This is a genomic window from Polaromonas sp. P1_F1, assembly GCF_056405795.1.
Window position 1 is genome coordinate 284,897 of sequence record NZ_JBFUBJ010000002.1, and the last position, 56,629, is coordinate 341,525.

53 protein-coding genes and 1 tRNA gene (2 of these 54 cut by a window edge) are annotated in these 56,629 nt (G+C 61.0%); 36 read left to right on the forward strand and 18 right to left on the reverse strand.

All coding sequences use genetic code 11. From position 1 onward, the window contains the following. Window positions 1-295: the beginning of a Rieske 2Fe-2S domain-containing protein gene (locus AC1DZE_RS07480; RefSeq protein ID WP_477699917.1), read on the reverse strand. It extends 1,118 nt beyond the left edge of the window; 295 of the gene's 1,413 nt are visible here — the first part of the coding sequence; the start codon lies at window positions 293-295; the stop codon falls past the left edge of the window. 52 nt (window positions 296-347) lie between these two features. Here AC1DZE_RS07480 and AC1DZE_RS07485 point away from each other — a divergent pair, with 52 nt between their 5' ends. Beyond that, window positions 348-1,070 (forward strand): GntR family transcriptional regulator, encoded by a 723-nt coding sequence (locus tag AC1DZE_RS07485; protein WP_477673114.1) that lies wholly within the window; start codon window positions 348-350, stop codon window positions 1,068-1,070. 15 nt (window positions 1,071-1,085) lie between these two features. Here AC1DZE_RS07485 and AC1DZE_RS07490 read toward each other — a convergent pair whose 3' ends face one another. Continuing rightward, the gene (locus AC1DZE_RS07490; RefSeq protein WP_477673115.1) at window positions 1,086-2,342 is read right to left on the reverse strand and encodes an SGNH/GDSL hydrolase family protein; all 1,257 of its coding nucleotides are present in this window, start codon (window positions 2,340-2,342) and stop codon (window positions 1,086-1,088) included. Between the two features lie 12 nt (window positions 2,343-2,354). After that, complete coding sequence (locus tag AC1DZE_RS07495; RefSeq protein WP_477673116.1) at window positions 2,355-3,557, reverse strand: MFS transporter; 1,203 nt, start codon at window positions 3,555-3,557, stop codon at window positions 2,355-2,357. A gap of 120 nt (window positions 3,558-3,677) precedes the next feature. On the opposite strand from AC1DZE_RS07495, the gene AC1DZE_RS07500 reads away from it, so the two are divergent. Both AC1DZE_RS07500 and AC1DZE_RS07505 read left to right on the forward strand, forming a co-directional pair. Then, the gene (locus AC1DZE_RS07500) at window positions 3,678-4,631 is read left to right on the forward strand and encodes a LysR family transcriptional regulator (RefSeq protein ID WP_477699918.1); all 954 of its coding nucleotides are present in this window, start codon (window positions 3,678-3,680) and stop codon (window positions 4,629-4,631) included. Window positions 4,632-4,776: 145 nt separating this feature from the next. Further along, entirely contained in the window at window positions 4,777-5,265 is a 489-nt protein-coding gene (locus AC1DZE_RS07505) for an Lcl C-terminal domain-containing protein (RefSeq protein WP_477669104.1), read from the forward strand. Between the two features lie 38 nt (window positions 5,266-5,303). On the opposite strand, the gene AC1DZE_RS07510 is transcribed toward AC1DZE_RS07505, so the two are convergent. Beyond that, a complete protein-coding gene (locus AC1DZE_RS07510; RefSeq protein ID WP_477669105.1) occupies window positions 5,304-6,338 on the reverse strand; it encodes an NADP-dependent oxidoreductase in 1,035 nt (344 codons plus the stop codon). Window positions 6,339-6,603: 265 nt separating this feature from the next. On the opposite strand from AC1DZE_RS07510, the gene maiA reads away from it, so the two are divergent. After that, a complete protein-coding gene (gene maiA / locus AC1DZE_RS07515) occupies window positions 6,604-7,242 on the forward strand; it encodes a maleylacetoacetate isomerase (protein ID WP_477672726.1) in 639 nt (212 codons plus the stop codon). Window positions 7,243-7,341: 99 nt separating this feature from the next. Further along, complete coding sequence (gene pgeF, locus AC1DZE_RS07520) at window positions 7,342-8,151, forward strand: peptidoglycan editing factor PgeF (protein ID WP_477672727.1); 810 nt, start codon at window positions 7,342-7,344, stop codon at window positions 8,149-8,151. Here the strand turns inward: pgeF and AC1DZE_RS07525 are convergent. After that, window positions 8,059-8,397, reverse strand: coding sequence for a hypothetical protein (locus tag AC1DZE_RS07525; protein ID WP_477699919.1), 339 nt, complete (start codon window positions 8,395-8,397; stop codon window positions 8,059-8,061). The two genes, pgeF and AC1DZE_RS07525, sit on opposite strands and share 93 nt — an antisense overlap. A gap of 110 nt (window positions 8,398-8,507) precedes the next feature. On the opposite strand from AC1DZE_RS07525, the gene phaC reads away from it, so the two are divergent. The 4 genes from phaC (at window position 8,508) to AC1DZE_RS07545 (ending at window position 14,346) form a co-directional block, all read left to right on the forward strand. Further along, window positions 8,508-10,274, forward strand: coding sequence for a class I poly(R)-hydroxyalkanoic acid synthase (gene phaC / locus AC1DZE_RS07530; protein ID WP_477699920.1), 1,767 nt, complete (start codon window positions 8,508-8,510; stop codon window positions 10,272-10,274). 67 nt (window positions 10,275-10,341) lie between these two features. Next, on the forward strand, window positions 10,342-11,520 hold the full coding sequence (locus AC1DZE_RS07535; RefSeq protein WP_477672729.1) for an acetyl-CoA C-acetyltransferase: 1,179 nt from the start codon (window positions 10,342-10,344) through the stop codon (window positions 11,518-11,520). Between the two features lie 140 nt (window positions 11,521-11,660). After that, the gene (phbB, locus tag AC1DZE_RS07540) at window positions 11,661-12,398 is read left to right on the forward strand and encodes an acetoacetyl-CoA reductase (protein ID WP_457280389.1); all 738 of its coding nucleotides are present in this window, start codon (window positions 11,661-11,663) and stop codon (window positions 12,396-12,398) included. Between the two features lie 247 nt (window positions 12,399-12,645). Then, on the forward strand, window positions 12,646-14,346 hold the full coding sequence (locus tag AC1DZE_RS07545) for a cation:proton antiporter domain-containing protein (protein ID WP_477699921.1): 1,701 nt from the start codon (window positions 12,646-12,648) through the stop codon (window positions 14,344-14,346). Here the strand turns inward: AC1DZE_RS07545 and AC1DZE_RS07550 are convergent. From AC1DZE_RS07550 to AC1DZE_RS07570, 5 genes are all read right to left on the reverse strand, one after another. Continuing rightward, complete coding sequence (locus AC1DZE_RS07550; protein WP_477673346.1) at window positions 14,343-14,963, reverse strand: DsbA family protein; 621 nt, start codon at window positions 14,961-14,963, stop codon at window positions 14,343-14,345. The two genes, AC1DZE_RS07545 and AC1DZE_RS07550, sit on opposite strands and share 4 nt — an antisense overlap. A 33-nt stretch (window positions 14,964-14,996) precedes the next feature. Further along, complete coding sequence (locus AC1DZE_RS07555) at window positions 14,997-15,722, reverse strand: glutathione binding-like protein (RefSeq protein WP_477669112.1); 726 nt, start codon at window positions 15,720-15,722, stop codon at window positions 14,997-14,999. Window positions 15,723-15,756: 34 nt separating this feature from the next. Next, window positions 15,757-16,290, reverse strand: coding sequence for a cupin domain-containing protein (locus tag AC1DZE_RS07560; RefSeq protein ID WP_477669113.1), 534 nt, complete (start codon window positions 16,288-16,290; stop codon window positions 15,757-15,759). Window positions 16,291-16,365: 75 nt separating this feature from the next. Further along, the gene (locus AC1DZE_RS07565; RefSeq protein ID WP_477699922.1) at window positions 16,366-16,776 is read right to left on the reverse strand and encodes an RNA-binding protein; all 411 of its coding nucleotides are present in this window, start codon (window positions 16,774-16,776) and stop codon (window positions 16,366-16,368) included. Window positions 16,777-16,991: 215 nt separating this feature from the next. Then, entirely contained in the window at window positions 16,992-18,794 is a 1,803-nt protein-coding gene (locus tag AC1DZE_RS07570; RefSeq protein WP_477669114.1) for a M14 family metallopeptidase, read from the reverse strand. Between the two features lie 288 nt (window positions 18,795-19,082). Between AC1DZE_RS07570 and AC1DZE_RS07575 the strand changes: the two genes are divergently transcribed. The 6 genes from AC1DZE_RS07575 to AC1DZE_RS07600 all read left to right on the forward strand — a co-directional run bounded on the left by AC1DZE_RS07575 (window position 19,083) and on the right by AC1DZE_RS07600 (window position 26,923). Then, window positions 19,083-19,568: a hemerythrin domain-containing protein gene (locus AC1DZE_RS07575; RefSeq protein ID WP_477669115.1), complete on the forward strand. Its 486-nt coding sequence runs from the start codon at window positions 19,083-19,085 to the stop codon at window positions 19,566-19,568. Between the two features lie 74 nt (window positions 19,569-19,642). Then, a complete protein-coding gene (dusA, locus tag AC1DZE_RS07580; RefSeq protein ID WP_477699923.1) occupies window positions 19,643-20,713 on the forward strand; it encodes a tRNA dihydrouridine(20/20a) synthase DusA in 1,071 nt (356 codons plus the stop codon). Then, window positions 20,706-21,653, forward strand: a complete 948-nt coding sequence (locus AC1DZE_RS07585; protein WP_477669117.1) for a DMT family transporter — start codon at window positions 20,706-20,708, stop codon at window positions 21,651-21,653. The genes dusA and AC1DZE_RS07585 overlap by 8 nt, the downstream gene beginning before the upstream one ends. Before the next feature lie 453 nt (window positions 21,654-22,106). Continuing rightward, window positions 22,107-24,029: a PrkA family serine protein kinase gene (locus tag AC1DZE_RS07590; protein WP_477651075.1), complete on the forward strand. Its 1,923-nt coding sequence runs from the start codon at window positions 22,107-22,109 to the stop codon at window positions 24,027-24,029. A gap of 63 nt (window positions 24,030-24,092) precedes the next feature. Then, a complete protein-coding gene (locus tag AC1DZE_RS07595) occupies window positions 24,093-25,367 on the forward strand; it encodes a YeaH/YhbH family protein (RefSeq protein ID WP_477669606.1) in 1,275 nt (424 codons plus the stop codon). Next, window positions 25,364-26,923: a SpoVR family protein gene (locus AC1DZE_RS07600; protein WP_477669118.1), complete on the forward strand. Its 1,560-nt coding sequence runs from the start codon at window positions 25,364-25,366 to the stop codon at window positions 26,921-26,923. Before AC1DZE_RS07595 ends, AC1DZE_RS07600 begins: the two co-directional genes overlap by 4 nt. Window positions 26,924-26,956: 33 nt before the next feature. Here the strand turns inward: AC1DZE_RS07600 and AC1DZE_RS07605 are convergent, their stop codons facing one another. After that, the gene (locus AC1DZE_RS07605) at window positions 26,957-27,592 is read right to left on the reverse strand and encodes a GntR family transcriptional regulator (RefSeq protein ID WP_477646492.1); all 636 of its coding nucleotides are present in this window, start codon (window positions 27,590-27,592) and stop codon (window positions 26,957-26,959) included. 217 nt (window positions 27,593-27,809) lie between these two features. Here AC1DZE_RS07605 and scpA point away from each other — a divergent pair, with 217 nt between their 5' ends. From scpA to AC1DZE_RS07645, 8 genes are read left to right on the forward strand one after another with little or no spacing between them, the layout of a single operon-like run. Next, window positions 27,810-29,975 (forward strand): methylmalonyl-CoA mutase, encoded by a 2,166-nt coding sequence (scpA, locus tag AC1DZE_RS07610; RefSeq protein ID WP_477669119.1) that lies wholly within the window; start codon window positions 27,810-27,812, stop codon window positions 29,973-29,975. Window positions 29,976-29,982: 7 nt separating this feature from the next. Beyond that, the gene (locus tag AC1DZE_RS07615) at window positions 29,983-30,450 is read left to right on the forward strand and encodes a GNAT family N-acetyltransferase (protein WP_477669120.1); all 468 of its coding nucleotides are present in this window, start codon (window positions 29,983-29,985) and stop codon (window positions 30,448-30,450) included. Then, complete coding sequence (gene meaB, locus AC1DZE_RS07620; RefSeq protein ID WP_477699968.1) at window positions 30,450-31,478, forward strand: methylmalonyl Co-A mutase-associated GTPase MeaB; 1,029 nt, start codon at window positions 30,450-30,452, stop codon at window positions 31,476-31,478. The genes AC1DZE_RS07615 and meaB overlap by 1 nt, the downstream gene beginning before the upstream one ends. Beyond that, entirely contained in the window at window positions 31,475-32,347 is an 873-nt protein-coding gene (locus AC1DZE_RS07625) for an alpha/beta hydrolase family protein (protein ID WP_477674239.1), read from the forward strand. Before meaB ends, AC1DZE_RS07625 begins: the two co-directional genes overlap by 4 nt. Before the next feature lie 31 nt (window positions 32,348-32,378). After that, window positions 32,379-33,911, forward strand: coding sequence for an acyl-CoA carboxylase subunit beta (locus AC1DZE_RS07630; RefSeq protein WP_477669122.1), 1,533 nt, complete (start codon window positions 32,379-32,381; stop codon window positions 33,909-33,911). A gap of 10 nt (window positions 33,912-33,921) precedes the next feature. Next, window positions 33,922-34,218: a helix-hairpin-helix domain-containing protein gene (locus tag AC1DZE_RS07635; protein WP_477669123.1), complete on the forward strand. Its 297-nt coding sequence runs from the start codon at window positions 33,922-33,924 to the stop codon at window positions 34,216-34,218. A gap of 4 nt (window positions 34,219-34,222) precedes the next feature. Continuing rightward, the gene (locus AC1DZE_RS07640; protein ID WP_477669124.1) at window positions 34,223-36,274 is read left to right on the forward strand and encodes an acetyl-CoA carboxylase biotin carboxylase subunit; all 2,052 of its coding nucleotides are present in this window, start codon (window positions 34,223-34,225) and stop codon (window positions 36,272-36,274) included. Next, window positions 36,271-36,747: a VOC family protein gene (locus tag AC1DZE_RS07645; protein ID WP_477669125.1), complete on the forward strand. Its 477-nt coding sequence runs from the start codon at window positions 36,271-36,273 to the stop codon at window positions 36,745-36,747. The genes AC1DZE_RS07640 and AC1DZE_RS07645 overlap by 4 nt, the downstream gene beginning before the upstream one ends. Window positions 36,748-36,752: 5 nt before the next feature. On the opposite strand, the gene rsxB is transcribed toward AC1DZE_RS07645, so the two are convergent. Both rsxB and AC1DZE_RS07655 read right to left on the reverse strand, forming a co-directional pair. Beyond that, the gene (rsxB, locus tag AC1DZE_RS07650) at window positions 36,753-37,439 is read right to left on the reverse strand and encodes an electron transport complex subunit RsxB (RefSeq protein ID WP_477669126.1); all 687 of its coding nucleotides are present in this window, start codon (window positions 37,437-37,439) and stop codon (window positions 36,753-36,755) included. 66 nt (window positions 37,440-37,505) lie between these two features. Further along, entirely contained in the window at window positions 37,506-38,918 is a 1,413-nt protein-coding gene (locus AC1DZE_RS07655) for a polyhydroxyalkanoate depolymerase (protein ID WP_477669127.1), read from the reverse strand. 271 nt (window positions 38,919-39,189) lie between these two features. On the opposite strand from AC1DZE_RS07655, the gene ygiD reads away from it, so the two are divergent. Continuing rightward, entirely contained in the window at window positions 39,190-40,044 is an 855-nt protein-coding gene (gene ygiD, locus AC1DZE_RS07660; protein ID WP_477699924.1) for a 4,5-DOPA-extradiol-dioxygenase, read from the forward strand. Window positions 40,045-40,175: 131 nt separating this feature from the next. Here ygiD and AC1DZE_RS07665 read toward each other — a convergent pair whose 3' ends face one another. Both AC1DZE_RS07665 and AC1DZE_RS07670 read right to left on the reverse strand, forming a co-directional pair. Next, window positions 40,176-40,778 carry a nucleotidyltransferase family protein gene (locus tag AC1DZE_RS07665; RefSeq protein ID WP_477672487.1) on the reverse strand — a complete coding sequence of 201 codons (603 nt, stop codon included), beginning with the start codon at window positions 40,776-40,778 and terminating at the stop codon, window positions 40,176-40,178. Continuing rightward, window positions 40,762-41,958: an amino acid aminotransferase gene (locus tag AC1DZE_RS07670; protein WP_477672486.1), complete on the reverse strand. Its 1,197-nt coding sequence runs from the start codon at window positions 41,956-41,958 to the stop codon at window positions 40,762-40,764. The genes AC1DZE_RS07665 and AC1DZE_RS07670 overlap by 17 nt, the downstream gene beginning before the upstream one ends. A 219-nt stretch (window positions 41,959-42,177) precedes the next feature. On the opposite strand from AC1DZE_RS07670, the gene uvrB reads away from it, so the two are divergent. The 10 genes from uvrB to AC1DZE_RS07720 all read left to right on the forward strand — a co-directional run bounded on the left by uvrB (window position 42,178) and on the right by AC1DZE_RS07720 (window position 51,002). Further along, window positions 42,178-44,301 (forward strand): excinuclease ABC subunit UvrB, encoded by a 2,124-nt coding sequence (gene uvrB / locus AC1DZE_RS07675; protein WP_477669131.1) that lies wholly within the window; start codon window positions 42,178-42,180, stop codon window positions 44,299-44,301. Window positions 44,302-44,567: 266 nt separating this feature from the next. Beyond that, window positions 44,568-45,104, forward strand: coding sequence for a Fe-S cluster assembly transcriptional regulator IscR (gene iscR / locus AC1DZE_RS07680; RefSeq protein WP_457280416.1), 537 nt, complete (start codon window positions 44,568-44,570; stop codon window positions 45,102-45,104). A 106-nt stretch (window positions 45,105-45,210) separates the two neighbouring features. Beyond that, window positions 45,211-46,428, forward strand: a complete 1,218-nt coding sequence (locus AC1DZE_RS07685) for an IscS subfamily cysteine desulfurase (protein WP_477669132.1) — start codon at window positions 45,211-45,213, stop codon at window positions 46,426-46,428. A 41-nt stretch (window positions 46,429-46,469) separates the two neighbouring features. Beyond that, window positions 46,470-46,856 (forward strand): Fe-S cluster assembly scaffold IscU, encoded by a 387-nt coding sequence (gene iscU / locus AC1DZE_RS07690; RefSeq protein WP_122956871.1) that lies wholly within the window; start codon window positions 46,470-46,472, stop codon window positions 46,854-46,856. Between the two features lie 41 nt (window positions 46,857-46,897). After that, window positions 46,898-47,221, forward strand: a complete 324-nt coding sequence (iscA, locus tag AC1DZE_RS07695; RefSeq protein ID WP_074575253.1) for an iron-sulfur cluster assembly protein IscA — start codon at window positions 46,898-46,900, stop codon at window positions 47,219-47,221. A gap of 76 nt (window positions 47,222-47,297) precedes the next feature. Then, window positions 47,298-47,816, forward strand: coding sequence for a Fe-S protein assembly co-chaperone HscB (gene hscB, locus AC1DZE_RS07700; RefSeq protein WP_477669133.1), 519 nt, complete (start codon window positions 47,298-47,300; stop codon window positions 47,814-47,816). A gap of 30 nt (window positions 47,817-47,846) precedes the next feature. Then, window positions 47,847-49,709: a Fe-S protein assembly chaperone HscA gene (gene hscA / locus AC1DZE_RS07705; protein ID WP_477699925.1), complete on the forward strand. Its 1,863-nt coding sequence runs from the start codon at window positions 47,847-47,849 to the stop codon at window positions 49,707-49,709. Between the two features lie 14 nt (window positions 49,710-49,723). Then, window positions 49,724-50,062 carry an ISC system 2Fe-2S type ferredoxin gene (fdx, locus tag AC1DZE_RS07710; RefSeq protein ID WP_122956868.1) on the forward strand — a complete coding sequence of 113 codons (339 nt, stop codon included), beginning with the start codon at window positions 49,724-49,726 and terminating at the stop codon, window positions 50,060-50,062. 111 nt (window positions 50,063-50,173) lie between these two features. Further along, complete coding sequence (gene dnaQ / locus AC1DZE_RS07715) at window positions 50,174-50,881, forward strand: DNA polymerase III subunit epsilon (protein WP_477699926.1); 708 nt, start codon at window positions 50,174-50,176, stop codon at window positions 50,879-50,881. Window positions 50,882-50,927: 46 nt separating this feature from the next. Continuing rightward, a tRNA-Val gene (locus AC1DZE_RS07720) sits at window positions 50,928-51,002 on the forward strand. 95 nt (window positions 51,003-51,097) lie between these two features. Here AC1DZE_RS07720 and AC1DZE_RS07725 read toward each other — a convergent pair. From AC1DZE_RS07725 to AC1DZE_RS07735, 3 genes are all read right to left on the reverse strand, one after another. Next, entirely contained in the window at window positions 51,098-52,780 is a 1,683-nt protein-coding gene (locus AC1DZE_RS07725) for a PhoH family protein (protein WP_457280422.1), read from the reverse strand. Between the two features lie 178 nt (window positions 52,781-52,958). Continuing rightward, a complete protein-coding gene (locus AC1DZE_RS07730; protein WP_457280423.1) occupies window positions 52,959-53,435 on the reverse strand; it encodes a peroxiredoxin in 477 nt (158 codons plus the stop codon). A 123-nt stretch (window positions 53,436-53,558) separates the two neighbouring features. Then, on the reverse strand, window positions 53,559-53,957 hold the full coding sequence (locus AC1DZE_RS07735) for an Mth938-like domain-containing protein (RefSeq protein ID WP_457280424.1): 399 nt from the start codon (window positions 53,955-53,957) through the stop codon (window positions 53,559-53,561). A 197-nt stretch (window positions 53,958-54,154) separates the two neighbouring features. On the opposite strand from AC1DZE_RS07735, the gene AC1DZE_RS07740 reads away from it, so the two are divergent. Further along, window positions 54,155-55,378: a pyridoxal phosphate-dependent aminotransferase gene (locus tag AC1DZE_RS07740; RefSeq protein ID WP_457280425.1), complete on the forward strand. Its 1,224-nt coding sequence runs from the start codon at window positions 54,155-54,157 to the stop codon at window positions 55,376-55,378. 97 nt (window positions 55,379-55,475) lie between these two features. After that, window positions 55,476-56,629 carry the 5' portion of a homoserine dehydrogenase gene (locus AC1DZE_RS07745; protein WP_477669608.1) on the forward strand. It continues 169 nt past the right edge of the window, so only the first 1,154 of its 1,323 coding nucleotides appear in the window; its start codon is at window positions 55,476-55,478; its stop codon lies off the right edge, out of view.

Sequence of the window (56,629 nt, forward strand, 5' to 3'; positions counted from 1 at the left end):
GGCAACGCAGGCCGCCGCCTTGCGCGGCGCTTTCGCGGCGGCCAAACGACAGGTCGGCGCCGCGGTGTGCGCAGTCGCGGTCCAGCAGGCCCCATGCGCCGGAGGCGTCCTTGAACAGCACCAGATCCTGGCCGAACAGCTTCAAGGCCTTGACCGGGCGGATTTCCATGCGCGGGTCCAGCGCCGGATTGAACTCATCCACCAGTGCAGCGGGCTGCCAGTATTGGCGCAGCAGCTTGCCGCAGGGCGTGCCCGCGGTGATGCGGGTGAGCAGTTCGTTCTGTTCAGTGTTCATGGAGATCTCAAAACGGTATACCGAAATTAAAATTCAGTGTACATTCTCGGGCATGAACTTGCAAGAAGCCGTTTTGATGCAGTTGCGCGACCTGATCCTGCGTGGCGAGTTTGAGCCGGGCCAGCGCCTGGCCGAGCAGCAACTGGCCGAACGCCTGGGCGCCTCGCGCACACCGGTGCGGGCCGCGCTGGTCACGCTGGAGCAGGAAGGGTTGGTCGAGGCCAACGACACCGGCAAATACCTGGTGCGCCAGTTCACCCCGCGCGAAGTGGCCGATGCGATTGCAGTGCGTGGCCATCTGGAAGGCATGGGGGCGCGGCTGGTGGCTGAGCACGGCGTGTCACGCCAGCTGCAGCTCGATTTGCAGTCTTGCCTGGATGAAGGTGACCGCGCGCTAGCGGCCAACCCGCTGGGCTATGACAACTACGCGGCCTATGCGGCCATGAACGACCGCTTCCACGCGCTCATCCTGGAGGCCAGCGGCAACCGTGCACTGCAACGCGCGATCGAATTGAACGACAAGCTCCCCTTCGCGTCTGCCTCGGCCATGTTGCCCATGCAGTCCACGCTGGAGCAGGACCGGGACTGGATGCACTACGCGCACCGCCAGCACCACATGCTGTTTGCAGCGCTCAAGGCTGGGGAGGGCGCGCGTGCGCAGGCGCTGGCGGTGGAGCACACCGAGGTCGCGCAGATGAACATGCGCATGGCGCTGCAGCGGCGCGCCGAAACCGAAAGCCTGATGCCGGGCTTGCGCCTGGTCGTCGGTGGTTAAGCCGCAGGCGCTTTATTAGCGTTCGCCCAGCAGCAGCTTCAGGTCAATGGATTCGGCAACCGCCTTGTTGCCGGCATCACCCAGGTGCAGGTGGTCGCCCGAGTCATAGGCGGGCAGGATGCGCAGCGGGTTCTGCGGGTCGCGCACCACCGCATCGAAATCCAGCACTGCATCAAACTCGCCGCCACTGCGCATCCACGCATTGATGCGCTGTCGCACGACGTCTTTTGCGGGGCTGTAGTAATTGGCAATCGGCGAGCCCGGCATGGTCAGCGCGCCCTCAAAGGGTGTCAGCGTGGCGCCGACGATGCGCACGCCCCGGCTTCTGGCGCGCGCAATCAGCTGGCGGTAACCGGCTATCAGCGCGTCGGTCTGTATGGCGGGCTCCTTGGGTTCAAGGGTGCTGCCGGGCCAGCTGATGTCGTTGATGCCCATGAGCAGCACCACGCTGGTGACACCGGGCTGGTTCAGCACGTCGCGCTCAAAGCGCGCCAGCGCATTCATGCCCATGTGGTTTTTGAGAACCCGCCCGCCCGAGATGCCGGCATTGAGGACAGCCACGTTGTCCCCGGCCAGGCGGCGCGCCAGGAAGTCCGGCCACCGCTGATCGGTGCCTGGAGTTGATGCCGCGCCGTCGGTGATGGAGTCGCCAAAGGCCACCACGCTGCGTGTGCCCGGTGCGGCCTCCACCAGCACGGCGCTGAGAAAGAGGCGGCTGTTCACCGTGGCATCTGCCTTGAGGACGCTCGCGTTCGCGGCATTGCCTGCAGCAATCTGCGCGGGCTGCAGGCCGTCCCAGTGGATGGTGGTGAGTGGTGTCGTTTGTGGGAAGTAGAGGCTGACCGACAGGCGGCTCAGCGGCGCGACCGGCATCTCGACCGGGTCACTCATCACGACAGCGCTTGCCGGTACGGCGACTGTCTGCTGGCCGCCAAAGGTCAATGCCTTGCCGGCTCCGTCAGTGGGCGCTATCTGGGCCGCGCCTATTTGCAAGGCCTGCGAGCCGTATTCGTTCGACAGCACAATGCGCACGCGTGAGCCGCCCACGCTGGCCCGGACGGTCTGGCGTACTGTCTGGTCGTGAAGCGTGGCGGGAAGGCCCAGCGGCAGCACAAAGTCATCGCGCCAGATCGGCTGGGGGCTGGCCGTCCAGCTTGGCGTCCATGCGTTGACATCGGCTGCCCGCGCCTGCGGCAAAACGCTGGCGGCCAGCAACGTGAATGAAAGAAGGACTTGACGCGCGCGCCGCTTTGGAATGAAAAATGTGTTCATGGTGTGGTTCTCTCAGCAGGTGACGGGGATGGCGCGCGGCTCGGCCTTGTCGCGCGACAGGCTGTACAACGTGACCGCGATGCCGGCCACCGTGATCAGCGCAGCCAGCCAGCTCAGGCCACCCAGGCCGAAGGAACTGCTGACGACCAAACCGCCCAGCCAGGCGCCCAGCGCATTGCCCACATTGAAGGCGCCGATGTTGAGGCTGGCCGCCAGGTTCTGGCCCGCGCCGTGCGCCTGCTGCAGCACGCGCATCTGCAGCGGCGCCACCGTGGCAAAAGAGGCCGCGCCCAGCAGCCCGACAAACACCACCGTGGCCACCGGCGAATGCAGCACAAAGCCCATCACGCCCAGCACCAGCGCCAGCGCGCCCAGCGTAAGCAGCAGCGACATCCGCAGCCCGTGGTCGGCCAGGCGCCCGCCCAGCAGGTTGCCCACAAAGAAGCCGCCGCCAAACACCAGCAGGATGGGCGACACTGCCGCCTCGCTGAAGCCGGTGATCTGCGTGAGGATAGGCTGGATATAAGTGAAGATCGCAAACAGGCCGGCGAAGCCGAGCACGGTCATCAACAAGCCCAGCAGAACCTGCGGGCGGGCCAGGCCGGCCAGTTCTTGCCGGATGGTCGAGGTACCGTTTTCAGCCGCGCTGCGCGGCACAAAAATGGCCAGCACCACAAAAGCCAGCAAGCCGATCAGCGTGACCACCCAGAAGGTAGAGCGCCAGCCGTAATGCAACCCCAGCCAGGCGCCAGCGGGCACGCCGAGCAGTGTGGCCAGCGACAGCCCGCTGAACATGATGGCAATGGCTGAGGCTTTTCGCTCGGGCGCGACCAGGCCGGTGGCCACGATGGAACCCACGCCAAAGAAGGTGCCATGCGCCATCGAGGTGATGATGCGGGCCGCCATCAGGCTGCCGTAGTCCGGCGCCAGCGCACAAGCCAGGTTGCCCAGCGTGAAGATGGCCATCAGCGCCAGCAACACGGTTTTGCGCGGCAGCTTGCGCGTGGCCAGCGTCAGCACCGGTGCACCCACCGCCACGCCCAGGGCGTAGCCGGAAATCAGCAGCCCGGCCGAGGCGATGGTGACGCCCAGGTCGGCGGAGACCTGCAACAGCAGGCCCATGATGACAAATTCTGTCGTGCCGATGCCGAAGGAGCCGGCGGTGAGGGCCAGAAGGCCTAAAGGAAGTGAAGGGAGTGATTTGCGCGCATCCATGAAAGTCGCCTAAAAAGAGGATGTGCTTAGTGTGGAGACGAAGTGCTATCTTGACTAGAATGTCATAAAGACAATCATTTGTGAATTCAATTCACAGTAATTCGCGAAAAATACCAGATCATGCCCCGCATAGACGTCAACCGCTCCGGCGAGATGGAGGCCTTTGTCCAGGTCGTGGACAAAGGCGGTTTTTCGGCCGCCGCCCGGCAGCTGTGCATGACCCCTTCGGCCGTCAGCAAGCTGGTGACCCGGCTGGAGGCGCGGCTGGGTACGCGGCTTGTCAACCGCACTACACGCAAGCTGCAGCTCACACCCGAAGGCACGACGTTTTACGAGCAGAGCACGCGCGTGCTGGCCGACATGGACGAGGCCGAGCGCGGCGCCGCGGCCGGCGCCATGCCGCGCGGGCGCGTCAGCATCAACGCCAGCATGCCCACCGCGCATTGCTTGCTGCTGCCGCTGGTGCCGGCCTTCCACGAGCGCTTTCCGGATATCTCGCTGGACATCACCTTGACTGATCGCGTAGTCGACCTGCTGGACGAGCGCACCGATGTGGCAATCCGCTGGGGCGCACTCGCGTCGTCCCAACTGGTGGCGCGGCGCCTGGGTGATACCGCGCAGGTGATTGTCGGCAGCCCTGATTACCTGGCGCGACACGGCACGCCGCGCACGCTGGAAGAGCTGGAGGCGCACCAGCGCCTGGCCCATACCTTCAAACGCAATATGCATTACTGGCCGGTGCGGGTAGACGGACAGATTCAGCAGTTGCCGATCACCGGCTATGCGCGTGCCAGCGACGGCGAGGCGCTGCGCCACCTGGTGCTGGCGGGCGCCGGGCTGGCCCGCATGTCGATGTTCCACGTCGGCCGCGACATTGACGCGGGCCGCCTGGTGCCGGTGGCTGAAAGCCTGAACCCGGGCGAGCGCGAACCCATCCATGCAGTATTTGTCGGCCGGGGCGGCCGCTTGCCGGCGCGCGTGCGCGTGCTGCTGGATTTTCTGGTTGAGCAGGTCACGCAGGAGGTTCTTGATGGTGGCGGGCTCGGGCATGACTACCAGCTGCATCAGCCCTGACGCCTGAATGCGCCCGCACACAAACAGTGCGTGTGTGCTAAGTACTACCCCCTACATAGGTTCCCTATGGTTGCAGCGAGATAACTTGCCTAGTATTGGTAACAAGTCGTAAGGCTGCGAGGCCACTCCGGCCATGGAGATTTCTATGCACCGCAATTCTGTTCACACCTTGGGTCTTTCCCTTTTGCTGTTGGCTTTGTCCAGTGCAAGTTTTGCGCAGGAGCGCTTCAGCGTGTCCGCAGACAACCAGGAAGTCACCGATAGCCGCACCGGCCTGGTCTGGCGGCGCTGCGCGGAAGGCATGGTCTGGAAGGGCAAGACCTGCACCGGGCAACCGGCTTTCCTGAACCATCCCGATGCGGCCGCGCGTGCCAAGGCGGCTTCCGCGCCGGAGGCCGAATGGCGCTTGCCGATTCTCAAAGAACTCTCCAGCATCGTCTCTGCACGAGAGGCTGACGTGGACAAGGCGGCGATAGATCCTAGTGCTTTTCCGGGCACGCCCGTGGCGCGCTTCTGGACATCGAGCAGCACCGGCCCGGGCTATTTCACCTTTGTGGGTTTCAGCGACGGCAGCGCCGGTGAAGCCCCGCGCGCCACGGCGGCCGTCGTGCGCCTGGTGCGCAATGCGAAGTAAGCGGCACCCAACGCCGGCGGCAGCCGGCGCATCGGGCCTCAGTCTTTGGCCACCTGCAGCACCAGTTTGCCGAAGTTCTCGCCGTTGAAAAGCTTGAGCAGTGTTTCCGGGAAAGTGTCCAGTCCCTCGACGATGTCTTCCTTGCTTTTCATGGTGCCGGCCTTGAGGTAACCCGCCATCTCAGCCACACCGACGTGGTAGCGGTCGGCGTAATCGAATACCACGATGCCTTCCATGCGGGCGCGATTGACCAGCAGCGATAAATAATTGGCGGGGCCCTTCACGGGCGTGGTGTTGTTGTACTGGCTGATGGCGCCGCAGATGATGATGCGGGCGCCGCGCGCCAGCCGCGCCAGCACCATGTCCAGGATCTCGCCGCCCACGTTGTCGAAGTAGATGTCGATGCCCTTGGGGCAATGTTCCTTCAATCCGGCACGCACGTCGCCGTTCTTGTAGTCGATGCAGGCGTCAAAGCCCAGTTCCTTGACCACCCAGTCGCACTTGGCCTTGCCCCCGGCAATGCCCACAACCCGGCAACCCTTGAGCTTGGCAATCTGGCCCACTGTCTGGCCCACGGCGCCGGCCGCGCCGGAAACCACGACGGTTTCGCCGGCCTTGGGCAGGCCGACTTCCAGCAGGCCGAAGTAACCCGTCATGCCGGGCAGGCCCAGCACATTGAGCCAGGATGTCAGGCCCAGGCGCGGGTCGATCTTGAACATGCCGCTGCGCTTGACCTGGTCGGCCGGGATCAGGCAGTACTCCTGCACGTCGAGAGCGGCGTTCACGTAGTCCCCCACGGCAAAGGCCGGGTTTTGTGAGGCGATCACTTTGCCTACACCGCCGGCGCGCATCACGGCGCCGATTTCCACCGGCGGGATGTAGCTCTTGGCGTCGTTCATCCAGCCGCGCATGGCCGGGTCCAGCGACAGGTACAGGGTTTTGACGAGTACGCCGCCCGGGCCGGGTTCGGCGACCGGCTCGGTGGTGAAGCTCCAGTTGTCACGGGTGGGCAGGCCGACGGGACGGCTTGCCAGGCGAATCTGGTGGTTGGCTAGGGTGGCGATGGCGCTCATGGGTGTCTCCGGGAGTGGCGAATGCAAAAAGGCAATGGTAGTGGCGGACTGCCCGCGCGTCAGTCGCCCACGCGATTGCCCTGCCACTGATGGTCGCTTAACCAGCTCAGCTTGAAGCCACACGAAGTGCGCTACGGCGGGGATGTATCTAACCCAGCCGGGGCCGCGGAACCGGCTTTGCCGGGCCGCAGGCGCAGCGCCCCCTCGGGGGGCAGGGGGTGACACGAAGTGCGCGACCGTGGGGGCCATCGTTTATGCTTTAGAGATGAAACTCCACAACTATTTCCGCTCTTCTTCGTCGTTTCGTGTACGTATTGCGATGGAGATCAAGGGTCTGAGCTACGACTACATTCCCGTGCACATCGCCAAAGGCGAGCACAAGCAGCCGTCTTACGCCGCCCTGGCCGCCGACACCCTGGTGCCGCTGCTCGAAGTCGACGGTGAAAAACTTTCGCAGTCCATGGCCATCATCGAATACCTCGATGAAAAACACCCCACACCGGCCCTGTTGCCCGCCGACGCGCTGGGCCGCGCCAAGGTGCGCGCGCTGGCCCAGTCCATCGCCTGCGAAATCCACCCCATCAACAACCTGCGCGTCCTGAAATACCTGGTCAAGGAACTCAAGCTCGACGAAGCTGCAAAGAACGCCTGGTATGTGCACTGGTGCCGCGAAGGCCTGGAGGCCTTTGAACGCCAGCTGGCGCAATTGCCGGCATCGACCTATTGCTATGGCGATACACCAACACTGGCTGATTGCTGCCTGGTGCCGCAGATATTCAATGCCAAACGCTTTAACGTGAGTTTTGACAGACTGCCCCGCACCATGGCCGCGTTCGACGCCTGTATGGCGCTGCCGGCCTTCCAGAAGGCCCAGCCTTCGGCCTGCCCCGACAACGAAGCCTGAGAATGTGGCCCCCACGCTCCCCACTTCGTGTGGTTCGCTGCCCCTCGAGGGGGCCAATTTTCCTAGGGGCGGCCCGTCGGAAAATGACCGGTTCCTGCTTTGCATACTGATTGGCTGATTCCCGACTGGCCGGCGCCTGCCGGCGTGCAGGCGGTGTTCACCACACGTGCCGGCGGCGTCTCGTCTGTGCCGTATGACAGCCTGAACCTGGGTGACCATGTCGGCGACCAGCCCGCCAATGTTGCGGCGAACCGTGACGTGCTGCGGCGGGCAATGGGCAGTCACCCGGTGTTCCTTCAGCAGGTGCATGGCAGCGAAGTGTTGGTGTTGAGCGCCGATGCCGCCGACGGCCAGACAGCCGATGCCTGCGTGACGGATCAGGCGGGACTTGCCTGCACCATCATGGTGGCCGATTGCCTGCCGGTGCTGCTGGCCAGCGAAGACGGCGCTGTGGTGGCCGCAGCGCATGCGGGCTGGCGTGGGCTGGCAGGAAGTCCGACGAGTCCGCACGGTGTACTTGAGGCAGTTTATGAGTCATTTCGGGCTCTGGCCCAACAAAAACAAGCGCAAGCAGCTATCAAAACAATAGCATGGCTCGGTCCGTGCATCGGGCCTGCAGCGTTCGAAGTCGGCGCTGAAGTCAAGGCCGCGTTCGAAACCGTTCAGCCTGACGCCGGCTGCTGCTTTACGCCGTGCGGCAGCGATAAATACCTTGCCGACTTGCCGGCGCTGGCGCGGTTGCGCCTCAAGGCGATGGGGATTACACAGGTGTACGGCAACGACGGCAGCGATGCATGGTGCACCGTGGGCAATCCGTCAAGGTTCTTTTCCCACCGGCGGGATGCCGGCGTCACTGGTAATGGGTTTGGCACCACCGGGCGCATGGCCGCCTGTATCTGGCGCGTGTGACGGTGAGGATTTGTCTGGGGCTGCGTCCACGCCTGCAGTTTGCTGCAGGCGCTCTGCTGCAGCGCGTTTCTTGATCGCCTTGCTGCGGGCAGGTGCACCCATCAGGTAAACCACCAATGCCACAGGACCCAGTCCATAGAGTACAAAGGTGACCAGTGCCCCCAGAAGTGTGCCGTTGCTGTTGGTGGCTTCGGCAACACTCATCATGAGCACAACGTAAACCCAGGCGATGACAATCAAATACATAAATACGTAGAACTCCGCGGCCCTGGTGAGCAATTTGTAATGCAAATCCTACGATACTGTTGGTGTGCTCAAAAGAGTCACCAGGACTCAACATGGATCGGGGAGACAAGATGAATTTTGACGCAAAGCAGGCCGAAACGGCCCGGCAGATGCAAGAGACCTTTGCGGCAGGCCTGCAGCAGGCCATGAGTGTCATGGCAAACGCCGGATCAGGCGCCGGCTTCAATACTGGTGCAAACAACGGATTCGCACCAATGAGTGCATTCAGCCTAGGCCAAACCCCAGCGGCACTCCAGTTCGATCCGGCCAGGCTCCAGGAATTGCAGCAGCGCTATATCGCGGACGCCTCAGCCCTGTGGAACCAGGGGTTGCAGGAGGGCGCCGATACGCTGGTGTCGTCTGACCGCAGGTTTTCAAGCGCGGCCTGGAAGACCAACCCCGTCTCGAAATTTTCGGCTTCCACCTATCTGCTGAACGCCCGCACCCTCATGGCCCTGGCCGACGCCGTCGAAGGCGACGCAAAGACCCGCGCACGCGTGCGCTTCGCGGTCGAGCAATGGATGGCGGCCACGGCGCCTAGCAATTTCCTGGCGCTCAATGCCGAAGCGCAGCAAAAAGCCATCGAGAGCCAGGGCGAAAGCATCGCCCAGGGTCTCACCAACCTGCTGCATGATCTGAAGCAGGGCCACGTGTCCATGACCGACGAGCGTGTGTTCGAGGTCGGTAAAAACGTCGCCACCACCGAAGGCGCGGTGGTGTTTGAAAATGAATTCTTTCAACTGCTGGAATACAAGCCCCTGACAGCAAAGGTGTACGAAAAGCCTTTCCTGCTGATCCCGCCATGCATCAACAAGTTCTACATCCTTGACCTGCAACCCGAAAACTCGCTGATCCGCTATGCCGTCAGCCAGGGGCACCGTACCTTTGTGGTGAGCTGGCGCAACCCCGATGAGTCGATGGCAAAAAAAACGTGGGACGACTACATCGAGCACGCCGCCATCAAGGCCATTGACGTGGTGCAGGAGATCACCGGCGCAAAGACCCTGAACGCACTGGGTTTTTGCGTGGGCGGCACCATCCTCGGAACAGCGCTGTCCGTGCTGGCCGCACAGGGTAAAAAGCCGGTGGCCAGTGCAACGCTACTCACCTCGTTTCTTGATTTCACCGACACCGGCATCCTTGATATCTTCATCGACGAAACCTCGGTCAAGTACCGCGAGGCCGAGATGGGGCAGGGCGGCTTGCTCAAGGGTCAGGACCTGGCTTCCACTTTCAGCTTCCTGCGTCCGAATGACCTGGTCTGGAATTACGTGGTCGGCAATTACCTGAAGGGCGAAACACCGCCTCCGTTTGACCTGCTGTACTGGAACAGCGACTCCACCAACCTGCCGGGGCCGTTTTATGCCTGGTACCTGCGCAATACCTATTTCGAGAACAATCTCATCAAGCCGGGCAAGACCGTGGTGTGCGGCCAGAAAGTAGACTTGCGCAAGGTCGACATTCCTGTGTACATCTACGGCTCGCGTGAAGACCACATCGTGCCGATTGGCGGCGCTTATGCCTCCACACAGCATTTGCCTGGAAAAAAACGTTTTGTCATGGGTGCTTCCGGTCATATTGCGGGTGTGATCAATCCGCCGGCCAAGAAAAAACGAAGCTACTGGACCCGCGACAAACTGCCTCAGGGAAAATTTCCCGAGACGCAAGCCGGCTGGCTCGAGGGCGCGACAGAACACCCCGGCAGCTGGTGGACCGACTGGTCCGGATGGCTCCAGGGCCATGCTGGCAAGCAAATTGCTGCACCGAAAACCTATGGCAGCCGCAAGTACAAAGTCATTGAGGCTGCGCCGGGCCGCTATGTCAAGGCAAAAGCCTGACACAGCAACCCGCGCCTCGCCAAACCGCATTCATAAACGCATCCTAAAACTTCAAAAGGGACACATCATGGAAGACATCGTTATCGTTGCTGCCGGCCGCACCGGCGTCGGTAAATTCGGCGGCTCGCTCGCCAAAATACCCGCAACCGAACTCGGCGCAGCCGTCATCAAGGGTGTGCTGGAGCGTTCCGGCCTCAATGCCGACCAGCTCGGCGAGGTCATCATGGGTCAGGTATTGACGGCCGGCGTCGGCCAGAACCCGGCGCGCCAGTCGGTCATCAAGGCAGGTTTTCCCAACGGCATTCCGGGCCTGACCATCAATGCGGTTTGCGGCTCCGGCCTCAAAGCCGTCATGCTGGCGGCGCAGGCTGTGGCCACGGGTGACAGCGAAATCGTCATTGCCGGCGGCCAGGAAAACATGAGCGCCGCGCCTCACGTACTCAATGGTTCGCGCGACGGCCAGCGCATGGGCGACTGGAAGATGATCGACTCCATGATCGTCGACGGCCTGTGGGACGTCTACAACCAGTACCACATGGGCATTACCGCCGAAAACGTGGCAAAGAAATACGAGATTAGCCGCGAGGCGCAGGACGCCTTGGCCCTGGGCAGCCAGACCAAGGCTGCGGCCGCGCAGGACGCCGGCAAGTTCAAGGATGAAATCATCCCCATCACCATTCCCCAGAAAAAAGGTGATCCGGTGGTGTTTGCTGCGGACGAATTCATCAACCGCAAGACCAGCGCCGAAGGCCTGGCGGGCCTGCGCCCGGCGTTTGACAAGGCCGGTGGTGTGACGGCCGGCAATGCCTCGGGCCTGAACGACGGCGCTGCCGCGGTGATGGTCATGACGGCCAAAAAGGCCGCCGCCCTGGGTCTCAAGCCATTGGCGCGCATCGCCAGCTACGCAACCACCGGCCTCGACCCGGCCTACATGGGCATGGGCCCGGTCCCCGCATCGACCAAGGCGCTGCAGCGCGCAGGCTGGAAGGCCCAGGACCTCGACCTGCTCGAAATCAACGAAGCCTTTGCTGCCCAGGCCTGCGCGGTGAACAAAGAGATGGGCTGGGACACCAGCAAGGTCAACGTCAACGGCGGCGCCATCGCGATCGGCCACCCGATTGGCGCGTCCGGCTGCCGCATCCTGGTGACGCTGTTGCACGAAATGGCGCGGCGCGATGCGAAAAAAGGCATTGCCAGCCTCTGCATCGGCGGCGGCATGGGGGTTGCCCTCACACTGGAACGCTGAATGTAAGGTAAAAGAGGCTGAGACTGGCTTGCACCGTGCGCAAGCAGCTATTAAATCGATAGCGAATCACGGTGGGCCGTTCGGCAGGGAAGTCATCAGGTAAACGGTTTCACATAATTCACAAAATCAAGGAGAGCGAAATGGCAAAGAAAGTAGCGTATGTCACGGGCGGTATGGGCGGCATTGGAACTGCCATCTGCCAACGGCTGGACAAGGATGGGTTCACGGTGATCGCCGGATGCGGCCCCACGCGCGACTTCACCAAATGGCTCGACGAGCAAAAAGCCCTGGGCCATACTTTTTATGCGTCGGTAGGCAACGTCGGTGACTGGGATTCCACCGTCACGGCCTTTGACAAGGTCAAGGCCGAGCATGGCCCCGTGGCTGTGCTGGTCAACAACGCCGGCATCACGCGCGACGGCCAGTTCCGCAAGATGAGCAAGGCCGATTGGGATGCCGTGATCTCCACCAACCTCAACAGCATGTTCAACGTGACCAAACAGGTCATCGAGGGCATGATTGAAGCGGGTTTCGGGCGCATTATCAACATCTCGTCGGTCAACGGCCAGAAGGGCCAGTTCGGCCAGGTGAACTATTCCACAGCCAAGGCCGGCCTGCACGGTTTCACGATGGCGCTGGCGCAAGAGGTGGCGGCCAAGGGCGTGACGGTCAACACGGTAAGCCCCGGCTATATCGGCACCGACATGGTCAAAGCCATACGCCCTGACGTGCTGGAGAAAATCGTCGCAGGCGTGCCCGCCAAACGGCTCGGCCAGCCCGAGGAGATCGCCTCCATCATTTCGTGGATCGCGTCCGATGAAGGCGGCTATGCGACCGGCGCCGACTTCTCGCTCAATGGCGGCCTGCACATGGGTTGATTGCCCTCACCGGCCCGTGGCTGAAAACCCGCTACGGCGGGTTTTTTTGTGCCCGGCTGTTTGTCGCAAACAACCTGCAAAGCCGTCAAACGCGTGGGGACTTCGCAATGGGTCACTTCAATCGTCTGTAGTAAATTAAACAGACACGTTCGACGGGACAGCCCGCACACCGGGCTGTGTCGCAGGCCTTCCCTGGAGTCCGAACGACTCTTAACCGCTTTTCGCTTTCGAGAAGGAATCCTCCTGCATGCCCCATAGCGTTTCATTGATCAGCACGATTGCCGCCGGCCTGGGCCTGGCCCTGATTTTTGGTTTTCTTGCCGTGCGGCTGCGCTTGCCCGCGCTGGTGGGCTACCTGCTCGCGGGTGTGATCATCGGGCCGTTCACGCCCGGCTTTGTGGCGGATGCGGAGATCGCGAGCCAGCTCGCTGAAATCGGGGTGATGCTGCTGATGTTCGGCGTCGGACTTCATTTCTCGCTGGACGACCTGCTGGCGGTGCGCAAGATCGCGGTGCCTGGCGCCATCGTGCAGATGACGGTCGCCACCGCGCTCGGCATGGGCCTCGCGCACTGGTGGGGCTGGAACCTCGGCGGAGCGCTGGTGTTTGGCCTGTCGCTGTCGGTCGCCAGTACCGTGGTGCTGCTTCGGGCCCTTGAAAGCCGCGGCATCCTCGACTCGGTCAATGGGCGGATTGCCGTGGGTTGGCTGGTCGTGGAGGACCTGGCCATGGTGCTGGTGCTCGTTCTTCTTCCGCCGCTGGGCGGCTGGCTGTCGGGCAAGGTCGATGCCGATGTCAATGCGCTGTGGAAAACACTGGGCATTACGCTGCTGCAAGTGGGCGGTTTTGTGGCGCTGATGCTGGTGGTGGGGCGCCGCTTCTTTCCCTGGGTGCTGTGGCAGGTGCAGCGCACCGGCTCGCGCGAGCTGTTCACGCTGTGCGTGGTGGCCGCGGCCGTGAGCATCGCGTTCGGTGCGACGGCGCTGTTCGGCGTGTCCTTTGCGCTCGGCGCTTTCTTCGCCGGCATGGTGATGCGCGAATCCGAGTTCAGCCACCGGGCGGCCGAAGAGTCGCTGCCTTTGCGCGACGCTTTCGCCGTGCTGTTTTTCGTGTCGGTGGGCATGCTGTTTGACCCCTGGGTATTGCTGGAGCGGCCGCTGCAGGTGCTGGCCGTGGTGGGCATCATCATTGTCGGCAAGACACTGGCCGCCGGCCTGCTGGTGCTGGCGTTTCGCTATCCGCTGAACACCGCGCTTACCGTCTCGGCCAGCCTCGCGCAGATCGGCGAGTTTTCGTTCATCCTGGTGGGCCTGGGTGCGTCGCTGGGCCTGCTGCCGCCTGAAGGGCAAAGCCTGGTGCTGGCGGGTGCGCTGATCTCGATCGCTCTAAACCAGTTGGTCTTCAAGGCAGTTGAACCCTTGCAGCAATGGATCCTGGCAAAGTCACCCCTGGCGCGCAAGCTGGAGGCCCGCGATGACCCGACGGCCGAGTTGCCGGCCACGACCGACCAGAAGTATTTGTCGAACCATGTGGTGCTGGTGGGCTACGGACGGGTAGGGCGGCGCATTGCCGATGCACTGAAGGCCCATCACATTCCGTTTGTGGTGGCAGAGCAGAATCGCGAGGCAGTGGAACGGCTTCGGGAGCAGGGTATTGCGGCCGTGTCTGGCGATGCGGTGGAGGCGGAAGTTCTGGTTCAGGCCCACATTGCGCAGGCGCGCATGCTCGTGATTGCGACACCCGACACGCTGGACGTCAGGCGTATGGTCGCCACTGCGCGTTCACTGAATCCAGCCATCGAAACCGTGGTGCGCACCCACAACGAGGCCGAGGCGCGCCTGCTCGACAACGAGAAGGCCGGCAAGGTCTTCCTCGGTGAGCAGGAGCTGGCACAGTCCATGGCGCGCCATGTGCTGGAGCGCGCCGGCGCGTCAACCGCAGCGCATTAGGCGCCTGCTCTGGCCCGCAACACGGCGGAGCGCACAAGCGCAAGCCTGTCGTTGCCAAAATACATGTCGTCGCCCACAAAGAAGGTGGGTGAACCGAACGCACCGCGCCGGATCGCTTCGTCGGTGTTGGCCTTGAGTTGCTCCTTGATATCGGGTTGTGCAATGCCCGTCAAAAATGCCTCAGCGTTGATGCCGGTCTGTCGGCAGATGGCGGCCAGCACCTCGTCTTGGGAAATGTCTTCCTCACAGGTGAAATACGCCGCGAAGGTGGCTTCGATAAATTCAAGGTAGTGCGGCTCGGCCGTGGCATCCTGTGCAATCCACAGGCAGCCGCGCATGGCCTTGACACTGTTGACCGGAAATACCTTGGGTGGAAATGCAATCTTCAGGCCCGCTTGGCGTGCGTTGTCCTGCACGTCCTTGAGCGTATAGCGGTTCTTCGGTGAATTCATGTCTTCCCGCGCGGCATAAATGCCTTTGTTGACGCTGTTGAAGATGCCTCCTACCAGCACCGGCCGCCAGCGAATGGCTTCCCCTAACTCGGCTGCCAGCGGCTGGATGTTGCGAAAAGCGATGTAGGTCCAGGGGCTGGAGCAGTCGAAGAAGAATTCAATCATGGGTATCCCGGTTTTTGAGGAAGGAAAAGGGGGTCAGGAAACCTTGTGCGCGCCGTCCCGTACGCTTTGCGCTGTCTGGCCAAACAGGGCCTTGCGCGCCTCATCGGTCAGCGCCGGTGCGCGCAGTTCCTTGCCCAGGTTCAGCCCGCGTTTGACGGCAGGCCTTTCAAACAGGGCGTCGTACCAGCGTTGTACATGGGGAAATTTTTGCAAGTCAACCTGCTGAGCCTTGTGTGTACGCACCCAGGGAAAGATGGCCATGTCGGCGATGGAGTAAGCAGCACCCGCCACATGCGCACCGGTTCGTGCCAGTTGCGCATCGAGCACGCCGTAAAGGCGGTCCACTTCCTTGCTGTAGCGCTCGATCGCATAGGGGATTTTGTCCGGCGCATACAAAAGAAAATGCCCGTTTTGCCCCGCCATGGGACCGAGCCCACCCATCTGCCACATCAGCCACTGCATAGCCTGGTAGCGCTCGCGAAGTTCGGTCGCGGCAGGCAGAAAGCGGCCAGTCTTTTCGGCCAGGTACATGAGGATGGCGCCGCTTTCAAATACCGCCAGAGGCGTGCCGCCGCCGGCGGGTGCGTTATCAACGATGGCCGGCATGCGGTTGTTGGGGCTGATCGCGAGAAATTCCGGCGTGAACTGCTCACCCTTGCCGATGTTCACCGGGATCAGCTGGTAAGGCAGGCCGCATTCTTCCAGCATGATGGAAATCTTCCAGCCGTTGGGTGTGGGCCAGTAGTGCAGGTCAATCATGGGAAATCCTCGAGGTTCTTGAACTTGTTGAGCGCTAGATCAATGGCGCCAGCTGTGGATGGTCGGCGGCGATTTTCCGGGCTTCGTTGCCGCCCGGCTCCATCATCCGGAAATCAGAAAAATCAAAGCCCGGACCCACCATGCAGGCCACGAGGGTGTAGCCCGCTACCGCATTCGCCCGCGGCCTGGCCGCCTGCCACAGGCCGGCAGCCACAATGTGTTGAGGGGTGGTTGTCGTGCTGACGGGGCCCAGTGCCGTGCCGCGCAGGCGGTTGTCCGCCGCGTTCCATGTCCAGAGATCGAGCGGTGCGCCCTCCAGATGTACCCACACCTCGTCGGAAAGAACGCAGTGCCAGCGTGAGTGCTGTGTGGCGTCAAGCAAAAAGTAAATCGAGGTCAGGGCATTGCGAGCCGGTCTTCCGTCTTGCGGCGCCACTTGTTGTGTGGAGCGAAACACTTCGCAGTACCAGCCGCCTTCCGGATGCGGCTGCAGCCGCAGCTGTTCAATGAGCTGGCGGGCGCGGGGCGTCGTAGTGGGCAGGTCTGGAGTGTGACTGGACTGGGGCATGAGGCGCAGTGTGCCTTAAACCCGGGCTGGCTTTCAACCTGCCCCGATTGTCCTTGGGCACCTGCGGGACAGGCGTTACTCCAGGTCCTCGATCGCCAGGCTGTGGTACTTCTGTGCATAGGAAAAAGGCACCGTGCGCACGACTTCCATGATGCGCTCCGTGGCGTCCTTGGACGGCACCGGAATCATCAGCGCGTGGTGGCCTTCCCTCGCGAGGTCCACGTACTTGTGGACCGTCGCGCCCTCGGTGCCTACACGCGGCAGGTTCACGTCCGAATGGCCATCCGCCTTGCCGATGTCTTCGAGGATGTCTTCCGGTGTCAGCAGCATGATGCCGTTGCTGGCCATTTCCAGTTCATGGGCCACGTGCCTGGCGTCTTCAAGATTCGGGAACATGATGAACGCGTAGCCGGTGGGATAAAACACACCACCCATACTGAGCATTTTTTTGGTCAGTTCGAAGTTCTTCATGGCGAGTCCTTTCATGCATTGCGTTGGTTCAACGAATCATTAAGGCGCGGAAACTGTAAATTTCCGGTCAGCAATCACATCCTCTTCCTGTCAGACACAGACGTCAAGGGCCGTTGATAGGTATGGAATTTCTGCTTCAAGCAGGGGCCGCGGGACTGGCTTTGCCAGACCGCAGGCGCAGCGGCCCCCTCGGGGGGCAGGAAGCTACACGAAGTGAGCGACCGTGGGGGCTACAAGTCCTCAAGCTTGATGGTCGGCTCAGCCATCACACGCACGGTGCTTTGCAGGCCCTGCAGGAGCTGGTTGGCGAAGTAGCTGCTCTGGGTGTCGGGCTCCAGTGCAGCAAACACTAGGTTGCCAAGCGGTTGATTCAGAGGCACATAGTAGCTGCCGCGAGGCACGTCCACCACGCCGCGTGTCAGGCTGACCTGGACCTTGAGAACGGCTTTGCCGTCGGCGATGGTGCCGCGCACGTCCTGGCGTTCACCCGAGGTGCTGGACGTTTCCCGATAGCTGTCGCCGAGCATGGAACCCTGTTCGGCAACGCGCTGCACCTGGACACCGTGCAGCCGCAGCCGGTCGACGGCCACGGTGGAGGACGCCGACAGCCAATAGCCGCAGGGGCGTGCGCGAGCTTTAAGGCTGCGCAACGCGAGGGCAGAATCCCAGTCCACGGACACTGTCTTGTCGGCCCCTGTCACGGGGTCGAGCATGAGCAAGTCGTACTGTGCGGAAGTAGGCGCGGCCTCCACGACGGCTTCCTCCTTGCAGGCTTTGGCGCCGACTTCCTTGTCGAGGTAGGGCCGCAGCTGTTGCAGCTCGTTCGCGCGCTGGGCGGTGCTCGCCAGCGCACTGGTGATGGCTGTCACGTGGGTGTGGACGCGCCGCTGGATATGCAGGCGGCCAATGCCAACTCCGCGTGTTTCGATCAGCAGGCTGATGGCGTTTTTCAGTCCGTAAACATTTCGGCTGGTGTCGGGTTGGGTGCCGCCCATCGAGATTTTTTTGTCGGCCAGGTCGCTTGAGGTGGTGTAGTACCACTCCGTGGTGAGGTTTTGGCCCTTGAGGGCAGTTAGCAGAGGGCGCCGGTACCACTCCTCCGCGGCCTTGGTCAAAAACTCGGGCAGGTTGGCAGTGGTGGCGTACTGGAACAACGCGTCGAACTTCTGCACGCTGCCGAACTTCTGCAGGAAGCGGCCCACGACCGTGTACTCATGGGCGTCGACCACCACAGTGGGGTGGTAATCACGGGCGAGCCTGGCAAGCGCCTGGGCTTCCGGCGTGTTGAGCAGCATGTGGTCGCGGTTCATGTCCAGCCCGCCTGTGGTCGCACGTTGCTCATTCGCTGCACCATCAGGATTGGCGCGCGGAACAATCACTACATTGATGCGGTCCAGCGCGGGCTGCAGCAAGCCTTGTGCAAGCTCCCGGGCGATGACCAGCAGCGCCTCGCTGCCGGCGGGCTCGTCGCCATGCTGCTGGCCTACCAGGAGCACCGTGGGCTTGCCTGCTGACTGCATTACCGTGGGGTCCGTGCCACCGGCGCGGGTCAGGACCAGTGCTTCAAGTGTTTCACCGCGCTGTGACCGGCCTATGGGCAGCACGGCAGCCCTGACCCCGGGCGTGCGGGAAGCTGCGGCGGCCTGTTCGCGCAGCCATGCCTGGATTTCGGCCTGCGTGGTGAACGTGGTGCGGCCGGCTTGCAGTCCAGGCGTGTTGTAAACAACGGAGGGCGCTGGAAAGCGCGCGGCAACCGCGTCGCTATAAGGTGCTGGTTGGCCGCCCGTTGCTGTCGGGGGCGCCACGGGCGAGGTCTGGACTACAGCGGCCGCAGGCGCAGGACGTTGCGCGGCGGGCGCTGGGGCTGGTGAGGGCGCAGAAGTCTGTGTGGAGGGTGGCGTCCATGGCGGAAGCGGTACCGAAGTGCAGGCGGCCAGCAATGCCAGCGGAAGCAGCAGGGCAAGCGGATACATGCGATACGCGGGCGGAAGGTGAGGGTGTGGAGTGGAATTGTGCGGCATGGTCGGCGTCATTTTTTCCTGCACTTCAAGGCCTGAGCTGGTCGGATGGTGTAACCGTCCATATTACCCGCTTGCCGGAGTGCGGCACGCCGGTTTGGGCGAATTCCCGGGCCTCTGCAGCAAGGCCGCCACGGTTTTTGCCCGACTCCGACAGGTTCCTGTATTCCTACACAAGCGCTCCCGGGTTTCCCACAAATCTCGCGCGAGCGTCGGCCTAAATTGGCTTGGCGGCTGGCTTTGCTGGCCGCATTGAATTTCAACCCACAAACAGACTGACCATTAACCCCAAAGAGGATCCCCATGAGCAAAGCACCTCCGAAAAAGCACGATGCCGTAGACCTGCTGGATGCCGACCATATTGCCGTCAAAAAACTGTTTACCACCTTCAAGAAGTTGTGCGACAGCCATGCGTCCGGCGAGGAGAAGCGCGAAGTAGCCGACAAGATCTGCCAGGAGCTGACGGTGCACGCGCAAATTGAGGAAGAAATCTTCTATCCACAAGTGCGCGCGGCCATCAATGACGACGCGCTGCTCGACGAGGCAGAAGTGGAGCACGGTACGGCCAAAGACCTGATCGCACAGATATCGGGCATGGATCCGGAAGACGACCTGTATGACGCTCGTGTGACGGTACTGGGCGAATACATCGACCACCATGTGAAGGAGGAGCGCGAGGAAATGTTCGTCAAGGCCCGCAAGTCCAGGCTGGACCTGGTTGCGTTGGCCGACGAGCTAAGCCAGCGCAAAATGGAACTCATGGACGAATTCAAAACTGCCGAGGTCTGACGGTTTTTGGGCGGGCTTCTCCGGGCCAAAACCCTGCGCCGCTGCGGGTGCGTCCTTTCTGGGAAAATGGGGCTATGTCAGCCCCATTTCCATTTCCCGCTGCGCCTGTATCCGGCGCATCTGCCGCATTGCCGGGCCATCCCTGGCGGCTGAGCGTGGCGCCGATGATGGACTGGACCGACCGGCATTGCCGCCACTTTCACCGGTTGTTGTCGCGCCACGCCTTGCTCTACACCGAAATGGTGACCACGGGTGCCTTGATCCACGGTGACGTGGAGCGCCACTTGCGCTTCAACGCCGAAGAACATCCCGTGGCATTACAGCTGGGCGGCAGCGAGCCGGCGGATCTGGCGCGCTGTGCGCAGCTGGGCGAACAATGGGGCTATGACGAAATCAACCTCAACTGCGGGTGCCCCAGCGAGCGCGTGCAGCGCGGGGCTTTCGGCGCCTGCCTGATGGCCGAGCCGCAGCTGGTGGCCGATTGCGTGAAAGCCATGGTCGATGTGGTCGATGTGCCGGTCACGGTGAAGCACCGCATCGGCATCGACAAGGCTGAAAGCTATGAATTCGTGCGCGACTTTGTGGGCACGGTGAGCGAGGCCGGTTGCAAGGTCTTTATCGTGCATGCGCGCAACGCCTGGCTCAAGGGCCTTTCCCCCAAGGAAAACCGCGAGGTGCCGCCGCTGCGTTATGAGTTGGTGCACCGCCTCAAGAAGGAATTGCCGGGCCTGGTCATCTGCATCAACGGCGGCATCAACACGCAGGAAGAGGTGACCGGGCATTTGGCCGCGCTTGACGGCGTGATGATAGGCCGTGAGGCCTATCACAACCCCTGGTGGCTGGCTTCCTGGGACAGCGCTTTTTTCGGCGCTACCGAATCCCTGCCGACCCGTGAAGCTGTGGAATCGCAGATGTGCGACTACATGTTGCGCGAGGCCGCTGAGCATGGCACACCCAAGAGCGCCATTGCGCGCCACATGCTGGGCCTGCGCAACGGCTTGCCCGGTGCGCGGCGCTGGCGCCAGGTCTGGAGCGACCACCGCCTGCGCGACCTCCCGCCGCATGCCGTGATGGCGCTGGCACACGAAATGCCGGCTTCGTCGCCATCGACGCTAGCCGACACCACCGCCATGGCCGATGCCTGATTCCGCGCAAAAACAGGCGCGCCAGGCGTTGGCCTTGCTCTGGTTGGTACCGGCGCTCTGGACAGTCAACTACATCGTGGCGCGCAAGGCGCCGGGCGTGATAGGCCCTTATCTGCTGGCTTTCGGGCGCTGGGGCCTGGCGGCGTTGCTTCTGCTGCTGCTTACGCGGTCCGAGCTGTGGCGCCAGCGCGGCCACATCGCCAAAGTGTGGTGGCAGTATCTGGTGCTCGGTACCTTGGGCATGGTGATTTGCGGCGCCTGGGTTTACCAGGGGGCGCGGTCCACCGGTGCGATGAATATCGCGCTTATTTATGCAGCGTCGCCGGTGCTGATAGGTCTGGGGGCAGTGATCTGGCTCGGTGAGCGCCTGGGCCTGCGCCAGGGCCTGGGGGTGCTGCTGGCCATCGCCGGTGTGGTGCACGTCGTGGTCAAAGGCCAATGGACCGCACTGGCTGGCGTGCAGTTCTCGGCAGGAGACCTGTGGATCGTGGCTGCCACGGTGTCATGGGCTGCCTATGCCTTGCTGCAAAAGCAGTGGCCCAGCCCGCTTGGCGCCACGGCCAGGCTGGCGGCCATCTGCGTAGGCGGTAGCCTGGTGTTGCTTCCCTTGACTGTTTGGGAAATGTCGCGGCCTGATGCCCTGTCGTTAAGCGGCTACGGGCTGTGGCTGATCGTGGTGGCCGCAATTGTGCCGGGGCTGGGCGCTTACTGGATTTACGGCTGGGCGCAAAAAATCCTGGGTGCCAGCCGTGTGGCAGTGTCGCTGTACCTGGGTCCTCTCTATGCGGCGCTGGCTGCCTGGGGCGTGCTGGGCGAACCGTTGGGCTGGCACCACGCGGTGGGTGCCGCATTGATACTGCCCGGCGTATTTTTTGTAACGGGCGCCGACAAAGGGCTGACTAAAAAACATTCAGGGCCGATACTGACAGAAGGCACTTGAAATTTCTGACACGCATTGGTGACTTCAGCTTGCGGTCTGCTGTTTGTCCATGCAACGCGTGTGTCTGATTTTTGTCTGTTGAATGCGCTTCGGCTTTGAAATGAATCGCGGCCAGCGATTTTTCATTCTTCAACAAAACCTTCAAAGCTGCCAGATCGCCTGCGCACTCAGCTATTAAAAAGATAGCAAACTCAACGACCATGAAGACGGACGTGCGATGGTTTCGGCAAGGTGCACACACTCATACATATCGCCCGCATTCGTTAAAAAATACGCTGTACCTATTCGCGCATTTGGAAAATAATGGAAACGATTGTTCCCTGGAACTTTCCGTTGATGCTGCGATCTACCAATCGCATGGTGTGAGATAACAGTCGATGCATTGCGCGGAATCTGAAGCAGATTTCCATCATGAGTCGGGGTGCTTCGGTTCCCGCGCGCAAAGGAGGCTTTATGGATGTCGTCCGTAATTTTCTGACGCGTTATGAACAGACGCGAGAAGAGGAGTTGTCCATCGAGGACTACCTCGACGCCTGCAAGCGCAGTCCTCTCGTCTACGCCACCGCGGCTGAGCGCATGCTCGCCGCCATTGGTGAGCCTGAACTGCTGGACACCCGGCATGACCAGCGCCTGTCGCGTCTGTTCGGCAACAAGGTCATCAAGATCTACCCGGCGTTCCGCGACTTTTACGGCCTGGAGGATCCCATCGAACAGGTGGTTTCCTATTTCCGCCATGCTGCGCAGGGCCTGGAAGAGAAAAAACAAATCCTCTATTTGCTGGGCCCTGTGGGTGGCGGCAAATCGTCGATCGCCGAGCGGCTCAAACAGCTGATGGAGCAAGTACCTTTTTACGCCTTGAAGGGATCGCCTGTTAATGAGTCTCCGCTCAGCCTGTTCAATAATGCAGAGGACCTTCCGCTGCTCGAGTCCCAGTACGGCATTGCACCGCGTTACCTGCAGCGAGTCATGTCGCCGTGGGCGGTCAAGCGCCTCGAGGAGTACGGCGGGGATATTCGCCGGTTCCGTGTGGTCAAGCGCTTTCCTTCCATACTGAAGCAGTGCGCCATTTCCAAAACAGAGCCTGGCGACGAGAACAACCAGGACATCTCTTCGCTGGTCGGCAAGATCGACATCCGCAAGCTGGAGACTTACGCCCAGGACGATCCGGACGCCTACAGCTATTCCGGCGGCCTGTGCCTGTCCAACCAGGGCTTGCTTGAATTTGTGGAGATGTTCAAGGCGCCCATCAAAGTGCTGCATCCCTTGCTGACCGCCACTCAGGAAGGCAACTTCAAGGGCACGGAGGGCTTTGGCGCCATTCCCTTCGACGGCATCGTGATGGCGCACTCCAACGAAAGCGAGTGGAAGGCGTTCAAGAACAACAGGAACAACGAGGCTTTCCTGGACCGGATTTACATCGTCAAAATTCCGTATTGCCTGCGCGTGTCGGAGGAAGTGAAGATTTATGAAAAGCTGATTCACAACTCCTCGCTGCACAACGCCATCTGCGCGCCCGGCACCCTGAAGATGATGGCGCAGTTTGCCGTGCTGACGCGCCTGAAGGAGCCCGAGAGCTCCAGCATCTTCAGCAAGCTGCAGGTGTATGACGGCGAAAATCTCAAGGACACCGACCCGAAAGCCAAGAGCTACCAGGAATACCGCGACTATGCGGGTGTCGACGAGGGAATGAATGGGATCTCGACGCGTTTTGCCTTCAAGATTTTGTCCAAGGTGTTCAACTTCGACTCCACCGAAATCGCGGCCAACCCTGTGCACCTGATGTATGTGCTGGAGCAGCAGATCGAGCGCGAGCAGTTCCCGCCTGAAACCGAGCAGAAGTACCTGGCCTATATCAAGGAAATCCTGGCCATGCGTTATGCCGAGTTCATCGGCAAGGAAATCCAGACGGCCTACCTGGAGTCCTATTCGGAATACGGGCAGAACATTTTCGACCGGTACGTGACCTACGCCGACTTCTGGATCCAGGACCAGGAATACCGTGATACCGATACTGGCGAAATCTTTGACCGCTCGGCGCTCAATGCCGAGCTCGAGAAAATCGAGAAGCCTGCCGGCATCAGCAACCCGAAAGACTTCCGCAACGAGATTGTCAATTTCGTGTTGCGCGCGCGGGCCAACAATGCGGGCAAGAACCCGGTCTGGACCAGCTACGAAAAACTCCGTACCGTGATCGAGAAAAAGATGTTCTCGAACACCGAAGACCTGCTGCCAGTGATTTCGTTCAATGCCAAGGCCAGCGCGGACGAGCAGCAAAAACACGAAGACTTCGTCAACCGCATGGTCGCCAAGGGGTATACCACGCGGCAGGTCCGGTTGCTGTGCGACTGGTACCTGCGGGTACGCAAGAGTTCCTGAGGGCCGCGGCGCGCCGTGGCGGCGCGTCCTGTGTCAGGTGTAGTCATGTGTATGTGACCGGAGATCAACGTGCTCCAGCAAGTCATTGACAGGCGGTTGGCGGGAAAGAACAAGTCCATCGGCAACCGCGAGCGTTTCCTGCGCCGATTCCGTGGGCAGATACGCGACGCCGTGCGCCGTGCTGTCGCGGGCCGCAGCATCCATGACATCGAACAGGGCGAAGACGTCACATTGCCGCGGCGCGACGTTTACCAGCCGGTGTTTGGTCATACCGGCGGCACGCGCGAGACTGTGCACCCCGGTAACCGCGAATACGTACGCGGCGACCGCATCGCGCGGCCGCAGGGCGGCAGCGGCGGCGGGTCGGGCGGTGAGGCCAGTCCCGACGGTGAGGGTGAGGACGACTTTGTCTTCCGCATCACGCGCGAAGAGTTCATGCAGTATTTTTTTGACGACCTTGCGCTGCCCGATCTCATACGTACCCAGCTTTTGCCCGATGCGCCGGAATGGAAGTCCCGCCGCGCCGGTTTCATCTCGGACGGAACGCCGACCAACCTGCACGTGGTGCGTTCGCTGCGGGTCGCGCTCAGCCGGCGCATCGCCATAGGCGGGGAGACGCGGCGGCAGGTGCATGAGCTGGAGGCGCAGCTGGCGCTGGCGCTGCGCGACGCGCCGGACCTGCCTGACGAGATTCTTTCCTTGAGGACACAAGTCGACGCGCTTCGCCGGCGCCTCAAGGCCATCCCGTTTTTCGATCCCTTCGATCTGCGTTACCGCAACCGGGTCAGGGTGCCGCAGCCCAGTGCCAAGGCGGTCATGTTTTGCCTGATGGATGTATCGGGCTCCATGGACGAAACGCGCAAGGACATCGCCAAACGGTTTTTTATCCTGCTGTACCTGTTCCTCAGGAAGCATTACGAGAAAACCGACGTCATCTTCATTCGCCACCACACCCAGGCCACCGAGGTGTCCGAAGAGGAATTCTTCCAGTCCACCGAAACCGGTGGCACCGTGGTGTCCAGCGCACTGGCCTTGATGCACCAGATCATCCAGGAGCGCTATCCTCCCGGCGACTGGAACATCTATGGCGCCCAGGCTTCGGACGGCGATAACTGGCACCAGGATTCGGCACGCTGCCGCGAATTGCTGGTCGGCAAGCTGCTGCCGGTGTCGCGGTATTTCGCCTATGTCCAGGTCGGTGAAGAGGACCAGAACCTCTGGGAGGAGTACACCCAGGTGCAAGAGGACAACCGTAATTTCGCGATGCGCAAGGTCGCAGCCGCGGACGAGATTTTCCCGGTGTTCAGGGAGTTGTTCAAAAAAGGCGTCAAGCCATGACAAAGAGCGAGAGAAAGCCTGCCGAAGTGGCGGCGCCTGGCTTGTCCGGCACCGGGCGCCGGCATGCCTGCCTGCCCAGCCCGTCCGACTGGTCCTTCGAGTTGATCGAGCTCTACCACGGCGAGATTGCGCGAAAGGCAAAGTCCTTCGGCCTGGACACCTACCCGGTGCAACTCGAGGTCATCACGGCCGAGCAGATGATTGATGCCTATGCCTCGGTGGGCATGCCGGTGAACTATCGGCACTGGTCCTTCGGCAAGCAGTTCATCTCGACGGAAAAAAATTACCGGCGCGGCCAGATGGGGCTGGCTTACGAAGTCGTGATCAATTCCAACCCCTGCATCGCCTACCTGATGGAAGAAAACACCATGCCCATGCAGGCGCTGGTGATGGCGCATGCCTGCTACGGGCACAACTCCTTCTTCAAGGGAAACTACCTGTTCCAGATGTGGACCGACGCCGGCGCCATCGTCGACTACCTGGTATACGCGCGGGCCTACATTGCCGAGTGCGAAGAGCGCCACGGCTGGGAGCCCGTCGAGCAGCTGCTGGATTCCTGCCATGCCCTGATGAGCCACGGCGTGGACCGTTACCAGCGCTCGCAGAAGCTGTCGCTGGCGGAGGAAGAAGCCCGCCGCAAGGACCGCGAGGCTTATCTGCAGCAGCAGCTCAATGACCTGTGGCGCACAGTCCCCAGGTCTGCCGACAAGCCGGCCGAAAAAACCCATCGCCGTTTTCCGCCGGAGCCGCAGGAAAACATCCTGTATTTCATCGAGAAGAACGCGCCCCTGCTGGAACCCTGGCAGCGCGAGGTGATCCGCATCGTGCGCAAGATCGGCCAGTATTTTTACCCACAGCGCCAGACGCAGATCATGAATGAAGGCTGGGCCACCTTCTGGCATTACACACTGCTCAATTCCCTGTACGACGAGGGCTTGCTGACCGACGGCTTCATGATCGAATGCCTGCGATCCCACACCAATGTCATTTACCAGCCGCCGGTGACACATCCGGGCTACAACGGCGTCAACCCCTACGCGCTGGGGTTTGCCATGTTCAGCGACCTCAAGCGCATTTGCGAGTCTCCCACGGAAGAAGACCGGCAGTGGCTGCCGGACGTTGCCGGCTCCAACTGGCTGGAGACGCTGGACTACGCGATGCGGCATTTCCGCGACGAGAGTTTCATCGGGCAATACCTTTCGCCGCGTCTGATACGCGAATTCCGCCTCTTCTCAGTGGTGGATGATGCGAGCAAGTCCGAGCTTGAAGTGGCGGCCATTCATGACGACGCGGGTTATCGGCATGTACGCGAGGCGCTGTCGCGCCAGCATGACCTGAATTACCGCGAGCCCAACATACAGGTCTGGGACGTGGACGTGCGCGGGACCCGCTCCCTGACCTTGCGCCACAGCCGCCACAACGACCGAACGCTCACGGACGATGTCCAGGAGGTGATCAAGCATGTTGCGCGCCTTTGGGGTTTTCCCGTCCTGCTTGAAAGTGTGGACAAGCATGGCAAGGTGGTGCAGCACTGGGAGGCGCTGCCGCAGGCCTGATTTCATTCAGGGGTCGGCCGGAAGGTGGGGTTGTCAGGCCGCCGCTTCCAGTCCGTTCCTGAAGTGCTCCCGCATGCGCTGCGCGGTGGCATTCGCGTCGCCTGACGACAGCGCCTGCATGATGGCGCGATGCTCGGCAAGCGACTCTTCAATGCGGCCACTTTTGAGCAGCGAGTTGTGGCGGTTGAGCTTCATGACCTTGCGCAGGTCGGCCACCATCTGGTCGCGCCAGCGGTTGTTGGCGATTTCCAGCAGGCGCATGTGAAAGGCTTCATTGATCTCGAAGAACCGCTCACGGTTGCCGACGGCTTTCTCGAGTTCGTTATGCAGGCCCTGCAGTTCCTTGAGCTGGGAAGGCGTCGCCTGGGTGGCCACCACACCGGCCGCGTCGCTCTCCAGCAGCGCAAGCAGGTGATACACATCGGCCAGGTCCCGCTCAGACACTTCGGTTACATAGGCGCCGCGCCGCACCTTCATCGTGACCAGGCCTTCGGTGGCCAGCACTTTCAGGGCTTCGCGCAGCGGCGTTCGGCTGATGCCGTATTCCTCGGCCAGCTTGAGCTCGTCAATCCAGCTGCCCGGCGTCAGTTCGCGGTTGAAGATGCGCTGGCGCAAAAGCTCCGCCACTTCTTCGTAAAGCGCTCGAGGGGTCAGGGACACTGCGGCCATGGGTATAAATTTTTTGAATGTGCGAAAGCTTCGAGTGGGCGCTGCTTTCGATCAGCGCTGCACGCGAGTTAGTGGGCATCTTACTTCAAACTGAATTTTGCATCAATAATTATAAATGATGTAAACTTGGCCGGATTCATGACTTCCTCTCATGCTGAGCCTATGCTGTTTCTATCGCAGCACCCGGCGTGAAGACCCGTTACGGTAAACCCATCCCATGTCCAAGCCCAGCAAAGAACCTGAATTTCCTGCAGCCAGCCTCGAAGCATGGGCCAAAGCCGCTGCCAAATCGGCGCCTGGCGGCGATGTGGGCGCGCTGAACTGGCAGACGCCAGACGGTATCAGCGTCAAGCCGCTTTACACCGCCGAAGATACCAAAGACCTTCCGCACACCAACACGCTGCCGGGTTTTGAGCCTTTCATCCGCGGCCCACAGGCCACCATGTATGCGGTGCGCCCATGGACGATCCGTCAGTACGCCGGCTTTTCCACGGCTGAGGAGTCGAATGCTTTCTATCGCAAGGCGTTGGCCGCGGGAGGGCAGGGCGTGTCGGTGGCGTTTGACCTGGCCACGCACCGCGGCTACGACAGCGACCATCCGCGTGTGACCGGCGACGTGGGCAAAGCCGGCGTGGCGATTGATTCGGTCGAGGACATGAAAATCCTGTTCGACCAGATCCCGCTGGACAAGGTCAGCGTCTCCATGACCATGAACGGCGCGGTGCTGCCGGTGCTGGCAGGGTATGTGGTCGCGGCCGAAGAGCAGGGCGTGAGCCAGGAAAAACTGAGCGGAACCATCCAGAACGACATCCTCAAGGAGTTCATGGTCCGCAATACGTATATCTTTCCGCCCCAGCCCAGCATCCGCATCATCGGCGACATCATTGAATACACGGCGCAGAACATGCCGAAGTTCAATTCGATCTCGATCTCGGGTTATCACATGCAGGAGGCCGGTGCCAACCAGGCGCTTGAACTGGCCTTCACCTTGGCCGACGGGAAAGAGTATGTGAAAACCGCGCTGGGCAAGGGCCTGGACGTGGATGAATTCGCCGGGCGCCTGAGTTTCTTCTGGGCCATCGGCATGAACTTCTATCTGGAAGTCGCCAAGATGCGCGCCGCCCGCCTGCTGTGGTGCCGCATCATGAAGGGCTTCAATGCCAAGAGCCCCAAGAGCCTGATGTTGCGCACGCACTGCCAGACTTCGGGCTGGAGTCTGACCGAGCAGGACCCTTACAACAACGTGGTGCGCACCACCATCGAGGCGATGGCTGCTGTCTTTGGCGGCACGCAGAGCCTGCACACCAACTCGTTTGACGAAGCGATTGCCCTGCCCACCGAGTTCAGCGCCCGCATCGCTCGCAACACCCAGCTCATCATCCAGGAAGAAACCCACATTCCCCACGTCATCGATCCCTGGGCCGGCAGCTACATGATGGAAAAGCTCACCCAGGACATGGCTGACGCCGCCTGGGCCATCATTGAAGAAGTCGAGGCCATGGGCGGCATGACGAAAGCCGTCGACAGCGGCTGGGCCAAGCTCAAGATCGAGGCGGCCGCGGCTGAAAAGCAGGCGCGCATCGACAGCGGCAAGGACGTCATCGTCGGCGTCAACAAGTACAAACTCAAGACCGAAGACGCGATTGAATCGCGCGACATTGACAACGTGGCCGTGCGCGACGGGCAGATCACCCGGCTCAAGGCTATCAAGGCAAAGCGGGACATCGCTGCTGTGCAGGCCGCGCTGGACGCCTTGACGGCAGCCGCCGAAAATAACAACGGCAATCTGCTGGACCTTAGCATCAAGGCCGTGCGTCTGCGCGCCACGGTGGGTGAGGTCAGCGATGCCCTCGAGAAAGTCTACGGGCGCCACCGCGCCGATACACAAAAGGTGACCGGTGTGTACGCTGCCGCATATGACTCGGCCGAGGGCTGGGAAACTCTCAAGACCGAAATCAATGCTTTTGCTGAAGAGCAGGGCCGCCGTCCACGCGTGATGATCTCCAAACTCGGCCAGGACGGCCACGACCGCGGCGCCAAGGTGGTGGCCACGGCGTTTGCCGACCTGGGCTTTGACGTGGACATGGGGCCGCTGTTCCAGACACCCGAAGAGTGCGCGCGCCAGGCGATTGAGAACGACGTGCATGCGGTCGGTGTCTCTACGCTGGCGGCCGGCCACAAGACGCTGGTGCCGGCCATCATCGCCGAGCTCAAGAAGCAGGGCGCCGACGACATCATCGTGTTTGTCGGCGGCGTGATTCCAAGGCAGGATTACGACATGCTGTACGAAGCCGGCGTGAAAGGCATCTACGGCCCGGGCACGCCGATCCCGGCCAGCGCCAAGGATGTGCTGGAGCAGATTCGCAAAGCTGTTGCGAAATGAGTCTGCGGTGACGGATATCAGTTCCCGCCTGTCCTTGCAGCCGGTTATCGCCGGTGATTTCGAGGAGATGCTGGCTTTGCGCATCGATGCCATGCGCCCCAGCCTGGAGCGCGTTGGCCGCTTCGATCTTGCGCGCTCGCGCGAGCGCTTGTCCGCGGGATTTTTTCCGCCGTACATGCAACACATCCTGCTTGACGGCAATCGCGTGGGCTTCTTCACGCTCAAGCCTGAGGGTGATGCAGCCCTGCGGCTCGATCATCTCTATCTGCGCAGCAACGCCAGCGGTCAGGGCATAGGTTCGTGGGTGCTGCGGCAGGTGATCAGGCAGGCACGCGAGCGTAGCCTGGCCGTCAGGCTGACTGCGCTGAAAGGGAGCGATGCGAATCGCTTCTATATGCGCCACGGCTTTGTGCTGCAAGGAGAAGAGGGTGTCGACTTGCACTACGAATGGCCAGCCACGGAGTCGGTCGCGTGATGGCCGCGCCCGATTTCCTCCAGGCCATCATGGGCCCGGACCCAATGGTGCAGCGCCGCGCCATCGCCAAGGCCATCACGCTGCTGGAGTCCACCCGCGCCGACCACCGCGCCCAGGGAGACGAGTTACTCACGGCCCTGCTGCCCCACACCGGCAAGGCCATGCGCCTGGGCATCAGCGGCGTTCCCGGCGTGGGCAAGTCCACCTTCATCGAGGTACTGGGCCTGTACCTGATCACCCAGGGCCACCGTGTGGCCGTGCTCACGATCGATCCTTCTTCTTCCGTCTCAGGCGGCTCCATCCTGGGCGACAAGACCCGCATGGAAAAGCTCTCGGTGCATGACCGTGCCTATATCCGGCCCAGCCCTTCCAGCGGAAACCTGGGCGGCGTGGCCGAAAAGACGCGCGAGGCGATGCTGGTCTGCGAAGCCGCCGGGTACGACGTGGTGATTGTGGAAACCGTGGGCGTGGGCCAGAGCGAAACCGCCGTCGCCAACATGACCGACATGTTTGTGCTGATGCAGCTGCCCAATGCCGGTGACGACCTGCAGGCCATCAAAAAGGGCGTGATGGAACTGGCCGACCTCGTCATCATCAACAAGGCCGACATCGATGCCGACGCGGCGATGCGCGCTGAGGCGCAGATCACGTCAGCCATGCGCTTGTTCGGTCTGGTCAACAACGCCATGGACGGCGCGCAGGCCGCTAATTTCGACAAAAACTGGCATCCGCAAGTCATCCAGCTCAGCGCCCTGCACAACAAAGGCGTGGACGTGTTCTGGAAAGCCGTGATGCAGTTCAAGTCCCTGCGGACTGCCAATGGCCAGCTGGYCGCCCGGCGCCAGCAGCAGTCGCTGTCATGGATGTGGGAGCGCATAGACGCCGGCCTCAAGCAGGCTTTCCGTCAGGATCCGCAGGTGCGTGAGCGCCTGCCCGGCTTGCTGGCCGAAGTGGCGCGCGGTGAAGTTGCGGCATCGACAGCCGCCAGGAGCTTGCTGGCCCTGGCATCCAAAGGATGGAATGCATGAAGAAAATCGCCATTCTTTTCGTGCTGCTTTTTCAGGCATGCCTGGCGTGGGCCGGCGGCATGGTCGCCGGCGAGCCGCAGAGTTTTGTCTTCACCGACAAAGGCTATTTCGCGGACAAGCCCGTCACGGTGCATTACTACAAGGCGCGCAGCGCCGGCCCCGATGCCAAGGTAATGATGGTGATCCACGGCGCGGAACGGCAGGGCTCGCGCATGCGCGACAACTGGATGCCTTTTGCGGAGAAAAATAAACTCATCGTGCTGGCCCCGGAGTTTGACGAGGCGCGGTTTTCTTCCAGGTTGTTCAACATGGGCGGCATTGAAAGCCGTGACCGTGCCCAGTGGTCTTTCCAGATCGTCGAGCATCTTTTCGATTTTGTCCGTGCTGGTGAGGGCCTCGCGGCGAGCGACTACCTGCTGTTCGGCCACTCGGCGGGCGGGCAGTTTGTGCACCGCTTTATGCTGCTGGCCGAGGCACCCCGCGTTTCAGTCGCCGTGGCGGCCAATGCCGGCAGTTACACCATGCCCCGATATCCAGGCCTGATGGAAGACAAATTTCCCTACGCGCTTAACGAAAGCATTATCAGCCCCGACAAACTCAGGCAGGTTTTTGCCCGCAAGCTGATCGTGCTGCTTGGTGAAACTGACATAAAAACCGATGAGGCCAACCTTCCCAAGGCCAGGCAAGCCACAGCCCAAGGCGTGAACCGCTTTGAGCGCGGCACGCACTTCTTCGAGCAGGCCCAGGCGCAGGCGCAGAAGCTGGGCACACCCCTGGCCTGGGAGCGTGCCACCGTGCCGGGCGTGGGGCACGACTCGCGCCGCATGAGCCAGGCCGCTGCGCGCCTTTTGTTTGAATCAGGCAAGTAATTTTCACCGTCCAACAATTGCGGAACACACCATGCAAGAAATCCTTGAACAACTCGAAAAGAAACGCGCCGCGGCCCGATTGGGCGGCGGGCAAAAGCGCATCGATGCGCAGCACGGCAAAGGCAAACTGACAGCGCGCGAACGGCTGGAGCTGCTGCTCGACGAAGGCACGTTTGAAGAGTGGGACATGTTTGTCGAACACCGCTGCACCGACTTCGGCATGCAGGACAACAAGATTCCCGGCGACGGCGTCGTCACCGGATACGGAATGATCAACGGCCGCCTGGTGTTTGTCTTCAGCCAGGACTTCACCGTGTTTGGCGGCGCCCTGAGCGAAGCTCATGCCGAGAAAATCTGCAAGGTGATGGACCAGGCCATGAAGGTCGGCGCGCCGGTCATCGGCCTCAATGACTCGGGCGGTGCCCGTATTCAGGAAGGTGTGGCGTCATTGGGCGGTTATGCCGATGTGTTCCAGCGCAACGTGATGGCCAGTGGCGTGATTCCGCAGATCAGCATGATCATGGGGCCGAGCGCCGGCGGCGCCGTGTATTCCCCCGCCATGACCGACTTCATCTTCATGGTCAAGGACAGCTCCTACATGTTTGTGACGGGGCCCGAAGTCGTCAAGACCGTGACCCATGAGGAAGTAACGGCCGAAGAACTGGGCGGCGCCACCACCCACACCACACGTAGCGGCGTGGCCGACCTGGCATTCGAGAACGACGTCGAGGCGCTGCTGATGCTGCGCCGCCTCTACAACTACCTGCCGCTCAACAACCGTGAAAAAGCCCCGGTGCGCCCCAGCGCCGACCCGGCTGGCCGTATGGACCTGAGCCTGGACACGCTGGTGCCCGAGAACCCGAACAAGCCCTACGACATGAAGGAACTCATCGTCAAGACGGTGGACGACGGCGACTTCTTCGAGATCCAGCCCGAGTACGCCAAAAACATCATCATCGGCTTTGCCCGCATGGAAGGCCAGTCGGTCGGCATCGTCGCCAACCAGCCTTTGGTGCTGGCGGGTTGCCTGGACATCAAAAGCTCCATCAAGGCTGCACGCTTTGTGCGCTTTTGCGATGCCTTCAACATTCCGGTGATTACCTTTGTCGACGTTCCCGGTTTCATGCCCGGCACCAGCCAGGAATACGGCGGCATCATCAAGCACGGCGCCAAGCTGCTCTATGCGTATGCCGAATGCACCGTGCCCAAGATCACCGTGATCACCCGCAAGGCTTATGGTGGCGCTTATGATGTGATGAGCTCCAAACATCTGCGCGGCGACGTCAACTTCGCCTGGCCCAACGCCGAAATCGCCGTGATGGGCGCCAAGGGCGCGGTGGAAATCATCTTCCGCGAAGACAAGGGTGACCCGGCCAAGCTGGCTGCCAAAGAGGCCGAATACAAGGCCCGCTTTGCCAATCCTTTTGTCGCTGGCGCGCGCGGCTTTATCGACGACGTGATCCTGCCGCATGAGACGCGCAAGCGCATCTGCCGGTCGCTGGTGATGCTGCGCGACAAGAAGATTGAGAACCCGTGGCGCAAGCACGGGAACATTCCACTGTAGGGACCGCGTGATGGCCAAGGCAATGCATGCTGCAGAGGTGAGGGTATTGACCGACATACCGAATATCGGGAAGTCGCTGGCGGCGGATCTGCAGTCCGTCGGCATTCAAGCCCCGTCGGATGTGAAGCGCATGAACGCGTTGAAGATGTACGAGGCGTTGCGTGATCCCATGGGCCGGCGTCACGACCCATGCGTTCTTGACACCTTCATGGCAGCGAAAAAATTCATGAACGGCGGACCGAAACAGCCGTGGTGGGACTTTACGGCCGAGCGCAAGGCGCTGCTTGCCAAACAGGACAGGAAGTAAAACGATGTTTACCAAAATACTGATTGCGAATCGGGGCGAGATCGCTTGCCGCGTCATTCTCACCGCCCGAAAAATGGGCATCAAGACTGTTGCGGTGTATTCCGACGCCGACAAAGACGCCCGCCACGTTGAGTTGGCGGACGAGGCCGTCAACATAGGCCCGGCGCCCAGCCGTGACAGCTATCTGCAGGCCGACAAAATCATTGCGGCTTGCAAGCAAACGGGTGCGCAGGCAGTGCACCCTGGCTATGGCTTTCTGAGCGAAAACGCAGGCTTTGCCAAACGTGTCGAGGAAGAGGGCATCATCTTCATCGGCCCCAAGCACTATTCGATTGCCGCCATGGGCGACAAGATTGAATCGAAGAAGCTGGCCGGCGCCGCAGGCGTCAACTGCATTCCCGGTGTCAACGACGCGATTGAGACTGCCGAGAAGGCCGTGGAGATTGCCAAGGGCATTGGCTACCCGGTGATGATCAAGGCCTCTGCCGGCGGTGGTGGCAAGGGCTTGCGCGTGGCGTTCAACGACAAGGAGGCCTTTGAAGGCTTTACCTCTTGCCGCAATGAAGCGCGCAACAGCTTTGGCGACGACCGCGTTTTTATCGAGAAGTTTGTCGAAGAACCCCGCCACATCGAAATCCAGCTGCTGGGCGATAGCCATGGCAATGTGGTTTACCTCAATGAGCGCGAGTGTTCCATCCAGCGGCGCCACCAGAAGGTGATTGAAGAGGCGCCGTCGCCTTTCATCAGCGACGCGACCCGCAAGGCCATGGGTGAGCAGGCGGTGGCGCTGGCCAAGGCGGTGAAGTACCAGAGCGCGGGCACGGTGGAGTTTGTGGTCGGCAAGGACCAGAGTTTTTACTTTCTTGAGATGAACACCCGGCTGCAGGTGGAGCACCCGGTGACGGAATGCATTACCGGGCTGGACCTGGTGGAGTTGATGATTCGCGTGGCGGCCGGCGAGAAGCTGCCGATCGCGCAGAAAGACGTGCAGCGCAATGGCTGGGCGATTGAATGCCGTATCAACGCTGAAGATCCATTCCGCAGCTTCCTTCCGTCCACGGGCCGGCTGGTGCGCTTTCAGCCGCCCAAGGAAACCATGTTCGCGGCAGACACCTCGCAGTTGTACGGCGTGCGCGTGGATACCGGCGTGCAGGACGGCGGCGAAATCCCGATGTTTTATGACTCGATGATCGCCAAGCTCATCGTGCACGGCAAGGACCGTCAAGACGCCATCGCCAAGATGCGTGAGGCGCTCAATGGTTTTGTGATTCGCGGCATATCGAGCAACATTCCTTTTCAGGCGGCTTTGCTGGCGCATCCGAAATTTGTGGCGGGCGACTTCAATACCGGCTTCATTGCTGAAAACTACAGCAAAGGCTTTCACGCCGAAGATGTGCCGCACGATGATCCTTCGTTCCTGCTGGCGCTGGCCGCTTACGTTAATCGCCGCATGCTGGGCCGTGCCGCCGGCATCAGCGGGCAGTTGCCGGGCCATGGCGTGACGGTAGGGGAGGAGTTCGTGGTAGTCGGCCTGGACGCTGCGGGACAGAACACGCAACACCCTGTCACTGTGCGAAATTATCAAGCGCAATCAGGCTCCGGAACAGTAGATACGGGCGCAAGCAGCTATGAAATTTGTAGCAACTGGCATTTGGGCGGTGCGCGCATACGCGGCACCGTGAACGGCCAGCCGTTCGCTGCACAGGTCGAACGCGGTGTCGGGCGCAACCCGCTGGCCATCCGCATCGCACACAACGGCACACGGCTTGATGCCCTGGTACTGTCGCCGCGTGCGGCGCAACTGCATGCGCTCATGCCCTACAAGGCGCCCCCGGACATGAGCCGCTATGTGCTGTCGCCCATGCCGGGCTTGCTGGTGGACGTTGCCGTGCAGGTGGGCCAGAAAGTGCAGGCTGGGGAGCGCGTGGCCGTGATTGAAGCGATGAAGATGGAGAACGTGCTGTTCGCTGTCGCTGACGGCGTGGTGGGAAAGGTGTTGGCAGCCAAGGGTGAATCGCTGAGCGTGGACCAACCGATTGTGGAATTTCAGGCATGAGCACCGGACGCCCTTTCAAGGTGCTGGGCATCCAGCAGATCGCCATTGGCGCCACCAGCAAAGACCGGCTGCGCACGCTGTGGGTCGACATGCTGGGCCTGGAGGTCACTGGCAACTTCGTCAGCGAACGTGAAAACGTCGATGAAGACATCTGCGCAATCGGCAGCGGCCCGTTCAAGGTTGAGGTCGACCTGATGCAGCCGCTGGATGTGGACAGGAAGCCTGCGGTGCACACCACGCCGCTCAACCATGTGGGCCTGTGGATAGACGACCTGCCCAGGGCTGTGGAATGGCTGACAGCCAAGGGCGTGCGCTTTGCGCCCGGCGGCATTCGCAAGGGCGCCGCGGGTTTTGACATCTGTTTCCTGCACCCCAAGGCTAACGACGAGTTTCCTGTTTCGGGTGAAGGCGTGCTGATTGAAATGGTCCAGGCGCCGCCCGAAGTGATCAAGGCGTTTGCCGCCTTGGGTTGAGCTGCTCAGTCCTTCTTGCCGCTCTCTCGCTGTGTGCGGGCGCGGGCCAGGGCGGCTTCAATCACCATGCGCTTGCGGTCTGTCACGGCGGGGTCGTCTCCGGGGCGTGCAGCCGAGGCGGGTAGCGGGGCCTGTGGCGGGTCTGTCACTTTGCCTGCGCCCATCTCCTTCGGGCTTGTGCTGTTCCTGTACCGGGCCTGATGGAATTCATAACGGGCCCTGGCGGTGTCGGCCTCTTGCGGGGACCATGCCGTCCAGCCTGTGCGCTCGCCCGTGACGTTTTCCAGGCTGATGCAGTCAACAGGGCAGACCGGGATGCACAGCTCGCAGCCCGTGCACCAGGGCTCGATGACGGTGTGCATCATCTTGTTGCTGCCCATGATGGCGTCGGTCGGGCAGGCCTTGATGCACAAGGTGCAGCCTATGCACCAGTCTTCATCGATGAAGGCGACAGCACGCGGGCCTTCTGTGCCGTTGGAGGGATTGAGCGGCTGAACGGGCTGACCGGTGATGGCCGACAGCCGCTGCACGCCTTCAGCGCCGCCTGGCGGACATTGATTGATGGGGGCCTGGCCTGTTGCAATGGCCGTGGCATACGCCGCGCAGTCAGGATAGCCGCAGCGGGTGCACTGGGTTTGGGGCAGGGCGGCGTTGATGCGCTCGAAAAGGCTGGAGTCGGGGGGGGAGATCACCCGCCTATTGTCCTACCAGTCATGGCCCCCGCTCTGTCTGCGCTCGACCCGGCCTTGCCGCCGCCCTCAAGCCTTCTTGCTGCGTGCTGCTTTTTTTGCCGCCGGCTTTGCTGCGGCCTTCGGGGCGGCTTTGGCGGCAGGCTTTGCTGCTGCGGTGCGCACTGGCTTTGCTATCGTTTTGGTAGCTGCTGGCGCGCGCTTGGATTGGGCTGGGGCCCGATTGTTCTCAAGAATAAAGGCCTTGACTTGCGGGTAGACGATCTCGCGCCAGCGGCGGCCGCTGAAAATCCCGTAGTGGCCCGCACCCTTGACTTCCAGGTGCTTTTGCAGCGCCTTGGGGATGTTGTGGCAAAGACCGTGTGCCGCCTCGGTCTGGCCAGAACCGGAGATGTCGTCCAGTTCGCCTTCTACCGTGAAATGGGCGGTGGTTTTGATGTCTTCGGGCCGCACACGCTCCATTTGGCCGTCCACACCCTTGACGTCCCAGGTGCCGTTGACCAGCTTGAACTCCTGGAACACCGTCTTGATGGTGTCGAGGTAGTAGTCGGCATCCATGTCGAGCACGGCGTTGTATTCGTCGTAGAACTTGCGGTGCGCCTCGGCGCTGGCGTCGTCGCCCTTGAGCAAATCCTTGAAGTAGTCGTAGTGGCTGCTGGCGTGGCGGTCCGGGTTCATCGCGACGAAGCCGGTGTGCTGCAAAAAGCCGGGGTACACACGACGGCCTGCGCCCGGGAAGTTGCTGGGCACGCGGTAAATCACATTGTTTTCAAACCACTCGTAGCTCTTGTTCATGGCCAGGTTGTTCACTGCCGTGGGCGATTTTCGGGCATCGATCGGGCCGCCCATCATGGTCATGCTCAAGGGCGTCGTTTCGCCTCGGGAGGCCATCAGCGACACGGCAGCGAGCACCGGCACAGTGGGCTGGCAGACGCTGATGACGTGGCAATTGCCGTAAATACCCTGGAGGTGGCGAATGAACTCCTGGACGTAGTTGACGTAGTCGTCCAGGTTGAATGAACCTTCGGAAAGCGGCACGGTGCGCGCATTTTTCCAGTCGGTGATGTAGACCTTGTGGTCTTTGAGCATGGTCTTGACGGTGTCCCGGAGCAAGGTGGCATAGTGGCCTGACAGCGGCGCCACGATCAGCACGGCGGGCTCGCCCTTCAGGCCTGTCAGTGTGGCGGGATCGTCGGTGAAGCGCTTGAAGCGGCGCAGCTCGCAAAAGGGCTTGTCGATTTCCACGCGTTCGTGGATGCTGACCTCGGTGCCGTTGACGTCCACCGTCCGGATGTCAAAAGCTGGTTTTTCGTAGTCTTTGCCCAGCCGGTAAATCAGGCTGTATCCGGCAGCGACGCGTTGGGCAAACGGGTTTTGGCCCATGGGCGACAGGGGATTGCCGTAGAGCTTTGCAGCGGCTTGCGCAAAGTCGACAAAAGGCTCCATCAAGGTGCGTTGGGCTTCATAGACTTGGTACAGCATCGGGGTCAACCTTGGGTTTAGGGTTACTTCGGTAAATCGTAATATGTTGCAGTGCAATATAACAGGGGGTTGCCGCACTGATTTGAGGATAACCACCAATACCGGGCGGTTTTCACACTGTTGACGCCAAAAGCACCACGATGGTGCCAGCTTGGCTTGCGGACCGAGAAACCGCCACCACCTGCGGAATTGAAAGAACACTTACCATTCTGCCTGTAGCCGGTGGTTTTTGCCCGCCCTGAAGCTGCAGCCCTTCAACAGGAAAAACAACATGCTTCCCCCGATTGACGCCTCCTCGCTGGAGCAACTGGCCTCCTTGAAGAAATCAGACCATATGCCGGTCCTTTTTGTGGGCCACGGCAGCCCGATGAACGCCATCGGCGACAACGAGTACCGGCGCAGCTGGCAGGCGCTGGGCGCCGAATTTGGGTCGAAATTCCCCAGGCCGCAGCTGATTCTGTGCATTTCCGCCCATTGGTTGACCGAAGGCTGGTGGCTGACGGCCATGGACAAGCCCAAAACCATCCACGACTTTGGCGGCTTTCCGCAGGAGCTCTTCGACCAGCAATACCCCGCGCCCGGCGACACCGCGGCGGCGCAGGTGATCAGCCAATTGGTCAGGCAGCGCGCGTCGGCGCCGCTCGGCCTGGACGAAGGTGAATGGGGACTGGACCACGGTGCCTGGTCGGTGCTCAAGCCCATGTTTCCGGATGCGGACATCCCGGTCATCCAGCTCAGCATGGATTACAGCCGGGCGCCCGAGGAGCACTATGCGCTGGCAAGGCAGTTGAAGGCGTTGCGGGACCGCGGCGTGCTGATCGTGGCCAGCGGCAATATCGTGCACAACCTGCGCCAGATGCAGCGGGGGGCCGCGGGTAACCAGGCCTACGACTGGGCGCTGGAGTTCGACCAGACGATTGGTGGCTATCTGCAGCAGGGCAATCTGGACGCATTGCAGAACTTCCAGAAGCTGGGCCAGGTGGCGAAGATGGCGCACCCCACCCATGAGCACTACCTTCCGCTGCTGTACACCGCAGGCGCGGTTGATGCGAAGGAGCCGATGCGGTTTTTCAACACCAGCTTTCAGGCCGGCTCCATTTCCATGCGGTCGGTTGTTTGGGGATGAATCTGTTGGAGCGGAGTGTCAGGTAGCTTGAGGCGCTATTGAATTGATAGCTGCTTGCGCCCGTCAGTTATGGGCTGTAACCTATTTTCTTTGAGGAGCCTGGCTTTTGCCACTGCCGTGCTGGGGGCCGGTCAGGCCACTTCCGGATGGATAACCTGCAGCCAGCTCCAGCGATCCTGATAAGCCTTCGCCTTTTTCTCGAACAGCGGCAGGTGGTTGCACAGCGGGTTGGGGCTGAGCTTGCCCTCGTACAACTGCGCCAGGCCGTTGGGCGCATAAAGCTCTACATCCGTCCGCTCCGCAGTATTTGCCCTTAAGCCGACACACGTACAGCTCACCAGAAACCGGTCAATACCATCACGGGAGCTTTGCAGGGCGGGGTAGGGGAAACCGAAATACTCCTCATACCAGGTATGGACCCTGGCCTGGTTTTTTGCTTCCACCACAATGCCCCGGCCCGCAAAGCAGGCGCCGACACGTTCATTGACGGCTGCTTCGCCCGCGCCTGAAAGGTCGGCAGGGTCAAAGTAAAACAGGTCGTAGTCTTTGATGTGGGCTTCGGGCGATTGCCCCGAGTGCAGGTTCCAGATTGTCTGGAAGAGGCATCCCGCCACCAGCCATGCGTCGGGCAATCCCAGCGCAGGCAGGTGTTCCAGAATGAACCGGTTGTGGCGGTTTTTCAGCGCGTCCCGGATGAATTCATCCGGGAGTACAGCCTCAGACGACCTTGGCAATCGACGCGCAGACGTAGTCGATGTTCTTGCTGTTCAGGGCGGCTACGCACATGCGGCCGGTGTCGGTGCCGTAAACGCCGAATTCATTGCGCAGGCGCACCATCTGGTCCTTGCTGAGGCCCGAGTAGCTGAACATGCCGATTTGTGCGGTAATGAAGCTCATGTCCTGCTTGACGCCGGCGGCCTTCAGGCCGTCCACGAGCTTTTGGCGCATGGCCTTGATGCGCACACGCATTTCCGCCAGTTCCTGCTCCCACTGGGTGCGCAGCGCGGGGGTATTGAGCACCGTGGCCACCACCATGCCGCCGTGGATCTGCGGGTTGCTGTAATTGGTGCGAATGACCAGCTTGAGCTGCGACAGCACGCGGTCGGCTTCGTCTTTGGACTCACACAGCACCGACAGGGCGCCCACGCGTTCGCCGTAGAGGCTGAAGCTCTTGGAAAAGGACGTTGACACGAAAAAGCTCAGGCCGGCCGCCACAAATTTACCGATGACGGCGCCGTCTTCCGCGATGCCGTGGCCAAAGCCCTGGTAGGCCATGTCAAGGAAAGGTGTGAGCTTGCGCGCCTTGACGGCGGCAATCACCTGGTCCCACTGGGCTGCGGTGATGTCGTAACCGGTCGGGTTGTGGCAGCACGCGTGCAGCACGACGATGGTGCCTTCGGCGGCTGCATTGAGGGCGGCGAGCATGCCCTCGAAGTTGACGCCGCGCTTGGCTGCATCGTAGTAAGGATAGCTTTCAACCACGAACCCGGCCTGGCTGAAAAGCGCGCGGTGGTTTTCCCAGCTTGGGTCGGAAATCAGGACTTTGGCATTGGGGCTGAGCTTTTTCAGGAAGTCGGCGCCGATCTTCAGGCCGCCCGTGCCGCCAATGCCCTGTGCAGTGGCCACTCGGCCGCTTTTGACGGGCTCGCTGTCGACGCCGAAAACCAGACCCTTGACGGCAGCGTCGTAGGCGGCGATGCCATCAATGGGCAGGTAGCCGCGTGCCTTGGGAGATTCCATCATGAGTTTTTCTGCCGCCTGAACGCATTGCAGCAGGGGGAGTTTGCCGTTGTCGTCGTAGTACACGCCTACGCCCAGGTTGACCTTGGCAGGGTTAGCGTCGGCGTTGAACTGCTCGTTCAGGCCCAGGATGGGGTCACGCGGGGCCATTTCGACAGCGGTAAACAAAGACATGAAATATCCTCAGAGAAGTAAAAAGAAGGCGAAAGCGACGATAGGGGGTTCAGGTCACGGATTTAGGTCACAAGCTGACCGGAAAAAAGGCTACAAGAGGTGTCAAAAAGCGATAGCGGGGCAACTACAAGGCGAATAGGGATTGCAATTTCCATTTTCGGCCGAATGTCGTATTCTGTTTGGTTGCCCTGAATTTTAACGGGGCTTGATCGAGGTTTTATGCCAGAAGCTATGGAAGTCATAACTGATTCAGTCAACACCGACCCCGCTGCGGGCCAGTTCGTGCGTTTCCCGGATTCGCCGTTCGAGCTGTTCCAGCCCTATCCACCTGCGGGCGACCAGCCCACGGCAATTGACCAACTGGTCGAGGGCATCAACGACGGCGAGGTGTTCCAGACCCTGTTGGGCGTGACCGGCTCCGGCAAGACCTTCACCATGGCCAATGTGATTGCCCGCCTGGGTCGGCCGGCCATCGTGTTTGCGCCCAACAAGACGCTGGCCGCGCAGCTTTACAGCGAGTTCCGCGAGTTTTTCCCGAAAAACGCGGTCGAGTATTTCGTCAGCTACTACGACTACTACCAGCCTGAAGCCTATGTGCCGCAGCGCGACCTTTTCATTGAGAAGGACTCGGCCATCAACGAACACATCGAGCAGATGCGCCTGTCGGCCACCAAGAGCGTGCTGGAGCGGCGCGACACCATCATCGTCGGCACGGTCAGCGCGATTTACGGCATAGGTGCGCCTGAGGACTACACACAAATGCGGTTCATTGCGCGCATCGGCGACAAGATGGGCCAGCGCGACGTGATCGCCAGGCTGATCCGCATGCAGTACACGCGCAACGAGCAGGACTTCGCGCGCGGCACGTTCCGGGTGCGCGGGGACGTGATCGACATTTTCCCGGCCGAGCATTCCGAGCTGGCCATACGCATCGAGCTTTTCGACGACGAGATCGAGTCGCTGCAGTTGTTTGATCCACTGACAGGCCGCATACGCCAGAAAATCCCGCGTTTTGTGGTCTATCCCAAAAGCCACTACGTCACGCCACGCGACAAGGTCATGACCGCCGTGGAAACCATCAAGCTGGAGCTGTCCGAGCGGGTGGCCCAGTTCGTCGCGGACGGCAAGCTGGTGGAAGCCCAGCGCATTGAGCAGCGCACCCGGTTTGACCTGGAGATGCTCAGTGAAATCGGCCACTGCAAGGGAATCGAGAACTACACCCGTCACCTGAGCGGCTCCCCGCCGGGTTCGCCCCCTTCGACGCTGTGCGATTACCTGCCCAAGGATGCCGTGATGTTTCTCGACGAGAGCCACGTCATGATCGGTCAGCTCAACGCCATGTACAACGGCGACCGCGCACGCAAAACCACGCTGGTGGAATACGGTTTTCGCCTGCCGAGCGCGCTGGACAACCGGCCGCTCAAGTTCGAAGAGTTTGAAGCCAAGATGCGCCAGGCCGTTTTTGTCTCGGCCACACCGGCAAATTATGAGAAAGAGCACGCCGGCAAGGTGGTGGAGCAGGTGGTCAGGCCCACCGGACTGGTGGATCCGCAGGTGGAAGTGAGGCCGGCTACCCATCAGGTCGACGACGTGCTGCAGGAAATCCGCATCCGGGTCGAAAAGAATGAGCGGGTGTTGATCACCACGCTGACCAAGCGCATGGCCGAGCAGCTGACGGATTACCTGAGCGACAACGGCGTGAAGGTGCGTTATCTGCACAGCGACGTGGACACGGTCGAGCGCGTGGAAATCCTGCGCGACCTGCGGCTGGGGGCCTTTGACGTACTGGTGGGTATCAATTTGCTGCGCGAAGGGCTGGACATTCCTGAGGTGTCGCTGGTGGCCATCCTGGACGCCGACAAAGAGGGTTTCCTCCGTGCAGAGCGCAGCCTGATCCAGACCATTGGCCGGGCGGCCCGCAACCTGAACGGCCGTGCGATTTTGTATGCAGACCGCATCACGGACTCCATGAAAAAAGCCATGGACGAGACCGAACGGCGGCGCAACAAGCAGATTGCCTTCAACCTGGAGCACGGCATCACGCCGCGCAGCGTGGTCAAACGCATCCGCGATTTGATCGACGGCGTCTACAGCGAGAAATCCGGCAAGGAAGCCGAAAAAATCGAGATGCAGAAGGCGTTGGTGGAAGACATGAGCGAGAAGGATATTGCCCGCGAAATCAAGCGCCTGGAAAAGCAGATGATCGAACACGCCAAGAACCTCGAATTCGAAAAGGCCGCCCGGGTCCGGGACCAGCTGCACATCCTCAAGGAACAGGCTTTTGGTGCGCCTGGCACCGATAATGTCGTGCCGCTGACCTCTGCAGGCCAAGCCCGCGCCTAGATCCACCAGCCCCCTGGGTTCATTTAATGCACCGAAACGGTGCATTAAATGGCTCTGCCTACGGGTTAGTCCCCATGTTTGGGGCCGTCTCAGCGGGAAAAACCCTGCTTGTGTTATACTTGACGAAAACAGTCAAGAACAATACCAGAACAACAAAAGCCCCCGCGATACCGGTTGACTGACCTGGGCGGCTGGAGGAAGAGTTCCCTGTAAGCCACAAGCTTTCAGGGTGAAAACGACAGTCAAGCCATTTAAAGGAGCTTGTTATGCGCCTCACGACCAAAGGCCGCTTTGCGGTCACCGCGATGATTGATTTGGGATTGCGTCAGAACAACGGCCCGGTCACGTTGGCCGCTATCAGCCAGCGCCAGCAGATTTCCCTTTCCTACCTCGAACAGCTGTTCGGCAAACTGCGCCGTCACGAACTGGTGGAATCCACCCGTGGCCCCGGCGGCGGTTATACGCTGGGCCGCAAGGCTTCCGAGATCACCGTGGCTGACATCATCGTGTCGGTGGACGAGCCGATCGACGCCACCCAGTGTGGCGGCAAGGAAAACTGCCTGGGCGAAGGCGGCCGCTGCATGACGCACGAGCTGTGGGCTTCACTGAACAGCCGCATGGTGGAGTTCCTGGACTCCGTGACCCTGCAAAAACTGGTGGAAGACCAGCTCGCCAAGGGCGTGGTGATCGAGAATACCCCGCAGGTCAAAAAAGCCATTTTCACAGCGCCGGTTGTCAAGCCGATCCGCGTGAATGCGCCGAACTCGGTCTTCGCACTGGGCAATGCATTTTCCAAATCCTGATGGAGCGATGCCGGGCGTCTGCCCGGCTTCATCCCTTTGTGACCCGATTGCATTGACTTCATTGATCGCGCTGCCAGCCAGCCTGTGAATTTAAAGAGCTAGCCACATGGACACCCCTCACTTTCCCATCTACATGGACTACAGCGCCACGAATCCCTGCGACCCGCGGGTAGTGGACGCCATGATTCCCTGGTTGCGCGAGCATTTCGGCAACCCCGCTTCGCGCAGCCATGCCTGGGGCTGGGAAGCAGAAGCCGCCGTCGAGAAAGCGCGTGAGCAGATCGCCGACCTGATTGGCGCCGACCCGCGCGAAATCGTCTGGACCAGTGGCGCAACCGAGTCCAACAATTTGGCTCTGAAGGGTGCGGCCCATTTCTACAAGACCAAGGGCAAGCACATCATCACGGTCAAGACCGAGCACAAGGCCGTGCTGGACACCTGCCGCGAACTGGAACGCCAGGGTTTTGAAGTGACTTACATGGACGTGCAAGCCGACGGCCTGCTCGACCTGGAGGCGTTCAAGGCCGCTATCCGCCCCGACACGATTCTGGTTAGCGTCATGTTCGTCAACAACGAAATCGGCGTAATTCAGGACATCCCGGCCATTGGTGCGCTGTGCCGTGAAAAAGGCATCATCTTCCATGTCGATGCCGCGCAAGCTACCGGCCGTGTTGATATCGACCTGGCGACCTTGCCGGTCGACCTGATGAGCCTGACCTCGCACAAGACCTATGGCCCCAAGGGCATTGGCGCCTTGTATGTGCGCCGCAAGCCACGCGTTCGCCTTGAAGCACAAATGCACGGTGGCGGCCATGAGCGCGGCATGCGTTCGGGCACCTTGCCCACGCACCAGTGCGTCGGCATGGGCGAGGCCTACCGCATCGCCAAGGCCGAGATGCATGAAGAGAACAAGCGCATCCTGGCCCTGCATGAGCGCATGCTCAACGGGCTCAAGGATGTGGAAGAAGTGTTCCTCAACGGCCATGCAGACAAGCGCGTGCCGCACAACCTGAACATGAGCTTTAACTTCGTCGAAGGCGAGTCGCTGATCATGGGCATCAAGGGTCTGGCCGTGTCCAGCGGCTCGGCCTGCACGTCGGCCAGCCTGGAGCCCAGCTATGTGCTGCGCGCCCTGGGCCGCAGCGACGAACTGGCGCACAGTAGCCTTCGCATGACGATTGGCCGCTGGAGCACCGAAGAAGAAATTGACTACGCGGTCGCCACCATCAAGGAAAACGTGGCCAAACTGCGCGAACTGTCTCCCCTGTGGGAGATGTTCAAGGATGGCGTGGATCTGTCCACCATCCAGTGGGCCGCCCACTAAGGCCGGCCCGCAATTCAAGACAGCTTAAAGAGGTAAACAAAATGGCATACAGCGAAAAAGTGGTAGACCACTACGAAAACCCCCGCAACGTTGGCTCCTTTGAAAAGGGCGACGAATCGGTAGGCACCGGCATGGTTGGTGCACCGGCCTGCGGCGACGTGATGAAGCTGCAAATCAAGGTCAACCCGGTGACGGGCGTGATTGAGGACGCACGTTTCAAGACCTACGGCTGCGGCTCCGCGATTGCTTCCAGTTCGCTCGTGACCGAGTGGGTCAAGGGCAAGACGCTGGACGAAGCGGCAAGCATCAAGAACAGCGCGATCGCTGAAGAGCTGGCGCTGCCGCCTGTGAAGATTCACTGCTCCATCCTGGCGGAAGACGCCATCAAGGCCGCCGTGAACGATTACAAGCAAAAGCACACGCACTGATCAACGCATCACCCGTCACCTGTTTTTTTCGAGTGATTTAAATGTCCGTTACCCTCACTGACGCTGCAGCCCGACACGTGACCCGCTACATGACCAAGCGCGGCAAGGGTGTGGGCGTTCGCCTTGGCGTGAAGACCACCGGCTGCTCCGGCCTGGCTTACAAGCTGGAATATGCCGACGAGATCGCACCGGAAGATGTCGTGTTTGAAGACAACGGCGTCAAGGTGCTGGTCGACCCGAAAAGCATGGCCTACATCGACGGCACCAAGCTGGACTTTGTGCGTGAAGGCCTGAACGAAGGCTTCAAGTTCATCAACCCCAACGAGCGTGATCGTTGCGGCTGTGGCGAAAGTTTCCGGGTTTGACGGGCGAGCGGTCGATCGCGTGCTGCACCCTTACTGAAGCCGCCTCCACTGATTGTGCTGGCGGCTTTTTCTCGGCATGAATCTCCAATCCAACGACTTCGAGCTTTTCGGTGTTCCCCAGCGCTTCGCGCAGGATCGCGCGACGCTTGACGCGCGCTGGAAGGATTTGCAGCGCGAAGCGCATCCTGACAAATTCGCGGCTCAGGGTACGGCCGCCCAGCGTGTGGCCATGCAGTGGTCGGTGCGCATCAACGAGGCCTACCAGCGGCTGAAAGACCCGCTCAAGAGGGCGAGCTATTTGTGTGAGCTGAACGGTGCGCCCATTAACGCCGAAAACAACACCGCCATGCCGCACGACTTCCTGATGCAGCAGATGCAGTGGCGCGAAGCGCTCGACGATGCCGAAACAACTGAAGATTTTGAAGAAATAGCCTCCCAAGCCACAGCTGACGAGCGCAAGCAGCTATCAAAAATAGAGCAACTGCTGGACGTGGACAAGGACTTTCCTGCCGCAGCCCAGCAGGTCAGAAGCCTTATGTTTATTGAGCGCTTTGCCAGTGAGGTTGATGCACGCATCGACCAGCTGGGACAATAAAGCATTACAGAAAAAGTACGACAACCGCGCATGGCACTCCTGCAAATTTCCGAACCCGGCCAGACGCCCGACCCGCACCAGCGACGCGTCGCGGTGGGGATTGACTTGGGCACCACACATTCGCTGGTCGCCAGCGTGCGCAGTGGTGTGTCTGAATGCCTGCCCGATGAGCAGGGGCGGGTGCTGCTGCCCAGCGTGGTGCGCTACCTTGAGGACGACAAGCGCCAAATCGGCTATGAAGCCCTGGCCGCGCAGGTGGAAGATCCGCGCAACACCATCTCTTCTGTCAAGCGTCTGATGGGCCGCGGCATTGACGACATCGGCAGCCGCGCTCAGTTGCCATACGAGTTGAACGACAAGCCGGGCATGGTCACGCTGCAGACTGTCGCCGGCGAGAAAAGCCCGGTCGAGATCAGCGCGGAGATTCTGGCCACGCTGCGTTACCGCGCCGAAGACACTTTTAATGACGATATTTATGGCGCCGTAATCACGGTGCCGGCCTACTTTGACGACGCCCAGCGTCAGGCCACCAAAGACGCTGCGCAACTGGCTGGCCTCAATGTATTGCGCCTGCTTAATGAGCCCACGGCCGCTGCCATTGCCTATGGGCTGGACAACGCCAGTGAAGGCGTTTACGCCGTCTATGACCTTGGCGGTGGCACTTTCGATATTTCCATACTGCGTTTGACCCAAGGCGTCTTCGAGGTGGTGGCCACGGGCGGCGATTCCGCGCTTGGTGGCGACGATTACGATCGCGMGCTGGTCGACTGGGTGCTGGCCAAGGCGGGCCTTGCAGCGGATGCGCTCACTCCGTCTGACAAGGCGGCACTGCAGCGCACTGCGCGCAATTGCAAGGAGGCGCTTTCAGCTGCCAACCCTGTGCCTTTTTCGGTGCAACTGGCCAAAGCCCTCGTCAACTTCGAAATGAAGGCGGAAGATTTTGAAACCGCTACCGCCCACCTGACCCAGCGTACCCTGGCGGCCGTTCGCAAGGCACTGCGCGATGCCAAGCTGGCGAAGGAAGATATTCAGGGCGCAGTGCTGGTAGGTGGCTCCACACGCATGCCGCAGGTGCGCAAGGCGGTTGCCAGTTTCTTCGGGCGCGAGCCGCTGGTTAATCTCAACCCCGATGAAGTGGTGGCGCTGGGTGCGGCCATTTCCGCCAACCAGCTCGCTGGCAACAACACTGGCGCCGACCTGCTGCTGCTCGACGTGATCCCGCTGTCGCTGGGCATAGAGACCATGGGCGGGCTGGTTGAGCGCATCGTGCCGCGCAACCAGACCATCCCCACGGCGATGGCGCAGGACTTCACCACCTACCAGGACGGCCAGACCGCGCTGGCGCTGCATGTGGTGCAGGGCGAACGCGACCTGGTGGCCGACTGCCGCAGTCTTGCCCGTTTCGAGCTGCGCGGCATTCCGCCCATGGTGGCGGGCGCTGCCCGTATCCGCGTGACGTTTACCGTCGATGCCGACGGCCTGCTTAGCGTGAATGCGAAAGAGCAGGTCAGCGGTGTCGAGGCGCGCATCGACGTGAAGCCCTCCTATGGCCTGTCGGACGACGATATTGCGCGCATGCTGCAAGACAGCTTCTCGACCGCCCAGCAAGACATGCAGGCTCGCGCACTGGCCGAGGCCCAGGTCGATGCCGATCGAATGATTCTGGCTGCGCAAAGCGCGCTGGCGGCGGATGCCGACTTGCTGAGCCCCAATGAGCGGGCGCAGATCGACAGCCTGATCGTCGGTCTTGCCGACATGCGTGCCCACGGTGATGCGGCCGCAATCGAAGCAGCCACCCAGGCGCTGGCCAAAGGCACCGAAGGCTTTGCCGCCCAGCGCATGAACAGGGGCATCAAGCAAGCCCTGGCCGGAAAAAACATCGAGGCGGTCTGAACCGACTGACAACCATGCCCATCATCAAAATACTGCCTCATCCCGAATACTGCCCACAGGGCGCTGAAATCAGTGCGCCGGCCGGCACCTCGATTTGCGAGGCTCTGCTCGACAACAAGATCAACATCGAGCACGCCTGCGACCTCAGTTGCGCCTGCACGACCTGCCACGTCATCGTGCGCGAAGGCTTCAAATCGCTGAACGAGCTCGACGAGAGCGAAGAAGACCTGCTGGATCGCGCCTGGGGCCTGGAGCCCAATTCGCGCCTGAGTTGCCAGGCCTTCCTTGCCCAGTCGGATGTGACGGTGGAGATACCCAAATACTCCATCAACCATGCAAAGGAGAATCATTAGCCCCCACGCTTGCCACTGCGTGTGCTGCGCTGCCCCCCGAGGGGGCGCATTTTTCCTAGGGGCGGCCCGGCGGAAAAACATCCACTGACCCAGCACAGCGATAATCCAGCCATGCGCCAAATCGTTCTTGACACCGAAACCACCGGTCTTTCCGCTGAAAATGGCGACCGCATCATTGAAATCGGATGTGTGGAACTGGTGGCCCGCAAGCTCACCGGCAACAACCGCCACTTCTACCTGAACCCCGAGCGCGACAGCCACGAAGACGCGCTCAAGGTTCACGGCATCAGCAACGAGTTCCTGAAAGACAAACCCAAGTTCTCGGCCGTGGCCGACGAACTGCTGGAATACCTGCAGGACGCCGAGATCATCATCCACAACGCGCCTTTCGATGTGAGCTTCCTCAACAAGGAGCTTGAACTCATCGGCAGGCCGCCCATCAAGCATTGTGTGGCCAAGGTCACCGACAGCCTGATGATGGCCAAGGAGCTGTTCCCGGGCAAACGCAACTCGCTGGACGCCTTGTGCGACCGGCTCGAGGTTGATAATTCGGGCCGGACCTTGCATGGCGCCTTGCTGGACGCCGAACTTCTGGCCGACGTCTACATCAATCTGACACGTGGCCAGAATGCGCTGGTGATGGATGTAGGGGACAGCGCCCGGGAAGGCGATAGTGACGTACCCCAGATTGATCTCAGCACCTTTGACCTGCCGCTGTTGGCCGCCAACGACCAGGAGATCGCCGACCATGAAAAGCTGCTGGTGGATATTGACAAGGCCAGCAAGGGTAAAACGGTTTGGCGTGTTTTAGCGGCGTAAGCCATAAAGCTGTTCGAAACAGCATATAATCTTAGGCTGACCAATAGGGCGGTTAGCTCAGGGGTAGAGCACTGCATTCACACTGCAGGGGTCGCAAGTTCGAAACTTGCACCGCCCACCAGAATTTGAAGAACAAAAAAGGCCAAGTCTTGCGACTTGGCCTTTTTTCATTTCGGCGCCGTAAGCACCGATAAGCGCCGTTTTTCGCCGTCGGGCCTAGAGCACTTCGCTCGCGAAATCAGCCAGCCGCGAGCGTTCACCGCGCGCCAGCGTGATGTGCCCGCCGTGCGGCCAGCCCTTGAAGCGGTCGACGGCAAAGGTCATGCCCGATGAGCCTTCGGTCAGGTACGGTGTGTCGATCTGCGCCAGGTTGCCCATGCAGATGATCTTGGTGCCCGGACCGGCCCGCGTGATCAGCGTTTTCATCTGCTTCGGCGTCAGGTTTTGCGCTTCGTCGATGATGACGTACTTGTTCAGGAAGGTTCGGCCGCGCATGAAATTCATGCTTTTCACCTTGATGCGCGAGCGGATTAGTTCGTTGGTAGCGGCTCGGCCCCATTCGCCCGAGCCGCTGTCGGTTTTGCCCAGCACTTCCAGGTTGTCGTCCAGTGCGCCCATCCAGGGGCCCATTTTTTCCTCTTCGGTGCCCGGCAGGAAACCGATGTCCTCGCCAACACTCACGGTGGCGCGCGTCATGATGATTTCCGTGTAGCGACGGTCATCCAGCACCTGCGTGAGGCCGCTGGCCAGCGCCATCAGCGTCTTGCCCGTGCCTGCCGTGCCAGCCAGCGTGACGAAGTCCACTTCGGGGTCCATCAGCAGGTTCATCGCGAAGTTTTGCTCGCGGTTGCGTGTGGTGACGCCCCAGACGGCGTTTTTGAGGTGGTTGTAGTCCTTGAGGGTCTTCAGAACGGCGGTTTTCGCCCGGATTTCCGTCACGCGGGCATACAGCGGGGGTTCGCCGGGGGCCTCAAAAAACACAAACTGGTTGATCAGCAGGCTGCCCACTATGGGGCCCGTGATGCGGTAGAAGGTGTGGCTGCCTTGCTGCCAGCTTTCGACGGTTTTGCTCTGGCGCGTCCAGAAGTCAGCCGGCAGGGCCAGCGAGCCCGAATACAGCAGGTCGCCGTCTTCCAGTGTTTTGTCGTTCTGGTAGTCGTCTGTGGCCAGGCCCAGGGCGCGGGCCTTGACGCGCATGTTGATGTCCTTGGACACCAGAACCACCTCGCGCGGCGCGTATTCCTTGCGCAAGGCCTCGACCACGCCCAGGATCTGGTTGTCGGCCTTGCCCTGCGGCAGGCTCATGGGCAGGGTGTAATCCAGCGGTTTGGTCTGGAAAAACAGGCAGCCACCAGCTTCAGGGTGACCGGTGGTGTCCAGTTTCAGGCCTTTGGCAATGTCAGCGCCCTGGGTGCCTGCCAGCGCGTCCAGCGTCCGGCTGGTCTGGCGGGCGTTGCGCGCCACCTCGGTCATGCCCTTTTTGTGGCCGTCGAGCTCTTCAAGCACGATCATGGGCAGGAAGATGTCGTGCTCCTCAAACCGGAACAGGCACATTGGGTCGTGCATCAACACATTGGTGTCGAGCACGAACAATTTGGTGGGGCCAGTGCGTTTGGCCTTTTTGGGCTTGGCAGCCGGCTGCGGCAGTGGAATGCTCTCTTTTTTATAGCTGCTTGCGCTCGTCCTTGAAGGGTTGGCAGGCTCTTTTCCTTGAAACGCTGACGGATGCTGGCTGCCATCCCCTGCTGCGCGGCTGTCAAACAGGTCCATCACCGGGGGTTTCTGGGCGGATTCGGCACTTTCCGTCTTGCGTGCTTTGGAGGGCGAGCGAGCGGGCGCGTCAAGCGCGTCGGGGGAGAGCAGGGCGGCACGTTTGGTCGGGGCAGGGGGCAGGGGCATAGTGCTTAAAACTCTCTAAAAAAGAAGGGTTCCAGAAGCGAAAAAGCCGCCTTGAAACCAGGGCGGCTTGTTCTTTTGGCGCAGTTGCGAAGGTCAACAGCATGAGTTCATTATGCACAACTCGCGTGACAGGGCAATCCTTTGCAATTCTTTGTTGCTAACTGGCGTCAGGGCTGTTTCAGGCAGCCTTTTTGAGCGCCTTGACGGCCTTGAGCACGTCGTCCACGTGGCCGGGCACCTTCAGGCCGCGCCACTCTTCTTTCAGCTGACCGTCGGCGCCCACCAGGAAGGTACTGCGCTCGATGCCCTTGACCTTCTTGCCGTACATGATCTTGTTTTTGACCACACCGAACATGTGGCACATTTTTTCTTCGGTGTCCGCAATCAGTTCGAACGGGAGTTCAAGCTTGGACTTGAACTCGTCGTGGGACTTCATATTGTCGCGGGACACGCCGAACACGGTTGCGCCGGCCTTGACGAAGTCCTTATAGCGGTCACGGAACTGCATGGCTTCCGTGGTGCAACCCGGTGTGTTGTCCTTGGGATAGAAGTACAGCACAACGACTTTGCCGAGGTGGGATGTGTTGGAAACCTTGATGCCGCTTGTGGCGATCGCTTCAAATTCGGGGAGTGGTTTATTGACGACGACTGCCATACTGAGTAGACCCTGACGAAAGTAGTTGTAATTAGCCGCGCCTTTTGGCAACCGGCCCGGGACGTGAGTCCTGGATGTGGTGCCAAGTGCAACCCTAGATTTTACCCTGAAAGAGAGGGCATTTCAGCCTTCTGTTCCTTCTGTTTCAATCAGCAGGGCAGCAATTACCTGCCGGCCTTCTCCCGCGAGGATGTTGTAGGTGCGGCATGCCGCCAATGTGTCCATGGTCTCAATGCCGATGCGGCGCTCCATCAGCGTGCGCAGGAAGGCCGGAGGCGGAAAGCGCAACCGGGAGCCGCTGCCAAAAATCACGAGTTCAGGCTGCGTCGCGGAAAGCAGGGTGAAATGCTCTGCCGTGAGTTGCTCAAAACGCGTGCAGTTCCAGTCAAACTTCTCGCCCCTTGAGCCAATCACGATGCTGTGTTCGATTTTCTCCGCGACACCATTGCTTCCCAGGCCGACCCAGCCTGGACCGTAGCCAAGGATGGACTGAACATCGAGACGGTCTGGCTGAAGTTTCATACGGGATTATTTGGGCGTTTCGATGGTGCGGAGGGCGCCGATGCACGGGGCGGTTTGACGGGTTTTAGAGGCGAAAACCCTCTTTTATGTGGTCAAATTATAGATTCCGCCCGAATTTCCCGCCGCAGTGCTGACGCTTCTTCCCCGTTGCCAGCATGGTGGGCCTCGAGGCCTTGCCCACATACCGATAAAACCGCATGAAACCGATCACCAAATCTGCCAAGCTGGCCAATGTCCTTTATGACATCCGCGGTCCGATCATGGATGCCGCCAAGCAGATGGAAGAAGAAGGCCAAAAGCTCATCAAGCTCAATATTGGTAATCTGGCGGTGTTTGGTTTTGATGCGCCCGAAGAAGTCCAGCAGGACATGATCCGCAACCTGCCTGCCTCGGCCGGTTATTCGGACAGCAAGGGCATTTTCGCGGCGCGCAAGGCCGTGATGCACGAAACCCAGAAGCAGGGCATCAAGGGCGTGACGCTGGACGACATTTACCTCGGTAACGGCGCGAGCGAACTGATCTCGATGGCCACCAACGCATTGCTCGACGACGGCGACGAGCTGCTGCTGCCGGCGCCAGACTACCCGCTGTGGACGGCTTCCACCAGCCTCTCGGGCGGCACGCCGGTGCATTACCGGTGTGATGAAAGCAATGGCTGGATGCCCAATCTGGATGATATCCGCGCCAGGATCACGCCAAAGACCAAGGCCATCGCGGTCATCAACCCCAACAACCCGACGGGCGCGCTGTATTCAGACGACCTCCTCAAGGGCATCGTTGCCATTGCACGCGAGCACGGCCTGGTCATTCTCGCGGACGAGGTTTATGACAAGGTGCTGTACGACGGTGTGAAGCACACGGCCATCGCCAGCCTGTCGACTGACGTGCTCACGGTGACCTTCAATTCGCTTTCCAAGAGCTACCGCTCATGTGGCTACCGCGCCGGCTGGATGGTGGTGTCCGGCCCCAAGAAGCAGGCGCAGGACTACATCGAAGGCCTGAACATGCTGGCCAACATGAAACTGTGCTCCAACGTGCCCGGCCAGTGGGCCATCCAGACTGCGCTGGGCGGCTACCAGAGCATCAACGACCTGACCTGCGAAGGCGGGCGCTTGCGCCGCCAGCGCGACCTGGCCTATGAGCTGATCACCGCCATTCCGGGCGTGAGCTGCGTCAAGCCCAGCGCTGCGCTCTACATGTTTCCCCGTCTCGATCCCAAGGTCTACCCAATCAAGGACGATCGCCAGTTTTTCCTGGAGCTCCTCAAGGAGACCAAGGTCATGCTGGTGCAGGGCACGGGATTTAACTGGCCCGAGCCGGACCACTTTCGCATCGTCTTCCTGCCGCATGAGGAAGACCTGCGCGAAGCCATTGGCCGCATTGCGAAGTTCCTCGAGAACTACCGCAACAACCGAACTTGACCCTGCATTCGGCCCCATTCCTTTTCCTCGCTCTTTTGGGGGCAGGACTCCAAGATCAACGTAAAGCAAGACCTCAGCGACTATGAAACCGACGAATTTGAGCCCGATCCGGGTAGGCCTTCTGGGCATTGGCACCGTGGGCAGCGGCACCTATAACGTACTGCAGCGCAACCAGGAAGAAATCCGCCGCCGCGCCGGCCGCGGTATTGAGATCACCATGGTGGCCGACCTCGACGTGGCGCGCGCCAAAGCCGCGGTGGGCGCGGGTGTGCAGGTGGTCGACGACGCCCGCAAGGTCGTGGCCAGCCCCGACGTCGATATCGTGATCGAGCTCATTGGCGGCTATGGCATCGCCAAACAGCTGGTGCTCGAAGCCATCGAAGCCGGCAAGCACGTAGTCACCGCCAACAAGGCGCTGTTGGCTGTGCACGGAACCGAGATTTTTGCGGCGGCCCACCGCAAGGGCGTGATGGTGGCGTTTGAAGCGGCCGTGGCCGGCGGCATCCCCATCATCAAGGCTTTGCGCGAAGGCCTCACCGCCAACAGCATCCAGTGGATCGCCGGCATCATCAACGGCACTACCAATTTCATCCTGTCCGAAATGCGCGACAAGGGCCTGGACTTCGACGTCGTGCTGAAAGAAGCGCAGCGCCTGGGCTACGCCGAAGCCGACCCCACCTTCGACATCGAAGGCGTGGACGCCGGCCACAAGGTCACGCTGATGTCAGCCATTGCTTTCGGCATCCCGGTGCAGTTCGACAAGGCCTACGTTGAGGGCATCACGGGTCTCGCCGCACAAGACATCCGCTATGCCGAGCAGCTTGGCTACCGCATCAAGCTGCTGGGCATCACCAAGCGCGCCGCCAACGGCATCGAGCTGCGCGTGCATCCCAGCCTGGTGCCGGCCAAACGTTTGATCGCCAACGTTGAAGGCGCGATGAACGCCGTGGTGGTGCAGGGCGACGCCGTCGGCACCACGCTGTACTACGGCAAGGGCGCGGGCAGCGAGCCCACCGCCAGCGCCGTGATCGCCGACCTGGTGGACATTGCCCGCCTGCACACCGCAGACCCAGAACACCGCGTGCCGCACCTGGCTTTCCAGCCCGACGCGATGAGCGATTTGCCCGTGGTGCCCATGTCCGAAGTTGTCACCAGCTACTACCTGCGCCTGAAAGTCGCCGACGAAGCCGGCGTGCTGGCCAAGGTCACGGGGATCCTGGCCGGCGCGGGCATCAGCATTGATGCGGTGCT

Bases quoted from the DNA above. Each gene is read 5' to 3' on its own strand.
- AC1DZE_RS07485 (WP_477673114.1), top strand. From the start codon at position 348: ATGAACTTGCAAGAAGCCGTTTTGATGCAGTTGCGCGACCTGATCCTG.
- AC1DZE_RS07490 (WP_477673115.1), bottom strand. From the start codon at position 2,342: ATGAACACATTTTTCATTCCAAAGCGGCGCGCGCGTCAAGTCCTTCTT.
- AC1DZE_RS07495 (WP_477673116.1), bottom strand. From the start codon at position 3,557: ATGGATGCGCGCAAATCACTCCCTTCACTTCCTTTAGGCCTTCTGGCC.
- AC1DZE_RS07500 (WP_477699918.1), top strand. From the start codon at position 3,678: ATGCCCCGCATAGACGTCAACCGCTCCGGCGAGATGGAGGCCTTTGTC.
- AC1DZE_RS07505 (WP_477669104.1), top strand. From the start codon at position 4,777: ATGCACCGCAATTCTGTTCACACCTTGGGTCTTTCCCTTTTGCTGTTG.
- AC1DZE_RS07510 (WP_477669105.1), bottom strand. From the start codon at position 6,338: ATGAGCGCCATCGCCACCCTAGCCAACCACCAGATTCGCCTGGCAAGC.
- maiA (WP_477672726.1), top strand. From the start codon at position 6,604: ATGAAACTCCACAACTATTTCCGCTCTTCTTCGTCGTTTCGTGTACGT.
- AC1DZE_RS07525 (WP_477699919.1), bottom strand. From the start codon at position 8,397: ATGTATTTGATTGTCATCGCCTGGGTTTACGTTGTGCTCATGATGAGT.
- phaC (WP_477699920.1), top strand. From the start codon at position 8,508: ATGAATTTTGACGCAAAGCAGGCCGAAACGGCCCGGCAGATGCAAGAG.
- AC1DZE_RS07535 (WP_477672729.1), top strand. From the start codon at position 10,342: ATGGAAGACATCGTTATCGTTGCTGCCGGCCGCACCGGCGTCGGTAAA.
- phbB (WP_457280389.1), top strand. From the start codon at position 11,661: ATGGCAAAGAAAGTAGCGTATGTCACGGGCGGTATGGGCGGCATTGGA.
- AC1DZE_RS07545 (WP_477699921.1), top strand. From the start codon at position 12,646: ATGCCCCATAGCGTTTCATTGATCAGCACGATTGCCGCCGGCCTGGGC.
- AC1DZE_RS07550 (WP_477673346.1), bottom strand. From the start codon at position 14,963: ATGATTGAATTCTTCTTCGACTGCTCCAGCCCCTGGACCTACATCGCT.
- AC1DZE_RS07555 (WP_477669112.1), bottom strand. From the start codon at position 15,722: ATGATTGACCTGCACTACTGGCCCACACCCAACGGCTGGAAGATTTCC.
- AC1DZE_RS07560 (WP_477669113.1), bottom strand. From the start codon at position 16,290: ATGCCCCAGTCCAGTCACACTCCAGACCTGCCCACTACGACGCCCCGC.
- AC1DZE_RS07565 (WP_477699922.1), bottom strand. From the start codon at position 16,776: ATGAAAGGACTCGCCATGAAGAACTTCGAACTGACCAAAAAAATGCTC.
- AC1DZE_RS07570 (WP_477669114.1), bottom strand. From the start codon at position 18,794: ATGACGCCGACCATGCCGCACAATTCCACTCCACACCCTCACCTTCCG.
- AC1DZE_RS07575 (WP_477669115.1), top strand. From the start codon at position 19,083: ATGAGCAAAGCACCTCCGAAAAAGCACGATGCCGTAGACCTGCTGGAT.
- dusA (WP_477699923.1), top strand. From the start codon at position 19,643: ATGTCAGCCCCATTTCCATTTCCCGCTGCGCCTGTATCCGGCGCATCT.
- AC1DZE_RS07585 (WP_477669117.1), top strand. From the start codon at position 20,706: ATGCCTGATTCCGCGCAAAAACAGGCGCGCCAGGCGTTGGCCTTGCTC.
- AC1DZE_RS07590 (WP_477651075.1), top strand. From the start codon at position 22,107: ATGGATGTCGTCCGTAATTTTCTGACGCGTTATGAACAGACGCGAGAA.
- AC1DZE_RS07600 (WP_477669118.1), top strand. From the start codon at position 25,364: ATGACAAAGAGCGAGAGAAAGCCTGCCGAAGTGGCGGCGCCTGGCTTG.
- AC1DZE_RS07605 (WP_477646492.1), bottom strand. From the start codon at position 27,592: ATGGCCGCAGTGTCCCTGACCCCTCGAGCGCTTTACGAAGAAGTGGCG.
- scpA (WP_477669119.1), top strand. From the start codon at position 27,810: ATGTCCAAGCCCAGCAAAGAACCTGAATTTCCTGCAGCCAGCCTCGAA.
- AC1DZE_RS07625 (WP_477674239.1), top strand. From the start codon at position 31,475: ATGAAGAAAATCGCCATTCTTTTCGTGCTGCTTTTTCAGGCATGCCTG.
- AC1DZE_RS07630 (WP_477669122.1), top strand. From the start codon at position 32,379: ATGCAAGAAATCCTTGAACAACTCGAAAAGAAACGCGCCGCGGCCCGA.
- AC1DZE_RS07635 (WP_477669123.1), top strand. From the start codon at position 33,922: ATGGCCAAGGCAATGCATGCTGCAGAGGTGAGGGTATTGACCGACATA.
- AC1DZE_RS07640 (WP_477669124.1), top strand. From the start codon at position 34,223: ATGTTTACCAAAATACTGATTGCGAATCGGGGCGAGATCGCTTGCCGC.
- AC1DZE_RS07645 (WP_477669125.1), top strand. From the start codon at position 36,271: ATGAGCACCGGACGCCCTTTCAAGGTGCTGGGCATCCAGCAGATCGCC.
- AC1DZE_RS07655 (WP_477669127.1), bottom strand. From the start codon at position 38,918: ATGCTGTACCAAGTCTATGAAGCCCAACGCACCTTGATGGAGCCTTTT.
- ygiD (WP_477699924.1), top strand. From the start codon at position 39,190: ATGCTTCCCCCGATTGACGCCTCCTCGCTGGAGCAACTGGCCTCCTTG.
- AC1DZE_RS07670 (WP_477672486.1), bottom strand. From the start codon at position 41,958: ATGTCTTTGTTTACCGCTGTCGAAATGGCCCCGCGTGACCCCATCCTG.
- uvrB (WP_477669131.1), top strand. From the start codon at position 42,178: ATGCCAGAAGCTATGGAAGTCATAACTGATTCAGTCAACACCGACCCC.
- iscR (WP_457280416.1), top strand. From the start codon at position 44,568: ATGCGCCTCACGACCAAAGGCCGCTTTGCGGTCACCGCGATGATTGAT.
- AC1DZE_RS07685 (WP_477669132.1), top strand. From the start codon at position 45,211: ATGGACACCCCTCACTTTCCCATCTACATGGACTACAGCGCCACGAAT.
- iscU (WP_122956871.1), top strand. From the start codon at position 46,470: ATGGCATACAGCGAAAAAGTGGTAGACCACTACGAAAACCCCCGCAAC.
- iscA (WP_074575253.1), top strand. From the start codon at position 46,898: ATGTCCGTTACCCTCACTGACGCTGCAGCCCGACACGTGACCCGCTAC.
- hscB (WP_477669133.1), top strand. From the start codon at position 47,298: ATGAATCTCCAATCCAACGACTTCGAGCTTTTCGGTGTTCCCCAGCGC.
- fdx (WP_122956868.1), top strand. From the start codon at position 49,724: ATGCCCATCATCAAAATACTGCCTCATCCCGAATACTGCCCACAGGGC.
- dnaQ (WP_477699926.1), top strand. From the start codon at position 50,174: ATGCGCCAAATCGTTCTTGACACCGAAACCACCGGTCTTTCCGCTGAA.
- AC1DZE_RS07725 (WP_457280422.1), bottom strand. From the start codon at position 52,780: ATGCCCCTGCCCCCTGCCCCGACCAAACGTGCCGCCCTGCTCTCCCCC.
- AC1DZE_RS07730 (WP_457280423.1), bottom strand. From the start codon at position 53,435: ATGGCAGTCGTCGTCAATAAACCACTCCCCGAATTTGAAGCGATCGCC.
- AC1DZE_RS07735 (WP_457280424.1), bottom strand. From the start codon at position 53,957: ATGAAACTTCAGCCAGACCGTCTCGATGTTCAGTCCATCCTTGGCTAC.
- AC1DZE_RS07740 (WP_457280425.1), top strand. From the start codon at position 54,155: ATGAAACCGATCACCAAATCTGCCAAGCTGGCCAATGTCCTTTATGAC.